Source organism: Microbacterium pullorum (genome assembly GCF_014836535.1).
Classification (GTDB): Bacteria; Actinomycetota; Actinomycetes; order Actinomycetales; family Microbacteriaceae; genus Microbacterium; species Microbacterium pullorum.
The window spans coordinates 337,334-392,929 of record NZ_JACSQP010000002.1 but is presented as its reverse complement, the minus strand read 5'-3'; the positions used below and the strand labels follow the sequence as shown (position 1 = coordinate 392,929).

Genomic DNA, 55,596 nt, shown 5'->3' with positions numbered 1-55,596 from the left:
GTGCCCACCGATCAGCTCGACCTGCTGTCGAAGTACGTCGGCGGTGAGGCCCCCGCACTGTCGAAGATGGGCGGCAGCGACTGGTCGCAGGCCAAGAGCAAGGCCCGCAAGGCCGTGCGCGAGATCGCGGTCGATCTCGTCAAGCTCTACTCGGCGCGCATGGCGGCGAAGGGTCACGCGTTCGGTCCCGACACGCCGTGGCAGCGGGAGCTGGAAGAGGCGTTCCCGTTCGCGGAGACCCCCGACCAGCTGCAGACGATCGACGAGATCAAGGCCGACATGGAGAAGCCGATCCCGATGGACCGGCTGCTGTCGGGAGACGTCGGCTTCGGCAAGACCGAGGTCGCCGTGCGGGCGGCGTTCAAAGCCATTCAGGACGGCAAGCAGGTCGCGATGCTCGTGCCGACGACCCTGCTGGTCAAGCAGCACCTCGAGACGTTCACGGAGCGCTTCGCCGGCTTCCCGGTGAAGGTGCGCGCCCTCTCGCGCTTCCAAAGCGACAAGGAGGCGCGCGAGGTCGTCGCCGGCCTGCTGGACGGCACCGTCGACATGGTCATCGGCACGCACCGCATCCTCACCGAGAAGGTCATCTTCAAAGACCTCGGTCTGCTGATCATCGACGAGGAGCAGCGGTTCGGTGTCGAGCACAAGGAACAGCTGAAGAAGCTCAAGACCAACGTGGACCTCTTGGCGATGAGCGCGACCCCCATCCCGCGGACGCTGGAGATGGCGGTCACCGGCATCCGGGAGATGTCGACGCTGCAGACCCCGCCCGAGGACCGGCATCCGATCCTCACCTACGTCGGCGCCCGCAGCGACAAGCAGATCGCCGCCGCCATCCGCCGCGAGCTGCTGCGCGAGGGCCAGGTCTTCTACGTGCACAACCGGGTCTCGTCGATCCAGCGGGTCGCCGCGCACCTGGCGGAGATCGTGCCCGAGGCGCGCGTCGCCGTCGCCCACGGCCAGATGGGCGAGCACGCCCTCGAGCAGGTCGTCGACGACTTCTGGGAGCGGCGGGCCGATGTGCTCGTCTGCACGACGATCATCGAGACGGGCCTGGACATCTCCAACGCCAACACGATCATCATCGACCGCGCCGACAAGTACGGCCTCAGCCAGCTGCACCAGCTGCGCGGGCGGGTGGGGCGCGGGCGCGAGCGCGCGTACGCCTACTTCCTCTATGACGACATGAAGCCGCTCAGCGAGACCGCCGCCGACCGGCTCGAGACGATCGCGGTCAACAACGACCTGGGCTCGGGCATGCAGGTGGCGCTGAAAGACCTCGAGCTGCGTGGCGCGGGCAATCTGCTGGGGGCCGAGCAGGCCGGTCACATCGCCGGGGTCGGGTTCGACCTTTACCTGCGCATGATCGGCGAGGCGGTGTCCGCCTTCCGCGGCGACGACGTGGAGACAGCGACCGAGCTCCGGCTCGAGCTGCCCGTGCAGGCACGCATCCCCGAGTCGTACATCGACAGCGAGCGGCTGCGGCTGGAGGCCTACCAGAAGCTCTCCGCCGCGGCGTCCGCCACAGCCAAGGACGACGCGATCGACCTCGTCATCGAGGAGCTCACCGACCGCTACGGCGAGCTGCCGCCCGAGACTGCGGGACTGTTCGCCGTCGCCCGCCTGCGGCGTCGCGCCGCCCAGTCCGGGCTCAGCGACGTCGTCGCGATGGGACCGAACCTGCGCATCGCGCCGGCCCACCTGCCCGATTCGCTGCGCGTGCGGCTGCAGCGGCTGTACCCCAAGGGGAAGCTGCTGGCAGGAGGGGATGCCATGGTCATCCCCATGCCCACCGCCGGTGGCGAGCCACTGGCCGACGCCGATCTGGTCGCGTGGGTGGGGGACGTGCTCAACCAGTTCTTCCCGCTGCCGGCGCCCGCCGACCGCGAGCCGCAGTCGGCCTGAGCGCACACCCCCTCGCGCCGACTGCCGCCGCGTCGTACCGTGGCGGCAGGAGGTGGTCGATGATGAGAGCCGCAGTGGGGGATCGCATCCGCATCCACGGTCGTACGGTCGGCGCTGCCGAGCGCGGGGGAGTGATCACCGAGGTGACCGGCAGCGACGCGTCGCCGCTGCTGACGGTCACGTTCGATGACGGCCACGAAGGGATCCTCGCGCCGGGCGCGGACTGCGAGATCACGCACGTCGACTGACGGATGCCGCGCCGCCAGGCACGGCATCCGTCAGGCGGCGAGCAGTCCGCCCGCCGTGTCGGTTCTAGATCACGCCCTGCGCGAGCATGGCGTGGGCGACCCGCTCGAAGCCGGCGGAGTTGGCTCCCACGACGTAGTCGCCCTCGTGTCCGTACCGCTTCGCCGCCTCGAAGGCGGAGTCGTGGACGCCCTTCATGATCGCCTGGAGCTTGCGCTCGCTGTCTGCGAAGCTCCACCGCTGCCGGGAGGCGTTCTGGCTCATCTCCAGCGCGGAGGTGGCGACGCCGCCGGCGTTGGCCGCTTTGCCGGGGCCGAACAGCACGCCGGCGCGCTGGAACGCGGCGACGGCACCGGGCGTGGAGGGCATGTTGGCGCCCTCCGCGACGGCGCGCACGCCGCCGGCGATGAGGGCGTGGGCGTCGGGCTCGTCCAGCTCGTTCTGCGTGGCCGCGGGGATCGCGATGTCGACGGGAACTTCCCACGGCCGGCGACCGGCGATGAACCGGGCGTGCGGGCGGTGCGCGGTGTACGCGTGGATGCGCTCGCGGTCGATCTCCTTCACCTGGCGGAGGGCACCCAGATCGATTCCGGCGTCATCGACGATGTAGCCCGACGAGTCGGACGCGGTGACGGGCGTCGCGCCCATCTGGTAGGCCTTGTCGATCGCGTAGATCGCGACGTTGCCGGAGCCGGAGACGGCGACGCGCTTGCCGTCGAGCGAGTCGCCGCGCACCCCCAGCATCTCCTGTGCGAAGAACACCGCGCCGTAGCCGGTCGCCTCGGTGCGCACCTCGGCACCGCCCCACTGCACGCCCTTGCCGGTGAACATGCCCGACTCGTGGCGGTTGGTGATCTTGCGGTACTGACCGAACAGGTACCCGATCTCGCGGGCGCCCACGCCGATGTCGCCGGCGGGCACGTCGGTGTGCTCGCCCAGGTGGCGGTACAGCTCGCTCATGAACGCCTGGCAGAACCGCATGATCTCGGCATCCGACCGGCCGTGCGGGTCGAAGTCGCTGCCGCCCTTGGCGCCGCCGATGCCCTGACCGGTCAGCGCGTTCTTGAACACCTGCTCGAAGCCGAGGAATTTGATGATCGACAGGTTCACCGACGGGTGGAATCGCAGGCCGCCCTTGTAGGGGCCGAGCACCGAGGAGAACTGCACACGGAAGCCGCGGTTCACCCGCAGGCGCCCGGAGTCATCGATCCACGGCACGCGGAACATGATCTGCCGTTCGGGCTCGACGATGCGCTCGAGGATCCCGCCGTCGACGAACTGGGGGTGCGCGTCGAGCACGGGGGCGATGGAGAAGAGCACCTCGTGCACGGCCTGCTGGAACTCAGGTTCGTGCGGATTGCGCGTGACGACGGTGTCGAACACGTCACGGACGGTGGGGGGAAGGGCGACGAGGGTATCGGGCACGGAGGAGCTTTCTTGCGAACGGGTGAGGCGGCCGATTCGGGACGGCCCGATGATCCACCCTAGCCGCGGTTGGTGCCTGCTCGACGCGTGTGACGCCCGCCCCCTACGCTGACGATGGGCGCGCACCGGGCGACGTCCACGGGAGGCGACCGTGCGATTCGAGCATCTCGGGGCCGAGCCCCGCATCCACCCCGACGCCGTGATCGCACCGACCGCCGTCATCAGCGGCGACGTGCGCATCGGCGCGGACTGCCAGGTGCTGCACGGCGCGGTGCTCACCTCCGAAGGGGGGCCGCTCACCCTCGGGGCGCACGTCATCGTGATGGAGAACGCGCTCGTGCGCGCGACGTCGACCCACGCGGTGCACATCGGCGACCACACGCTGGTCGGCCCGATGGCGAGCGTGTCGGGCGCCACGATCGGCGAGGAGGTGTTCCTGGCCACCGGCACGCGGGTGTTCAACGGCGCCCGTATCGGCGCGCGCAGCGAAGTGCGCATCAACGCCGTCGTGCATCTGCGCACCGTGCTGCCCGAGCGATCGGTCGTGCCGATCGGCTGGGTCGCGGTGGGGGATCCCGCCCTGATCCTCCCGGCCGAACGGCACGAGGAGATCTGGGCGACGCAGCAGGAGCTCGATTTCCCCGGCTACGTGTTCGGGCTCGACCGGGAGACCCCCGACCTCATGACCCAGCTCACCGAGCGCTATGCGCGCTCGCTCGCCCGCCACGAGGACGACCGCCGCCTGGACTGACCGCGCTCACCCGGTGTTCTGCAGGCCGGCGGCCACTCCCGAGACCGACAGCAGCAGCAGGTGCCGCGTGTCGACGGCATCGGCGTCGGTGAGGTCGTTGTCGCGCAGGGCGCGCAGGGCCCGCAGCTGCAGCAGCGACAGGGCGTCGACGTAGGGGCTGCGCATCTTCACGGCGCGCTGCAGCACCGGCTTGTTGCCGAGCAGCCCGCCGCCGGTGAGGCGCTCCACCCACTGGCGGGTGAGCGCCATCTCCTCCAGCACGAGCGTGGCGAGGTCGGGCCGGTCGCCGAGATCCAGGTACTCCCGGGCGATGCGGGCGTCGGCCTTGGCGAGGCTCATCGCGACGTTGTCCACGAGGGTGCGCAGCAGCGGCCACCGCTCGTAGGCGCCGCGCAGCAGTTCCTCGTCGCCGACGGCCTGCAGCGCCGAACCCAGCCCGAACCAGCCGGCGAGGTTGATGCGCGTCTGCGTCCACGCGAACACCCACGGGATGGCGCGGAGGTCTTCCAGCGACTCCACCGACAGGCCGCGGCGGGCGGGGCGTGACCCGAGGGCGAGCAGCCCCACCTCCTCCATCGGCGTCACGGTGGCGAACCACGAGGCGAAACCGTCGGCCTTCACGAGGGAGAAGAAGCGCTCGCGGGAGGCGGCATCCATGGTGGCTGCGACCTCGGCGTACTCGGCGGCGGCGGCGCTGTTGCGCTGCTCGATCGAGGGGGCCGATGCCAGCAGCACGGCGGCGGCCACCTGGTCGATGTGACGCATCGCGATGGCGGGGTCGCCGTAGCGGGCGAAGATGACCTCGCCCTGCTCGGTGAGCTTGAAGCGGCCGTCGACCGAGTGCGGGGGCTGGGCGAGGATCGCGGAGTTGGCCGGCCCGCCGCCGCGGCCGAGCGCGCCGCCGCGACCGTGGAACAGGGTCAGCTCGATGTCGTTGTCCTGGGCCCACGCGGCGATCTTCGCCTGCGCCTCGTAGAGCGCGAGGTTCGCGGCGACCGGACCGACGTCCTTGGAGGAGTCGGAGTAGCCGAGCATGACCTCCAACCGCCGGCCGGTCGCCTCGAGCCGGGCGCGGAACTCGGGGTGCTCGACGATCTCGGCGAGGATGCCGGGGGCGGCCTGCAGATCGGCGAACGTCTCGAACAGGGGGATGACGTCGAGCACCGGCGGGGTGCCCCCGGGGCCGACGGCGTGACGGGCGAGGCGGTGCACCGCGGCGAGGTCGTCGGCGGTGCGGGTGAACGACACGATGTAGCGACCGGCGGCGCGCGGACCGAACCGTTCCTGCACGAACGCGACCGCGCGGAAGGTGTCGAGCACCTCGTCGCCGAGGTCGCTGCGCTCACCGCGCTCCAGTTCGGCGAGCACGCGCTTGTGCACGTCGGAGTGCTGACGCACCTCGAGCTCCGCCAGGTGGAACCCGTACGTCTCCACCTGCCAGATCAGCTGCTGCAGCGCGCCGTATGCCTGTCGGGCGGCGTGGCCCTGCGCGAGCGAGTCCTGCAGCACGCGCAGCTCGGTGAGCAGCTGTTCGGGGTCGGAGTAGGCGAGGTCGGCATTGCGGGCACCGGTCGCGGCGATGCGCCGGGCTATCAGCAGCAGCACACGGCGGTGCGGCTCGTCGGGGGAGCGCTTGGCGATCTCGTCCGCGGCCTCCTCGTCGGCGGCGCGCAGGCGGTGCCACAGCGAGATCAGCTCGTCGCTGGGAGGCGTGGTCGTGGCATCCAGCGTGAGGCTGCGACCGATGCGGTTCGCGGCGCGCTCGAGGCCCAGCAGCACGTGCTCGCTCGCGATGGCGGCCGCCTTGCGGGTGACGGATGCGGTCACGAACGGGTTGCCGTCGCGGTCGCCGCCGACCCAGGTGCCCAGCCGCACGAAGGGGGCGACCATGGGGGGACGACCGCCGGCGAGCCGGCCCTGCAGGGCGTCGTCGACGCGGGCGTACACCTGCGGCACGGCGGTGAAGAGGGTGTCGTCGAACACGGCCATGACGGCGCGCACCTCGTCGGTGGGCGCGGGCTTCTCGGCGCGCAGCGGCGCGGTGCGCCACAGGGTGTCGATCTCCTCCAGCATGCGGCGCTCCACGCGGCGCCGGTCGGTGCCGCCGGGCAGCGTCGTGTCGTGCTCGGTGAGAAGTTCGGCGAGGCGGCGGATGCCGGTGGACACCGCGCGACGGCGTGCCTCGGTCGGGTGGGCGGTGAACACCGGGTGGAACCGCAGCGCCTGCAGGCGGCGGAGCGCGGTGTCGTCGCCGACCTCTTCGGCCAGCCGGCCGAACGCGCCCGCGACGGTGTCGACCGCGGCCTCGCGGCCCGGACTCGCGTCGCGTTCGCGCAGGATCCGCACCCGCTGGTGCTCCTCGGCGAGGTTCACGAGATGGAAGTAGCAGGTGAAGGCGCGGGCCACCTCCTCGGCGCGCGCGAGCGGGAACCCGTCGGCGATCGCGGCGGCACGCTCGTAGGCGGCATCCGTCTCGTCGGTGTAGGCCTGGATCGTCGCGGTGCGCAGCCGTTCGACGTCGTCGTACAGGCCGGGGGTGCCGCTTTCGCGCAGCACATCGCCCAGCAGCCCACCCAGCAGACGCACGTCGGCACGCATCTGTTCGGGGAGCTCCTGGCCGGCTTCGAAACGGCCGACGAGATCGATGGCCTCGGTGGGGGTGACTTCACGCATGCGGACAACGCTAACGCCGTCGGAGGGTCGCGCCGTGCCGCCCGCTGCTCTCGGTACGATGGATCGAGGTGTGCCGGGAAGTCTGGTCGGCTCGCGCCCGGGTATCGGGGGCGGAAGTCGCCACCCGTACCCAGGAGGTCCGATGTCCCTATTCCGCTCGGCACGCTTTCCCGCTGTCATCCTGCTGGTCGCCGCCCTGTCGGCGCTGGTGATCGCCAACACCCCGGTCGGGGAGGGCGTGGTCGCCGTGAAGGAGACCTACCTCGGCATCCCGGGCCTGTTCGAGATGTCGGTGGGGCACTGGATCCAGGACGGTCTGCTGGCGATCTTCTTCTTCATCGTCGCGGTGGAGCTGCAGTTCGAGCTCACCAACGGCGAACTCAACTCCGCCCGCAAGGCGCTGCAGCCGGCCATCGCCGCCGCCGGCGGCGTGCTGGTGCCGATCGGAGTGTTCCTGCTGTTCGCCGGCGGGTCCGATGCCGCTTCCGGGTGGCCCATTCCCACGGCGACCGATATCGCCTTCGCTCTCGGTGTGCTCGCCGTGTTCGGCAAGGGACTGCCGTCGGGCATCCGCATCTTCCTGCTCGCACTGGCGATCCTCGACGACATCGTCGGCATCGTCTTCATCGCGGTGCTGTTCACCACCGACGTCAACATCGGGCTGCTGGCCGTCGGCATGCTGCTGGTCATCGTCTTCGGAGTGCTCAGCCGTCGGCTCGACACCCGCGCCCGCATCCCGATCGCGATCGTGCTCGTGGTGCTCGGCATCGCCACCTGGGTGCTGGTCTACCTCTCCGGCGTGCACGCGACCCTCGCGGGTGTCGCGCTGGGGCTGGCGATGGCCCAGCGCCCGGCCCTGCGCACGCGCCACGCCCTCGAGCCGTGGGTGAACGGCATCGTGCTGCCGCTGTTCGCGTTCTCGGCCGCCCTGGTGGTCATCCCGCAGGTGTCGCCCACCGAGCTGTCGCCGGCGTTCTGGGGCATCGTGGTCGCCCTCCCCGTCGGCAAGATGATCGGCATCACCTTGTTCGGGTGGATTTCGCTGCGCATCGGCAGCCGCGGCACCGCCCCCCACCTGCCGTTCCTGGACCTGCTGGCGGCGGGTTCGCTGGGTGGCATCGGGTTCACCGTGTCGCTGCTGCTGTCCGAGCTGGCGTTCGCCGACAGCCCGCTCATCCGCGACGAGGCGACCCTCGGCGTGCTGGCGGGGTCGGGCATCTCCCTCGTCGTCGCCGCGCTGCTGGTCTCGCAGCGCGCGCGCCACTACCGGCGTCTGGCCACCTCTGCGGCCGAGCGCGAGCAGGTGCCGCACTCGCCGACGCCCACCGGCGGTCAGCTGAACTGACCGGCACAATGGTGCGGTGACCTCCTTCGACACCGGACCCACCGACGCCGACCGTGACGACGGCGGCCGCGACGATGCGTTGCGCGCCGCCGCCGACACGATGCGCGCGGTGCGAGACCGGTGCGTGTGGACGCAGCAGATCGACCATCGCGCCCTCGTGCCCTACCTCGTGGAAGAGGCCGCGGAACTCGTGGATGCCGTCGAGGCGGGATCCCGCGACGACCTGCGGGAAGAACTCGGCGACCTGCTCTGGCAGGTGCTGTTCCACGCCGAGATCGCGTCGCGCGACGCCGAGGACCCCTTCGACATCGATGATGTGGCACGGGACCTCACCGACAAGATGGTGCGTCGGCATCCGCACGTCTTCGGGGGTGCGACCGCCACGACGCCCGAAGAGGTGCTCGTGCACTGGAATGCGGCGAAGGCGGCCGAGAAGCACACCCGCACGAGCGTGCTCGACGGGGTGTCGCACCACATGCCCTCCCTCGCCCTGGCCCAGAAGATGCTCGGCAAGGCGGCCGCCGTGGGCGTGCCCGCGCCTGCGGACGTCGCCGCGCCGGCCGCGCCGTCCGACGAGGCCGAGCTCGGCGACGCCCTGCTCGCGCTGGTCGCGACCGCCCGCGCCGGCGGGTGGGACGCCGAGCGGGCGCTGCGGGAGCGCCTGCGCAGCCTCGAGGCCGAGATCCGCGAGACCGAGCACCCACCGACGACCTGAGAGAATCGATCCGTGGCAGCTGTCAATCCGCCGCGCGGCATGCGCGACTTCCTCCCCGCAGACAAGACCCGTCGCGAGCGCGTGCTCGCCGTGATCCGAGAGCGTTACCGCGCGCACGGGTTCGACGAGATCGAGACCCCGGTGATGGAGGAGTACTCGCGCCTGCACGCCGGCATCGGCGGCGACAACGAGAAGCTCGCCTTCAACATCCTCAAGCGCGGGCTCGATGCCGACGCCGTGCGCGCCGCGGCCGACGACGCGACCCTCGACGTCACCGCACTCGCCGACCTGGGGCTGCGCTACGACCTCACCGTGCCGCTGGCCCGCTTCTACGCGACCCATCGCGCCCAGCTGCCGAGCGTCTTCCGCTCGATCCAGATCGCCCCGGTGTGGCGCGCCGAACGCCCGCAGAAGGGGCGATACCGCCAGTTCATGCAGTGCGACATCGACATCATCGGCGACGCCACGGCGCGCGCCGAGGCGGAGCTCATCGTCGCGAGCCTCGACACCCTCGACGCGCTCGGACTCGAGGGCGGCACGATCCGCATCAACGACCGGCGGGCCCTCGACGCGATGCTCGATGCCTTCGGCTTCGCCCCCGACGAGCGTCCGGGTGTGCTCATCACGATCGACAAGCTCGACAAGATCGGCCCCGACGGCGTCGCCGCGGAACTGCGCGACCGCGGCGCCACCCCCACGGCCGTCGACGCGTTCGAGCGGTTCCTCCTGCGTCCGCAGACCCGGGAGTACACCCCCTACGGTGAGCGTCAGATCCGCAAGGGCCTGCCCGAGGGGGTCGCCGACGAGGTCGTGACGCACCTGGTCGCCGTCGGCGAGGCGGTCGCCGCCGCCCGCGGTGTCGCACATGACATCCCGCTCGTGTTCGATCCGTTCCTGGTGCGGGGGATGGGGTACTACACCGGCACGATCTTCGAGCTCGCCCACCCGAGCGTGAGCTATTCGCTCGGTGGCGGTGGCCGCTACGACGGGATGATCGGTCGCTTCCTCGGTCAGCAGGTGCCCGCCGTCGGGTTCTCGATCGGCTTCGAGCGCATCGCCGATCTGCTGGTGGCATCCGCCGACGCCGAGGGGACGAGCGTCGTGCTCGTCCATGACCGCGACGTTCCGGTCGCCGAGCTCCTCACCCTCAAGGCAGCCCTGGTCGCCGAGGGTGCGCGGGTGCGCTTGGAGCAGCGGACGAAGAACCTCAAGGCACTCCTCGAACGGGCCACCAGTGACGGCTACACCGCCTTCGCGACCGTGTCGGCCGGAACGAGGCGCGAGGCACTGGAGCTCAAGCCGCTCTCCTGACCGGGTCAGCGCGCCGAGACCGGCGAAAGTGTCAATATTTGATTGACAACCCTTGATGTCAACGATACGTTGACTGCATGAAGCGGATCAGCAGTCGGGCGCTCGACGTCATCCAGCGCATGAAGTGGATCGCGATCATCGGAATGGCCGCGGGCGCGGTACTCCTGGTGCTGGCGGTCGGGTTCGAATGGCGCGGGTTCTGGGGCGGCGCGGTGCAGGGCGCCGGCGTTGCATTCATAGCGCTCGGCGCGTACTTCTGGGGGTTCGGGAACGGCATCGGGCGAGGCGCACCGGCCGCGGTGTGGCTGCCCAGCCAGGACCGCTCGGAATGAGCGATCTGTCCGACGCCGTGGGGGAGGCGGTCCTGAGGGACGCGGGCATCGACGGTGGCGCCCCCTTGGGGGTGCCGGAGCATCTCGCGCTGATCGCGGCGAGTTCCCGAGCCGAGGCGGAGGTCAGGACGATCCTGCAGCGGTCCGTCGGTGCAGCGCGGGCCGGCGGCGCGAGTTGGGCCCTGATCGGGGCGGAGCTCGGCATGTCGCGTCAGGCCGCGCAGCAGCGGTTCGGTGCCGTCGTGGAGACGAGCCCCGCGGCGGAGGCGACGCAGGAGCGGTGGCTGGGCCCCGTCACCGCCTTCGACGAGATGGCCGAACTCGAGGCGGCCGGTCGCGCCGGCTGGCGCACGATCGAGGTGGGCATGCTCGCGCACCGTATGCGCCGGACCGCCACGCAGTGGGAGCACCGCCGCATCTTCTGGCGCACGTCGCTGGCGGCCGAGGAGCGCGAGGGCTGGGAGGTGGGATGCCGGGCGTTCCCCTGGATCTACCTCGTGCGCGACCGGGGGATTCCGGCCGAGCGACGGTGAACCCTCATGAGGCGGCGACGGGGGTGCTCACGCGGCGCTTCTCACGCACGTAGACCTCTCGACGCACCCGCGCCACGAGGTCGCCGCCGGCATCCGTGATGTCCGTCTCGAACCATTCGAGCACCTTTGCGCCGTCTCGGGCGCGCTCGCGCAGCTCGTCCACCTTCGCCGGCGGCACGTGGAAGTGCGCCGTGAGCCTGCCGCGCCCCGGCTTGATGAACGCGATCTCGCCGCGGGTGTCCCAGACGACGTAGTCCCGGCCGAGCTGGTGCATCACGAGCATGAAGAAGTACGGGTCGGTCATCGCCGACATCGACCCGCCGAACGCGGTCTTGACGTAGTTGCGGGTGAACAGGTTCACGTGCAGTTCGACCGTCGCCTCTGTCCAGTCCGGCGAGAACCGCCTGATGCGGATGCCGCTGAACAGATTCGGTGCCCACAGGCTCATGCCGACAGCCAGGCGGCGGGGTGTGATGCGCATGCCTCACAGTGTGGTGCCTCGGCCCCCGATCTGCGGCGCGCCGGTTCTTCGGAGATCGGAGGTTCCTCGGTGGCATTCGGCCACCGGCATCCGGAATCGCGTCGATCGCCGAAGACGTGGCGAGCCTCGTCCCCGCCCCGCCCCGCCCCGCCCCGCCCCGCCGCGGTCGCCGCAACGTTGACGCGATCCGACGCCGCCGGGATGCTGGGGGCATGAGCGAACCCACCGCAGCGGCCTGGCAGCGCGTCGACCGATATCTCGCGGACACGCTGGTGGGGCACGACGACACCCTCGAGCAGGCGGTCGCCGACCAGAATGCGGCGGGGATGCCGGCCATCGAGATCGCGCCGGTCAACGGCAAGCTGCTGCACCTGCTCGCACGCATGACCGGCGCCCGGCGGGTGCTCGAAGTCGGCACGCTCGGCGCCTACTCCACCATCTGGCTCGCGCGCGGCATCCCCGCCGACGGGCGGGTGGTCACGATCGAGGCGGAACCCGCCAACGCTGCGGTCGCCCGGGCCAACCTCGACCGGGCCGGTGTCGGGGAGCGGGTCGACATCCTGCTCGGCCGCGCCGCGGAGGTACTCCCGACCCTCGAGGGGCAGGAGCCGTTCGACCTCGTCTTCATCGACGCAGACAAGGAGTCGAACACGATCTACCTCGACTGGGCGGCGCGGCTCGGGCGCCCGGGCACCGTGGTCGTGGTCGACAACATCGGCCGCGACGGCCGGGTCGCCGATCGCGACACCACCGATCCGCAGGTCATCGGGGTGCGGCAGGGGCTCGAGATGCTCGCGGACGACCCACGGTTCGACGCCACCGCCATCCAGACCCTCGACGCCAAGGGGTGGGACGGCATCGCCATCGCGCTGGTCGTGTGATGCTTTCGCACGGCCCGTGGCCTGTGACGACGGCGGGGTCCTCACTAGAGTGGATACCGCGGACCGATGATGTTCCCGAGATCCACCCTCTAAAAGCAAGGAGTCATCCGTGGCACTTATCGAGGCTGTAGGCGCACGAGAAATCCTGGATTCGCGCGGCAACCCGACCGTTGAGGTCGAGGTTCTGCTCGACGACGGCATCGTCCAGCGGGCGGCTGTCCCGTCCGGCGCATCCACCGGAGCGTTCGAAGCGACCGAGCTGCGTGACGGCGACAAGAGCCGGTACGGCGGCAAGGGCGTACTCAAGGCCGTCGCCGCCGTCATCGACGAACTCGGTCCGGCTGTGGAGGGCGTCGAGGCGAGCGAGCAGCGCATCGTCGACGAGATCCTCATCGAGACCGACGGCACCGAGAACAAGTCGCGCAGCGGCGCGAACGCGATCCTGGGCATCAGCCTGGCGGTGGCCAAGGCAGCCGCCGACAGCGCCGACCTGCCGCTGTTCCGCTACCTCGGCGGACCCAACGCGCATGTGCTGCCCGTTCCGCTGTTCAACGTCATCAACGGCGGCTCGCACGCCGACAACGGCATCGACTGCCAGGAGTTCTTCCTCGCGCCCATCGGTGCGTCGAGCTTCGCCGAGGCGCTGCGCTGGGGTGCCGAGACCTACCACGTGCTGCACAGCGAGCTGAAGGCTGCCGGCTACGCGACGGGCCTCGGCGACGAGGGCGGCTTCGCCCCCGACCTGCCCAGCAACCGTGAGGGGCTGGACTTCCTCGTCAAGGCCATCGAGAAGGCCGGATTCACCCCGGGCACCGACATCGCGCTCGGTCTCGACGTCGCCGCGACGGAGTTCTTCCACGACGGTGTGTACCGCTTCGAGAACAAGGACTGGTCGGCCGAGGCGCTGACGGACTACTACATCGACCTGGTCGACTCGTTCCCGATCGTCACGATCGAGGACGCGCTCGCCGAGGATGACTGGGATGCCTGGAAGCACCTCACCGAGAAGCTGGGCACGAAGACGCAACTCGTCGGCGACGACCTGTTCGTCACCAACCCCACGCGTCTGGCTGACGGCATCGCCCGCGGTGTCGCCAACTCGCTGCTGGTGAAGGTCAACCAGATCGGCACGCTGTCCGAGACGATGGATGCCGTCGACATGGCGCACCGCGCCGGGTACACCACGATGTTCTCCCACCGCTCCGGCGAGACCGAGGACACCACCATCGCCGACCTCGTCGTCGCGGTGAACTCGGGTCAGATCAAGAGCGGCGCGCCCGCCCGCAGCGAGCGCGTGGCGAAATACAATCAGCTTCTGCGCATCGAGGAGGAACTCGGCGACGCCGCGACCTTCATCGGCCGCGCCGCCTTCCCCCGATTCAAGGGATGAGCGCTGACTGAAGACCGAATGAGAGGGGGAGCCGTGGCAGCATCGACGGCTCCCCCTTCTCGTGCGCGGCGCGTCGACGTGCGGCAGTGGCTCGGCGGCATCCGTCTGTCGGGTTTCATGATGATCATGCTGGGACTGGTCGTGCTCGCCGCCTTCGTCCTGGTCCCGACGATGGGCACGTACCTCGACCAGCGGCAGCAGATCGCCGCCCTGGAGCGCTCGGTGCAGCTCGGCGAGGAAGAGGTCGCCGACCTCGAGGCCGCACGGCAGCAGTGGAGCGACCCCGCCTACATCACCACGCAGGCGCGAGAGCGGCTGTACTACAAGCACGTCGGCGAGGTCGTCTACCTGGTCGTCGACGACCTGCCCGCCGTCGAGGTGCCGCAGGAGCGTGCTCCCGTCAGCGCCGACGTCGAAGAGACCGAGAGTGACTGGATGAGCCGGCTGGTGCGGTCGGTGACCGCGGCCGGCGTCGCCGAGACCGTGACATACCAGATCGGCGTCCCCGACGCTCCCGACGCTCCCGATGAGGCACCGGCGCCGTGATCGGCGTCTGCCCAGCCGCCTCACGGTAGCCTGGTGCCGTGAGCACCCCGCCGTTCGACCCTGCCGACGACGCCGACCTCGAGGTGCTCCACGAGCAGCTCGGACGCCCCGCCCGCGGCGTGCTGGGCATCGCCGCGCGTTGCGTGTGCGGCAACCCGACGGTCGTGGCCACGTCGCCGCGACTGCCCGACGGCACGCCGTTCCCCACGTTCTACTACCTCACCCACCCCGGTGCCACGGCGGCGATGTCGACGCTCGAGGCCGAACAGGTGATGCGGGAGCTCTCCGACGAGCTCGAGGCCGACGAGCAGCTCGCTGCCGCCTATGCACGCGCCCATGAGGCCTACCTCGCCGACCGCGCACCCTACGGCGACGTCCCCGAGATCGATGGCATCTCCGCCGGAGGCATGCCGACGCGCGTGAAGTGCCTGCACGCCCTCGCCGGCCACGCCCTCGCCGCCGGTCCCGGAGTCAACCCGATCGGTGACCGCGCGCTCGAGCTGTCGTCGTGGTCGCCCGATCGGTGCACCTGTGCGCACCCCGGCGGCCTGGCGACATGAGGCGCCGGCTGGCGGCGGCCGTGATCGTGCTGGCCATCGTCGGGTTGGTCGGTGCGGCTCCGGCGCCCACCCCGACGCCCGCCTCCGCCGCCGACCCCGTGCGGGCGGCGCAGTACTGGCTCGACGACTACGGCATCCGCGACGCCTGGCAGACGACGCGCGGTGAGGGCACGCGCATCGCGGTGATCGACACCGGTGTCGCCCGGGGCCCGACAGAGCTCAGCGGCGTCGTCGACGGCGCGGATTTCTCGGGGCTCGGTTCCCCCGACGGTCGCACACCCGTCGGTGCCGTCGATTCCGCCCACGGCAGCCTCGTCGCCTCCCTCGCCGCCGGGCGGGGGACCGGGCCCGACGCCGGCGTCATCGGTGTCGCCCCCGCCGCCGAAGTGCTCTCGCTGTCGCTGGCGTTCGGCGCGGCGACTGCGGCGCCGTTCGTCGACCAGGTCGCCGACGCGATGCGCTGGGCGGTCGACCACGGCGCCGACGTCATCAACCTCTCGTTCACGACCAACACCCTCGACTGGCCGGAGCGCTGGGACGACGCCTTCCTCTACGCCTTCGAGCACGACGTCGTGGTCGTCGTCGCCGCCGGCAACCGGGGCAGCGGCACCGCGCGCGTCGGTGCGCCGGCCACGATCCCCGGCGTCCTCACCGTCGGCGGTGTCGACCGCTCCGGCGCGGCGAGCGTCGAAGCGTCCACTCAGGGAATCACCATCGGTGTGTCCGCCCCGAGTGAGGACCTCCTGGGCGTCTCGCCCGACGGCCAGGTGGTCCTGTGGAACGGCACGAGCGGCGCGGCGCCCATCGTCGCCGGCGTCGCCGCACTCGTGCGCGCCGCCCATCCCGACCTCGACGCCGCGAACGTCATCAATCGCATCGTGAAGACCGCCAAGCCCGCTCCCGGCGCGGCGGCCGATCCGCTGCTCTACGGCGCGGGCCTCGTCGACGCCGCCGCAGCCGTTCGGTCCCCGGTCGCCCCGGTCGCACAGAACCCGATGGGAGACCTCCGCGAGTGGATCAGGGTGTTCCGGCGGGCGGACGCCGAGCCGCAGCCCGAGCCCTCGATCGCTCCCGTCGAGGTGCCGCCGCTGCCGGCGCCCGAAGCGGCCACGCGCACCACGTCACCGCTGCTGCCGTCGGAGGGCACGCTCTTGTACGGGAGCCTTCCGCTGACGGTGGTCACCGTGGCCGGTATACTTATAGCGCTCGGTGTCACCGCTGCTGCCCGGCGCATCAGATCGGCTCGCGCGCCCCGCCAGCCGAGCCGCTACATCTAGGAGTTGTCTTCCCGTGACCAGCACCGTGCCCAGGATCCTCATCGTCGGTGGAGGATATGCCGGCTTCTACACCGCATGGAAGCTCGAGAAGCACCTGCGCAAGGGCGAAGCCGAGGTCACCGTCGTCGACCCGCTGCCGTACATGACCTACCAGCCCTTCCTTCCCGAGGTCGCCGCGGGTGAGATCGAAGCGCGCCACGTGGTCGTGGGCCTGCGTCGCCACCTGAAGCGGACTCGCGTCGTCACGGCGAAGGTGACCGGCATCGACCACGCCAACAAGGTCGCCACGATCACGCCCCCCGTCGGCGACTCGTGGCAGCAGGAATACGACCAGATCGTCGTCACCGCCGGTGCCGTCTCGCGCACCTTCCCGATCCCCGGCATCGCCGAGAACGCGATCGGGCTCAAGACGATCGAGGAGGCCGTCGCGATCCGCGACCGCATCCTCACCAACTTCGACCGGGCCGCGAACCTCCCCGCCGGCCCCGAGCGCGAGCGTCTGCTGACCGTCGTCGTCGTCGGTGGCGGGTTCGCCGGTATCGAGGTGTTCGCGGAGATGCGCGCGATGGCCTCGTCGCTGCTGAAGAACTACCCGCAGCTCAGCTTCGAAGAGACGCACTTCCACCTCATCGAGGCGATGGGTCGCATCATGCCCGAGGTGTCGCTGAAGACGAGCGAGTGGGTGCTGAAGGACCTCGCCAAGCGCGGTGCACACGTGCACCTCGACACGCAGGTCAAGGGCGCCGTCGACGGCAACGTCGAACTCTCCACAGGCGAGGTGATCCCCTCCGATCTCATCGTGTGGACCGCCGGCGTCATGGCCAACCCGACCGTCGTGCGCGGCAGCGACCTGCCCGTCGAGGAGCGCGGTCGCATCCGCACCCGCCCCGACCTGCGCGTCGGCACCGACGAGGAGATCGTCGAGGGCGCCTGGGCCGCCGGCGACATCTCCGCCGTCCCCGACCTGACCGGCAAGGGCGTCGGCGGCTACTGCGTGCCGAACGCCCAGCACGCCGTGCGCCAGGCGAAGCTGCTCGCGAAGAACCTCACCGCGGTGCTCCGCGGAGAGCTTCCCAGCGAGTACATCCACCACAACCTCGGCGCGGTCGCGGGCCTGGGTCTGTACAACGGCGTGTTCCAGTCGGGCAACATCGCGCTGAAGGGTCTCATCGCGTGGTTCGCCCACCGCGGCTACCACGGCCTGGCCATGCCGTCGTGGGAGCGCAAGTGGCGCGTCATCGGCGACTGGTGGCACAACTTCTGGCTCAACCGCGACAACGTGTCGCTGCAGGCCGTGCAGAACCCCCGCTACGTGTTCGAGGAGTTCGCCGCCCGCCCGCGTCCTGCGCAGCCCGCTGCGGCTCCCACCGAGCCCGCCATCGACCCGAAGTCGGTCGAGGCGGAGAAGTCCGGCAAGGCTCCCGCCTCGACGGGCGCGGCCGCGAGCTGATCACAGCGCTAGGGTGAGCAGCGTGGCGCAGCCGCGCTGCGCCCCCGTAGCCCAACGGCAGAGGCAGGCGACTTAAAATCGCTTCAGTGTGGGTTCGAGTCCCACCGGGGGTACCGCCCCCAGCATGAAGACCCGCGTGAGAACGCGGGTCTTCGTGCGTCGTGGCCGCGGCATCCGTCTTCTGAGAACAGGAGATCTCGCCGCAGCAGGAGGTTTCGGGGGTGGATCGTCCTGTCCCGGTGAGATCTCCTGTCGTGGGGATGCCGCCCGGCGCCGGGATGCCGCGGGCGCTGTCCTAGGCTGACGCTGTGCTCGATCTTCTCGGCGCCGACGCCGACACCGAATCCCTGCCCGCGGCGACCCACTGGGAGGCGATGACGGATGCCGTCGCGCACCTGTCAGGTCCGATCGCCGCGATCGATCTGCCGGCGCTGCGCTACAACGCGCTCGACCTCGTGGTCCGTGCGAGCGGGGTTCCGATCCGCGTGGCGAGCAAGTCCATCCGCGTGCGCGAGGTGCTCGACGCGGCCCTCGCGGTTCCGGGGTACCGCGGCATCCTCGCCTTCACCCTCCCCGAAGCCCTCTGGCTCGCCGAGACGCACGACGACGTCGTGCTGGGGTACCCGAGCGCCGACCGTGCCGCCCTCGCCGCCCTCGCCCGCGACGAGCAGGCCGCGACCCGCGTGACGCTCATGGTCGACGACCTCGCGCAGCTGGACCTCATCGACGCCGTCGGACCGCCCGCCGGTCGCCCCGTGCTGCGGGTCGCGATCGACGTCGACGCGTCCTGGCGTGCGCCCGGCCTCGGCCACATCGGCGTGCGCCGCTCGCCCCTGCACGACCCGAGCGACGCGATCCGCCTCGCGCGGGCCGTGTCGGCGCGTGCCGGGTACCGGCTCGTCGGGATCATGATGTACGAGGCCCAGATCGCCGGACAGCCCGATGCCACCGGGCGGGGCGACGGCGTCGTCCGGTGGATGCAGCGTCGCTCGGGGCGGGAGCTGCGGGAGCGCCGGGCCGGGATCGTCGCGGCGGTGCGGGAGATCGCCCCGCTCGAATTCGTCAACAGCGGCGGCACCGGTTCGCTCGAGTACTCCGCCGCCGACCTGTCCGTCACCGAGCTCACCGCCGGCAGCGGCCTGCTCGCCGGTCACCTCTTCGACGGCTACCGGGCATTCTCACCCGCCCCCGCCGCCGCCTTCGCGCTCGAGGTCGTGCGAAAGCCCGAGCCCGACATCGTCACGGTGCTCGGTGGCGGCTGGATCGCCTCGGGTCCGCCACTGGCGTCGCGTCAGCCCGCGCCGGTGTGGCCGCCGGGACTGACGACATTCGCCCGCGAGGGCACGGGGGAGGTGCAGACGCCGCTGCGCGGTGAGGCGGCGCGTGCGATGAAGGTGGGTGACCGGGTCTGGTTCCGCCACGCCAAGAGCGGCGAGCTCGCCGAGCGGGTCGACCGCTACCACCTCGTCGAGCACGGCGCCCTCGTGGGGGAGGTCGCGACGTACCGCGGCGAGGGTCGGGCCTTCCTGTGACCCGGCCCGGCGGGCGTTGGCAGAACTGGGGCCGCTGCGAACAGGTGCGCCCACAGCGGGTGGAGTACCCGACCACGGTCGCCGCCGTGCGGCGCAGCGTGCAATCCGCTGCGGCGCGCGGGCTGCAGCTGAAGGCCGTGGGGTCGGGGCACAGCTTCTCCGGCGTCGCCGTGGCGCCGGGCGTACTGCTCGAGCTCGCCGACCTCAGCGGCCTCGTGTCGGTCGACCGGGAGCGCCGCCGGGTGCGGCTGCTGGCGGGCACCAAGCTGCATCGCATCCCGGCGCTGCTGGCCCCCTACGGTCTCGCGATGCAGAATCTCGGCGACATCGACCGGCAGTCGATCTCGGGCGCGGTGTCGACCGGGACCCACGGCACGGGCGCGCGCTTCGGGGGTATCGCGACGCAGGTGGTCGCCGCGACGCTCGTGACGGCCGACGGTGAGCTGCTCACGGTCGATGAGACGCACAACGCCGATCTGCTGCCCGCCGTCGCTCTCGGGCTCGGTGCCCTCGGCGTCCTCGTGGACGTGACCCTGCAGTGCGTGCCGCGGTTCGTGCTGCACGCCGTGGAGCGGCCGGAACCGGTGGATGCCGTCGTGGCCGACCTCGCCGACCGTGCCGCCGCCGCCGACCACTTCGAGTTCTACTGGTTCCCCCACACCGACCTCGCCCTCACCAAGACCGACACGCGGCTGCCCGAGAGCGCCCCGCGTCACCGGCTGCCGGCAGTGGGCAAGTGGGTGGACGAGACGCTGCTGGCCAACGGGCTCTTCCGCGCGACGTGCGCCGCCGGCACCGTCGCGCCCCCGATCGTGCCGAGGGTGAACCGGCTCGCGACGCGGCTCACCGGCGACCGCGAGTACAGCGACGTCAGCGCCGCGGTGTTCACACAGCGCCGCGGGGTGCGGTTCCGCGAGATGGAGTACGCCCTGCCGGTGGAGCACCTCGCCGCCGCGTTCGACGAGCTGCGCACCCTCGTCGTCGAGCGGGGCTGGCGCATCTCGTTCCCCGTCGAGGTGCGCGTCGCCGCCGGTGACGGGCTGTGGCTGTCGACGGCAACGGGCCGGGCGACCGGCTACATCGCCGTGCACCGTTACTGGCGCGAGGACCCGACCGAGTACTTCGCGGCGGTCGAGCAGATCATGCTGCGTCATGACGGGCGACCGCACTGGGGCAAGATGCACGGTCTGGATGCCGCGCAGCTGCGTGAGCGGTACCCGCGGTTCGATGACTTCACGGCGCTGCGCGACTGGCTCGATCCGTCGCGGATGTTCCGCAACCCGTACCTCGACCGCGTTCTCGGTGGGTAAGGACTGGGAGTGCCCGCGGTGGCGCGGTGACGGCGTGCGCGCGCCACTAGGATGGGGGGACACTCGGAGGGGAGTCACGGACACATGTGGGAATGGCTGATCCCGGTACTGATCGTCGTCGCACTGGTGGTCGCCGTCGGCGTCTACTTGTGGGCGACCTACAACTCCCTCGTCGCGCTGAACGTGCGCGTCGACGAGGCGTGGAGCGACATCACGGTGCAGCTCAAACGCCGCGCCGACCTGCTGCCCAACCTCATCGAGGCGGTGAAGGGGTATGCGGCGCACGAGAAGGCGGTGTTCGAGAACGTCACCCGCGCTCGAGCCGAGACCCTCGCCGCAGGCGGGCCCGCCGACGCGGGTGTCGCCGAGGGCCACATGCAGCAGGCGCTGAAGTCGTTGTTCGCCGTCGCGGAGGCCTATCCGCAGCTGCAGGCCAGCCAGAACTTCCTCCACCTGCAGCAGTCGATCGTCGACACCGAAGACAAGATCCAGGCGTCGCGCCGGTTCTACAACGGCGGCGTGCGGGAACTCAACACGAAGATCCGCGTGTTCCCGAACAACCTCTTCGCCCGCAACCTCGGATTCCACGAGCGCGAGTTCTTCGAGGTCGTCGACGGCGCCGCCATCTCCGAGCCGCCCCGCGTGCAGTTCTGATGCGAGCCGGGGCGATCCTCGCCTGATCGGAGGCCCCGGTGTACTCGGCGATCGCCCGCAACAAGCGCAACACCTGGTTCATCCTGATCGGGTTCGTGCTGGTGCTGGGGCTGCTCGGCCTCGCCGCCGGCTGGCTCGCCGGCAACAACTGGTGGATCACGGCATTCGTGCTCGTGGCCGCGGGCGGTTACGCGGCCGTGCAGTACTTCTTCGCAGACCGTGAGGCGCTGGCCTTGTCGGGCGCCGTGGCGGTCTCGCAGACCGACGCGCCTCGCTTTCACCGCATCGTGGAGAACCTGTGCATCGCGACGGGCACCCCGATGCCGCGTCTGTACGTCGTCGACGATCCGGCTCCGAACGCCTTCGCCACCGGGCGCACGCCCGAAGAAGCGGCCATCACGGTGACGACGGGGCTGTTCGAGCTCATGACGGACCGCGAGCTCGAAGGGGTGCTCGGCCACGAGCTGGCCCACATCCGCAACTACGACATCCGCGTCTCGCTCATCGTGTTCGGTCTCGTCGTCGCCGTCGGCATGCTCGCCGACGTCGCCTTGCGATTCGCTTTCTTCGGGGGAGGCCGCCGCAGCGGCAATGGACAGTCGCAGCTGGTCTTCCTGCTGTTCGGGGTGGTCGCCGCACTCGTGGCCCCGCTGCTGGCCGGGGTCGTTCAGGCATCCATCTCGCGTCAGCGGGAGTACCTCGCGGATGCCACGAGCGCCCTCACCACCCGCGATCCGGATGGGCTGGCATCGGCGCTGGCGAAGCTCGAGACGAACGCGCAGCCGCTGAGCAGGGCCAACACGGCGATGGCCCACCTGTGGTTCGCCGACCCGCTGCGCCCGGGCGGCGTCGCGCGCCTGTTCGACACGCACCCGCCGATCGCGTCGCGCATCGAGCGGCTGCACACCATGGGCGGCGAGTTCTAGCGTGACCGCGCCGCTCGAGCTGTCACCGCGCGACGCGCGACGGCTCGCAGTGCGGGCGCAGCTGCTGTCGGCGCCGCGGCCCGCCGGCATCGTGGAGACGGTCTACGCCCTCGGCGCGGTGAACATCGAGCCGACGGCGGCGATCATGCCCAGCGCCGACCACATCCTGTGGAGCCGGCTCGGATGGCCCTACCAGCCCGCGGATCTGCGTCAGGCGGTGGAGGCGGACCGCGACCTGTTCGAACTGGACGGGTTCTACCGGCTCATGTCCGACCTGCCGCTGCACCGCCACGACATGGCCCGTCGTCCCCGCGACGAGGGGACGCGGGCGTGGCTGCACGCCAACGACGGCTTCCGTCGCGATGTGATGGCGCTGCTGCGGGCGGAGGGTCCGCTGCACGCCGCGGAGGTGCCCGACACGGCGCAGGTGTCGTGGCGCTCCAGCGGCTGGACGCACAGCCGCAACGCGCAGCAGATGCTCGAGATCCTGGTGGGCACCGGGGACGTCGCCGTGTGGGGGCGCGATGCGAAGGGGCGGTTGTTCGACCTCGCCGAACGCGTCTACCCCGCCGACCTGCCCGACGTGCCGGAAGCCGCGGCCCGCCGTGAACGCAGCGAACGCCGGCTGGGGGCCCTCGGCATCGCTCGGACGAAGACGGTGGGCGACGACGTCGGCGTGCCCGCGCAGGTCACGGGGGTGGCGGGGCAGTGGCGCGTGGATGCCGGGGCGCTCGAGGGCGCCTTCGCCGGACGCACCGTGCTCGTCTCCCCGCACGACCGCATCGCCGCCGACCGTGCCCGGCTGCTGGACCTGTTCGGCTACGAGTACGTGCTGGAGATGTACAAGCCGGCCGCCCGGCGTCGTTGGGGGTACTTCGCCCTGCCGATCCTGCACGGCGACCGGTTCATCGGGAAGCTCGACGCGAAGGCGGACCGCAAGGCCGGGGTGTTCCGCGTGAACGCGGTGCACGAGGAGGTCGGCTTCGACGAGGCCGCTCGCGAGGCCGTGGAGCGGGAGGTCGGCGAACTCGCGGCGTGGCTGGGGCTGGAGGTGCAGGGGCTGGCGTGACCGGCCTCAGAAGACCGTCAGCACCAGCTCGTCCCCGGCGAAGGACACCGTGCCGCGCAGCGTCCAATCGTCGGTGCGGTAGGTCACCGAGTCCGCGGTGCCCTCGCGGTCGGTGCCCGCCGCGGTGACGACCACCGAACCGCCCGATGCGGTGAAGGTGAGCGCGGCGTCGTCGATCTGCAGCACGGGATACGTGTCGATGCGGGTCGTGAGCGTGTCGAGCGCCGTGAGGTCGGCAGGCCACGGCACCTGCAGACCGCAGCGGTCGGGCAGGGTCTCGGCCGGAGCCACACAGGCGTCGGCGTAGGCGTCGAGCTGCGGCTGTGCGCGCGCAGCGGCGTCGGGGGAGAGGCTCGCATCGATCGCGGCGGAGAGCGGCTGCGCATTCGTGGCGGCGACGGTGGCGGCACCGTCGAGGAAATCGGTCGGGGCGGCCTGCAGCGTGTACACCGCCGGCAGCACCGATACGACGCCTTCCTCGCCCAGCGGCAGCACCGCATCGCCGATGCTCACGGCGTCGCCGAGCGTGGTCGCCACGTCGATCGTGGCGAGGCTGTCGGTCACCGTCCAGGTGCCCGATTCGTCGGTCAGCGTGAACAGTACGGTCGTGTCGGCGCCGTCGAGTGCGGCCTCGGCACGGAAGCCGGTTCCGACCTCGCCGGCGACCGCATCGGTGACGACGGGATCGGCGAGGTACGCGTCGGCGGCCGCGAACGCGGCGAGGACCGTCTCGTCGGGCTCGGCCAGGAGCGCGGCGACCGCGTCGACGTCCCCGGTCGCAAGGGCCTGCAGGTATCGCTCGGCGACGGCGTCGGCGGATTCGGGGCGGGTGAGGGCGAAGACCATGACGCCCGCCGCGATCACGAGGGCCGCACCGGTCGCGGCGAGGGCGATGAGAGGGCCGCGCTTCACCCCTCCACCGTATCGCCGACGGGCACGGGCGCGGGTTCTGCGGTCGTCCGCTCGTGGCGCAGGGCTCCGCTGAGCGCGTCGGCGATGTCGTCGGTGGCGTCACCCCACCGCCCCACCGACACGCGCTCCAGGCCCTGCCAGCGGGCTGCCAGCCGCAGTTCCTGCGCCAGGCGCTCGGCCGCGTGAGCGGGCCGGCCGTGCTCCCACCACGCCGACTGCACGAGCAGGGTCGACCGGGCGCGATCGGCCTTGAGGTCGACGCGCCCCACGATGTCGTCGCCCACGAGAACGGGCAGCGAGTAGTAGCCGTAGCGCCGCTTGTGCGCCGGGGTGTAGATCTCGATGCGGTACTCGAAGTCGAACAGACGCTCGGCGCGGTCACGGAACCACACCACCGGGTCGAACGGCGTGAGCAGGGCCGTCGCGTCGAGGCGCCGGGGGAGCGTGGCATCGCGATGCCGCCAGGCCGCGGCCGGCCGCCCCGCGGTCTGCCAGCCCGCCACCGTCACCGGCTCCAGCGTGCCGGCCTCGACGTGGTCGGTGATCGCGCGCAGCACCGCGGGCCGGTCGGCGAGGCGCCAGTAATCGGCCAGATCGGATGCCGTGGCGACGCCGTAGGCCGCCGCCGCGCGCGCCACGAGCTCGCGGATCGCCACCTCGCGCGGGACCGGGGCTCTCGCGGCATCCGGGATCACATGCTCGACGAGCGCGTACGTGCGCTCGAAGCCGCGTCGGCCGGCGACGGCCACCTCGCCGAAGAGCCACAGGTACTCCAGCGCGCGCTTGACGGCGTCCCAGTCCCACCAGGGGCCGCGCTGCGCCGTCGTGGTCTCGCGGTCGATCTCGGCGGGGCGCAGCGGTCCTCGCGCGGCGAGTTGCGCCCGGACATCTTCGACCACGCCGCGGTGCTCGTGGAACCACCGCTGGGCGCGCTGCCCGTAGCGGGCCCGCAGGTCGTCGTGGCGAAACGCGAACAGGCCCCAGTCGCCGAGGGGGATGAACGACGCCACGTGCGCCCAGTACTCGGTGTACGGCGCGCGGCGGGCGAACAGCAGCCGGTCGAGCAGACCGGTGTCGTAGGCGCCCAGCCGGGAGAACAGCGGCAGATAGTGCGAGCGCGCGAACACGTTGACCGAATCGATCTGCAGGGTCGCCATGCGTGCCAGCGCGAGGTTGAGCTGGCGCGTCCCCACCACCGCCGGGCGCTGTCGGGTGAAGCCCTGCGCGGCCAGGGCGATGCGCCGGGCCTCGGCGCCACTCAGCCTGGCGGAGCGCTTCGGGGTGGGGGTCAGGGACACGGCGCACAGCCTAGCGAGACGCTCCGACACCGGCGGGCGCGCATCGGACGCCGAGCGGGCGACTCTAGAATGACGAGGTGACCGGCTCCGACGAAAAGCCGCGCAACGTCTTCTTCGACGCCGTGCGGCGCAAGAACACGACCAGCGACATCGCCGCCGGCCTGCCCAACGGGCTTCGCATCGCGACGGCATACGCGTGGCGGTTCCTCGTGATCGCGGCCGCGATCGGGGTCGCGATCTGGCTGGTCATCCAGCTCAAGCTGCTGGTGATCCCGCTGCTCGTGGCGATTCTCGTGACCGCACTCATCTGGCCGGTGTTCAGCTTCATGCTGCGCCGTCGCATGCCCAGGTGGCTGGCGATCGTCATCTCGGTCGTGGGCACGCTCGCCGTCGCAACGGGACTGCTGTGGCTGGCGGTGTGGCAGGTCAGCCGGCAGCTGTCGTCGGTGCAGGGGCGCACCGTCGAGGCCATCGACCGACTGCGCGACTACCTCATCGCAGGTCCGCTGCACCTCACGGCCGGACAGATCGACGGGCTGCTCGACCAGGGCCTTCAGCTGATGGAGCAGCAGGCCTCGCTGGTGTGGTCGGGGGCCCTCGCGATCGGCAGCACCGTGGGCCACGTCGCCACCGGTACGTTGCTCACCATCTTCATCCTGCTGTGCATCCTCGCCGACGGCGGCGGCATCTGGCGCTGGACGGTGCGGCTGTTCCCGCAGCGCGCGCGCACCGCCGTCGACGGCGCGGGCCGTGCCGGCTGGGTCAGCATCATCAACTACGCGCGTACCCAGCTGCTCGTCGCGACGATCGATGCGATCGGCATCGGCCTGGGTGCTTTTCTCCTCGGCGTGCCGCTGGCGATCCCGGTGGCGGTGCTGGTCTTCCTCGGCGCCTTCGTGCCGTTCGTCGGCGCCGTCCTCACGGGCACCCTCGCGGTGTTCCTGGCGCTCGTCTACAACGGGCCGTGGATCGCGTTCTGGATGCTCGTCGTGGTGCTCGGCGTGCAGCAGCTGGAAGGCCACGTGCTGCAGCCGCTGCTCATGGGCTCGGCCGTCAAGGTCCACCCGCTCGCCGTCGTGCTCGTCGTCGCCGGTGGCGCGATGGTCGGCGGCATCCCCGGCGCCCTCTTCGCGGTGCCACTGGCGGCGTTCGTCAACGTCGTCTGGATCTACCTGTCCCGGCGCGGCTGGGAGACCGGCGCACCCGCGCGCCCCGACGAACTCATCTGGAGCACTGTGCCCCGCGACTGGAGGAACCCCGCGTGACCACCCCCACCCTGGCGGAGATCGAGGATGCCGCCGAGGCGCTGCGCGGCGTGATCGTGCGCACCCCGCTGGAAGAGTCCGACCACCTCAGCGACCTGCTGGGCGTGCCCGTGCGGCTCAAGCTGGAGAATCTGCAGCGCACCGGTTCGTTCAAGATCCGCGGCGCGACCTACCGGCTGTCACGACTGACGTCGGAGGAGCGCGCCCGGGGCGTGGTGGCCGCCTCCGCCGGCAACCACGCGCAGGGCGTCGCCCTGGCGGCGCAGAAGCTCGGCATCAAGGCAACCATCTTCATGCCGCTCGGGGTGCCGGTGCCCAAGCTCCTGGCCACCCGCGGCTACGGCGCGGAGGTCATCCTCGACGGTGACACCGTGGAGACCCCGCTGCGCCTGGCTGCGGAGTTCGCCGAGCGCACCGGTGCCGTGCTCATCCATCCGTTCGACCACGCCGACGTGATCGTCGGTCAGGGCACGCTCGGCCTCGAGCTGTGGGACGACGTGCCCGACCTCGACACCGTCGTCCTCGGCATCGGGGGCGGGGGGCTGGCCGCCGGTGTCGCCGCGGCCGTCAAGGCCCGCGCGGCGGCCGAAGGCCGCACGGTGCGGGTGATCGGCGTGCAGGCGGCCAATTCGGCCGCTTACCCGTCGTCACTGCAGGCGGGGCACCCGCTCGCGGTCGCGACGACCCCCACGATCGCCGACGGCATCGCCGTCGCGCGCCCCGGCGACGTGCCGTTCGAGATCATCCGCGAGCTCGTCGACGATGTCGTCACCGTCACCGACGATGACATCGCCCGCGCCCTGCTGCTGCTGCTCGAGCGGGCGAAGCAGGTCGTGGAGCCGGCGGGAGCCGCGGGCGTCGCGGCGATCCTCGCCGGCAAGGTGCAGGCCTCGGGTACGACGGTGGTGGTGCTCTCCGGAGGCAACATCGACCCGCTGCTGCTGCAGCGCGTGGTCTCCCACGGGCTCGCGGCATCCGGTCGCTACATGACGCTGCAGATCCCGTTGCCCGACCGACCCGGCCAGCTCGCCCGGGTGTCGGAGCTGCTGTCGATCGCCGGCGCCAACGTCATCGAAGTGCTGCACACCCGACACGGTCAGGGACTGCAGATCAGCGAGGTGATCCTGCAGCTGAGCGTGGAGACGCGGGGCACGGAGCACCGCGCTCTCGTCATCTCGACGCTGGAGGACGCGGGCTACACCGCGACGATCCTGCCCGACTGAGCCGGGCAGGCCCGATCACTGGCCGGTGTAGGTCTCGACCTTGACGATCTCGACGGGGATCGCACGCCCGTTGGGGGCGGTGTACGACGTCGAGTCGCCCTCCTTGAGACCGAGGATGGCCGTCCCGAGCGGCGAGGCCTCGCTGTAGACGTCGAGCTCTGAGTTCGCCGCGATCTCGCGGTTGCCGAGGAGGAACACCTCTTCGCCGCCGGCGACGACGGCCGTGACGACGGTTCCCGGTTCCACGACACCGGTGGACTCGGGGGCGACGCCGACCTTGGCGTTCTTAAGAAGGTGCTGGAGCGTGCGGATGCGCGCCTCCTGCTTGCCCTGCTCGTCCTTGGCCGCGTGGTAGCCGCCGTTCTCCTTGAGGTCGCCCTCTTCGCGCGCGGCTTCGATGCGCTTGGCGATATCCTCACGGCCCGTGGTCGACAGGTGCTCCAGCTCCGCGACGAGGCGATCGTAGGCATCCTGCGTGAGGAAGGTCTCGGGGGCGTCGGTGGACACAGCGTTCTCCTTCAGGGGCGGGGGGTGATGCTCGGGCCTAAGCCAAACGCCCCGGCGACAGCCGGGGCGTGATACGTGCTGGAAATGCTACGCGACCCAGCAGGAGTGAAGCAAACCCGTTGTGGCCTCGGCGACCGTGGGAACGGTTTCGGTGAAGGCGACGGCCGTGCCGCCTTCGACCTCGTGCTCCACGACGCGCCAGCCCACCACGCCGTGTTCCTCGTCCTGCGCCTCCAGTGCGCACGCGACGGTGCCGTCGGTCGGGGCGACGACCTGGAAGGTGATCGTGACGGTGCGATCGTCGACGATGGCGTAACCGGTGGCATCCGCATCGACCGAGGCCATGCTCGTGGCGACCGTCGACCAGCCCAGCGCCACCGTGGCGGCCAGGCCGACGACGCCGACGATGATCCACCACGCACGTGTCGCGCGGCGGGACGTGCGTCGGCCGTACCGCTCGTCCAGCAGCGCCTGCTGCGTCGTCATGTGTGTCTCCGTGAGATTAGGCTTGATCCAAGGTTAGGCGCTCCGGCGCGGAACGAGGTTTCTCCCATGCATGCTGCGATCGACATCTTCGCTGTGATCGCGGCGTCGGTGCCGACTCCGCAGTCCACCGTCGACCCCGAACTGGTCACCCCCGGGCCTGCGGGCTTCGTCGCCATCGCGCTCATCACGGTCGCCGTCATCCTGCTCGTGTGGGACATGCTGCGCCGCGTGCGTCGTGGCCGGTATCGGGACGAGGTGCGAGAGGACCTCGATGCGCAGGAGCGCGAGCGCACCGGCGACGTCGGCGGCCCGGATGACACCGGAGCACCCCGCTCCTGATCAGCCCGCGTGGTAGGCCGGGTGCAGGGCGATGAGTAGGCACGCCGCCCAGTGGCAGAGGAACGCCAGCACGGTGCACACGTGGAAGATCTCGTGGAACCCGAAGTGGCCCGGCCACGGGTTGGGCTTCTTCATCGCGTAGACCACGGCACCGCCGGTGTACAGCAATCCGCCGATGACCACGAGCACCATCATGGCCACGTTGGCCTGCAGCAGGTCGCCGAGGTACATCACCGCGGCCCAGCCGAGCACGAGATACAGCGCCACGTACAGCCAGCGCGGTGCGTCGATCCAGAAGACGCGGAACAGGATGCCGAGGATCGCGCCGCCCCACACCAGCGACAGCAGCAGCACGGCCTTATCGGTGGGCAGCGCCAGCACCGCGATCGGGGTGTAGGTGCCGGCGATGAGCAGCAGGATGTTCGCGTGGTCGATGCGCTTGAGCACCGCCAACGTACGGGGCTGCCAGTTGAAGCGGTGGTACAGGGCGGAGTTGCCGAACAGCAGCAGCGACGTGAGCATGAACACCGCCGAGGCCCACTTGGCGGGAGCCCCCTGTGCGACGCTGATCAGCACGATCCCCGCGGCGATCGCGACGGGGAAGGTGGCGGCGTGGATCCAGCCGCGCCACGTGGGTTTCAGTTCGACGTGGGCGCTGATGGCGCCGGCGTCGATGAGCGGCAGTTCGGGCATGTGAGCGCCCTCTGATCTGATGCGTCGCGACACGCCTCCAGCCTAACCGTCGCCGTATGCCGTCGTCGGTTCGCACGTGCGGTCGAGCCGGAGCGATAGCGTTAGGGGGTGAGCATGCGCGGGGCGAACGAGGGGCGCGGCCTTCTCTATCGGTTGTACATCTCCCGCCTGCGCCGTCAGCTCGCCGGGGCGACCGTGCCGCACCACGTTGCGATGATGATCGACGGCAACCGCCGCTGGGCGCGTCAGCTGGGCTACGCCAGTGCCGCGCAGGGTCATCGCGCGGGAGCGGCGAAGATGCACGAGTTCCTGCGGTGGTGCGACGACCTGGGCATCCCGGTGGTCTCGCTCTACCTCCTGTCCACCGACAATCTGCGCAAACGCGACTCGCAGGAGCTCGCCGACCTCATCGAGATCATCGCCGAGCTGGCGGAAGAGCTCTCGCACGAGCCGGGATGGCGGGTGCGCCCGGTCGGTCGCACCGACCTGCTGCCGGCGGAGCTCGCCCGCGTGCTGGCCGACGTCGACGAGCGCACCCGCGACAACACCGGTCTGCACGTGAACCTGGCGGTCGGCTACGGCGGGCGCAGCGAGATCGTGGATGCCGTGCGCAGCATCATCGCCCAGCACGACGAGAACGGCGGGTCGCTCGAAGAGCTCGCCGCCAGCCTCACGCCCGAGCAGATCGGGGAGCACCTGTACACCGGGGGACAGCCCGACCCCGACCTCGTCATCCGCACGTCGGGGGAGCAGCGGCTGAGCGACTTCTTGCTGTGGCAGTCGGCCCACAGCGAGTTCTACTTCGTCGAGGCGCTCGGACCCGACCTGCGCGAAGTCGACTTCCTGCGCGCCATCCGCGATTATGCGACCCGGGATCGGCGTTTCGGCGGCTGACCGGTCATGCGACCGGGCGGCCCGCCGTGAGACAATGGTGAGGTGACCGGGCTGGAGTCGTATCTTGATTCGTTCGACGCGGAGCCGGGGTACCTCGACTGGGCCGCGTTCGGGCCGCTTTCCCCCTCGGTGCGCGCCGAGGCGCAGGCCGACGCGGAACTGCTGGGAGCGGGGCGCACGAGCGGCATAGACCTCGTGTTCGCGCGTGCCGACGAAGCGCGTGCGCTGCTGGCGGAGCTGCTGGACACCACCGTCGAGCACGTCACCCTGCAGGCGTCGACGTCGCACGGGCTGCAGCAGGCGATCTACGGCCTCTCCGGCGGCATTCTGATCTCGTCGCGGGAGTTCCCGAGCCTCACCGTCACCGCACAGCGCGCGAGCGCGCTCGGCGGCGCGGAACCGTACTGGTTCGACCCCGCCGGCGGGTTCGTCACGCCCGAAGCCGTGCGCGACGCGCTCACCGACGACATCACCGCCGTCGCCGTCAGCCTCGTCGACTACCGCACCGGCTATGTCGCCGACCTGACCGCGCTGCGCGATGTCATCGGCGACCGGCTGCTCATCGTCGACGCCATGCAGGGCTTCGGTGTCGTGGATGCCGACTACAGCGCCGCGGACGTGGTCTGCGCCAACGGCTACAAGTGGCTGCGCGCGGGGCGCGGCACGGGCTTCGCGTCGTTCTCCGACCGGGCCGTGCAGCGCATCTCGCCGGTGCTGTCGGGGTTCACCGCCGCGGGCGGAGTGATGGGGTCTTTTCCGGTGGCAGCGCCCGTCGAGGGCGCGCAGGCCTTCGCCGTGACTGCGCCCGACCACCTCGCCGCCGCCCGCCTGGCAACCGCGTTGCGGGAGGTGCGCGACGCCGGGGTCGCCCGCATCGCCGAGATCGTCCGCGGCCGGGCGAGCGACATCGCCGCGGTGGCCGAGGAGTACGGTCTTCCGGTGGTCACCCCGCGTGACCCGCAGCGCCACGCCGGCATCGTCTCCCTCTCGCCCTCACCCGACGACACCGCGCCCCTGGCCGCGGCGATGGTCAATCACGCGGTGGCGGTGTCGCTGCGTTCGGGACTCGTGCGCATCGGCGCCCACGCCGGCAACGGCGCGGAGTCGCTGCGGATGCTGACCGACGCGCTGGCCGAGTTCGCCGGTTCCCGCCGGATCTGACCAGAACGTCATCTCACCGTCACACACCCCGGGCGTGTCGGTAACCGTCGCGTGGGCCACGCGACGTACCTTGTTGCCAGCGGGCAAGGCGCCCGTCCGAGTCGGCCTGAACGACCGCGACTCGTGGCCCATGGTCGACTCGTGACTGCCGGGAGGACACCCGGGTCGGGAGTGGGTTGTGACCACACGAGCACCACACATGCAGCAGAGCCGGAGCGCACACGCCGGCATCACGGACGACCAGGATCTGCGCACCTACGTGCTCGACACGTCGGTGCTGCTGAGTGATCCGCGCGCGTTCTTCCGCTTCGCCGAGCACTCCGTCGTCATCCCCGTCGTCGTCATCACCGAGCTCGAGGGCAAACGCCACGACCCGGAGATCGGGTACTTCGCGAGGCAGGCGCTGCGTCACCTCGACGAGCTGCGCGTCGAGCACGGCCGACTCGACTTCCCGGTGCCGGTCGGCACCGGCGGGACGCTGCGGGTGGAGCTGACCAACACCGACCCCACGGTGCTTCCTGCAGGAATGCGCCTCGGCGACAACGACACCCGCATCCTCGCCGTCGCGATGCACATCGCGCAGGAAGGTCAGCAGGTCACGGTCGTGTCCAAGGATCTCCCGATGCGTGTCAAAGCCGCCTCGCTGGGCATTCCGGCGGAGGAGTACCTGGCCGAGCAGGCGGTGGACTCGGGGTGGACGGGCATCGCCACCCTCGACGTCTCCGGCGACGACCTGAGCGACCTCTACGAGACCGAGGTGGCCACGAGCGACGCCGTCACGGGGCTTCCGGTGAACACCGGGCTCATCATCCACTCCGAACGCGGATCCGGTCTCGGGCGGGTGACCGGCGACGGCGGCTACCGGCTGGTGCGCGGCGACCGGGAGGTGTTCGGACTGCACGGCCGCTCCGCGGAGCAGCGCATCGCGATCGACCTGCTGCTGGATCCCGAGGTGGGGATCGTCTCGCTCGGTGGACGTGCCGGCACCGGTAAATCGGCGCTGGCGCTGTGCGCCGGACTCGAGGCGGTGCTGGAGCGGCAGCAGCAGAAGCGCATCATCGTCTTCCGCCCGCTGTTCGCCGTGGGTGGGCAGGAACTCGGCTACCTGCCCGGCGACCAGCAGGAGAAGATGGGCCCGTGGGGGCAGGCGGTGTTCGACACGCTCGGCTCGATCGTCTCGGCCAACGTGGTCGAAGAGGTCATCGCGCGCGGCATCCTCGAGGTGCTGCCGCTCACCCACATCCGGGGACGGTCGCTCCACGACGCCTTCGTGATCGTCGACGAGGCGCAGTCGCTCGAGCGCAACGTGCTGCTGACGGTGCTGAGTCGGGTGGGGCAGAACTCCCGCGTCGTGCTCACCCACGACGTCGGGCAACGCGACAACCTGCGCGTCGGCCGCCACGACGGCGTCGCCTCGGTGATCGAGACGCTCAAGGGCCACGACCTGTTCGGGCACGTCACACTGATGCGCTCGGAGCGGTCGGCCATCGCGGCGCTGGTGACCGACTTGCTGGAGTCGGGGGAGCTCAGTTGATGAGGATTGAGCAGAATGAGAACAATCTCATGGCTTAGGGGTCCCATCTGCCGCTCACATGCGTGACCATAGGGGTACCGCAGAAGCGGAAGCGCGAAGACCCCCAGCTTCGCCCCACGAGAACCCCCGGCGCCTCAGGCCCGGGGGTTCTCGGCATTGGCGGGAGCATCAGGTGCCGCGCGGGCGGTCACTCCCAGCGGTAGCCGGCACCGCGCACGGTGCTGATGCGCTCGGGGCCGAACTTCGAACGCAGGTAGCGCACGTAGACGTCCACGACGTTGGAGCCCGGATCGAAGTCGAGGCCCCAGACGCGGCTGAGGAGCGTCTCACGGCTGAGCACCTCGCCGGCGTTGCGCAGGAACTGCTCGGCCAGGGCGAACTCCCGCGCCGACAGATCCACCTCGCGGTCGTTGATCGTGGCGCGGCGGGCGAGCACATCGAGGGTGACGTCGCCGCGGGTGATGATGCCGGTGGCGGCCGCGCTCTCGCGCAGACGGGAGCGCACGCGGGCGAGCAGCTCGGCCACGACGAAGGGCTTGGAGACGTAGTCGTTCGCGCCGGCATCCAGCCCGTCGACGGTGTCCCGCGTGCCCGAGCGGGCGGTGAGGATGATGACGGGCACGGTCGACCCGTGGGCGCGCAGGCGCCGCAGCACCTCGAGGCCGTCCATGCCGGGAAGACCCACATCGAGCACCACCAGGTCGATGTCGGGCTCGACGGCGCGGGTGAGCGCATCGGGGCCGGTTTCGGCGACGACCACGTCGTGCCCCTCGGCCGTCAATGCGCGCCCGACCAGCGCGGCGATGTGAGGCTCGTCGTCGACGACCAGAATGCGCGTCATGCGCTTGCCTCTCTCTGCAACACAACATCGCCGGCCCGCACGGGCGCGGGGGCGGCGCCTCCCGTTCCCAGCGGCACGGCGATCGTGAAGGTCGCCCCGCCGCCGGGTGTGTCCGCAACAGTACAGTGACCGCCGTGCGCGCGGGCGATCGTATCCACGATCGCAAGTCCCAAGCCCGAACCGCCGACGCTGCGCTTGCCGGCGGCGCGGTCGAAACGGCGGAAGATGCGGTGCCGTGACGCAGGGGGGATGCCGGGGCCGTGGTCCCGCACCCACAGCTGTGCGCCGTCGGCGTGCAGGGCGCTGCCGATCTCGACCGACGAACCGTCGGGGGTGTATTTGGCGGCGTTGTCGGCCAGCTGCAGCCAGGCCTGCAGCAGGCGGTCACGGTCGCCTCGGATGCGCCCGACGGCGCGGTGCTCCACCGTCCAGCCGTGACCGGGGATGACCGACACCAGCTCGCTCACCCGCTGGGTGAGCGCGGCGAGATCGATGATCGAGAACGAGTACGAGTCGCCCTCGACCGCGGCGAGCAGGTCGATGTCGTTGACCAGCCGGGTCATGCGATCCAGCTCCGCGATGCCGATGTCGCGTACCGCGGCGACATCGGCGGGGTCATCGGGCTTCATCGTCTCGAGGTGGCCGCGCACGATCGTGATGGGGGTCTTCAGCTCGTGACGCACGTCGTCGAGCAGCCGACGCTGCGCATCGAAGGACGCCTCCCGCTGCTCGGCGGGGTCGCCCTCGACGGCAGGTGCGTCGGCGGTGGGCTGCGCGGCCAGCCAGTACGCGACACCCACCGCCGCGAGGCCGACGATCGCCGACACCGCGTACGCGCCGATCGCGAGGGCCAGCCGCGCGGGCTGCACCTCGCCGCCGAGGGTGAAGATCAGAATGGTCGCGGCACCGGCCATCACGAAGCCGGCCCCGGCGACCCCGAGGATGATCCCCAGGATGCGGCGCTGCGCGCGGCCGTGCCGTGGCGTGCGGTTCACTCTCCGATTATCAACCCGGGCGGGTCATCGAGAGCAGGTCGAGTTTCTCGTCGAGCTGCGCCTCGGTGAGCTCGCCGCGTTCGACGTACCCGAGTTCGATGACGGCTTCGCGCACCGTGATGCCACGGGACACGGCGTGCTTGGCGATCTTGGCCGCCGCTTCGTAGCCGATGAGCTTGTTCAGCGGAGTGACGATCGACGGCGACATGCCCGCGAACGCGGCCGAGCGCTCGAGGTCGGCCTGCAGGCCGTCGATGGTCTTGTCGGCGAGCACCCGCATCGCGTTGGACAGCAGCCGGATCGATTCGAGCAGCGCGGTGCCCATCACCGGGATGGCGACGTTGAGCTCGAACGAGCCCGAGGCGCCCGCCCATGCGACGGTGGCGTCGTTGCCGATCACCCGGGCGCACACCATGAGCGTCGCTTCGGGGACGACCGGGTTGACCTTGCCGGGCATGATCGACGAACCGGGCTGCAGGTCGGGGATGTGCAGCTCCCCGAGACCGGTGTTGGGGCCGGAGCCCATCCAGCGCAGGTCGTTGTTGATCTTCGTCAGCGACACCGCGATGGTGCGCAGGGCACCGGAGGCCTCGACCAGCGCGTCACGGTTGGCCTGCGCCTCGAAGTGGTCCTTGGCCTCGGTGATCGGCAGCTCCGTCTCGGATGCCAGCAGCTCGATGACCTTCTGCGGAAACCCGAGCGGCGTGTTGATGCCGGTGCCGACGGCGGTGCCGCCCAGCGGCACCTCGCCGACGCGGGGGAGGACGGCCTCCACGCGCTCGATGCCGAGGCGGATCTGGCGTGCATAGCCGCCGAACTCCTGGCCGAGGGTGACGGGCGTGGCATCCATCAGGTGGGTGCGCCCGGACTTCACGGCGTCCTTCCACAGCTCGGCCTTGGCCTCGAGGGCGACCGCGAGGTGGTCCAGCGCCGGGATGAGGTCGTCGATGAGCGCCTGCGTGACGGCGATGTGCACGGAGGTCGGGAAGACGTCGTTGGACGACTGCGAGGCGTTGACATGGTCGTTGGGGTGCACCGTGGCGCCGAGCTTGGCGGTCGCCAGGTTCGCGAGCACCTCGTTCATGTTCATGTTCGACGACGTGCCGCTGCCGGTCTGGTAGGTGTCCACCGGGAAATGCTCGTCGTACCGACCCGTGATGACGTCGTCGGCGGCCGCGGCGATCGCGTCGGCGATGGCACCGTCGAGGGTGCCGAGCTGCTTGTTGGCCAGCGCCGCCGCTTTCTTGATGCGCGCGAGGGCTGCGATCTGGGTCGACTCCAGGCCGGTGCCCGAGATCGGGAAGTTCTCGACGGCACGCTGCGTCTGGGCGGCGTACAGCGCATGCTTGGGCACCCGCACCTCGCCCATCGTGTCGTGTTCGATCCGGTATTCGGTCTCTGCCATGGCGGTCACGTCCTCGTTTCCTTGCTCGAAATTCTGGTCAGGCGTCGGCGACGACCGCGCCCACGATCACGTCGGGGACGGCCGTGCCTTCGGACAGGCGGTAGTTGGCGCCGACGATCGCGACGCGTCCCTCGGCGATGGCTTCGCTGATGAGCTCCGACGACTGCAGGAGCCCGGCGATGGTCTCGCGCAGGTGCTCGCGACCCACATGGTCGGCGTCGACGGTCTCGGGCGTGAGGCCGGCCTCCTTGCCGTCGCGCAGCACGCGCCGCACGGCGGGCACGATGGGCGCGATCTGGCGCCACACGTGCACGGGGAGGGTGGGGGCATCCATCGAGGTGGAGTCGATCGCGGCGCGCACCGCGCCACACGCGTCATGGCCGAGCACGACGATCAGCGGCACCTCGAGCACCGCGACGGCGTACTCGAGGCTGCCGACGACGGACTCCGAGATGACCTGACCGGCGTTGCGGATGACGAACAGGTCGCCCAGACCCTCGTCGAAGATGATCTCGGCTGCCAGACGCGAGTCGGAGCAGCCGAACAGGGCCGCACGGGGGAACTGCGAGCCGGCGGTCTCGTGACGGCGCTCGACGTTCTGACGGGGATGCCGCGGCTCGCCTGCCACGAAGCGGGCGTTGCCCAGCTGCATCTCATCCCAGGCCTGCTGCGGGGTGGGACGCGGCGTCGTTTCGGTCACGGGTTCTCCTCGCGTAGGGTGCGCACGTCGTCCGCGAGGCTCGCGGCTACCACGGCGGCGGTGTCGGCGTCGGTGGCGCCGTAGATCATGACGGTGTCGGCGCCGGCGGGGGTGCTCAGCGCATACGAGATGTTCGCGTTCGACGACGGGTCGGAGATCTCGTACACGGTCCACTCGATGCCGTCGATCGTGGTGGTGTCGGTCGCCGAGCGGCCCGACAGCATGCGCGAGGTCCAGGCGGCGTCGGCGTCGAAGCCCTGTGCGACGTTGACGAAGCCGCGCTGCGGGGCGTAGACCACGGTCCAGGCGCGGGTCGCCCCGTCGCCGTCGACGGTGGCGCGGTTGACCGTCCAGTCGTCGGGCGCGTCGGGAACGACCACGGTGCGGTCCAGCGATGCCGCCACCTCGGCGGCCTCGGTGGCGACGTCGATGGGCTCGGCGGGCGGTATGGCACCACGCGGGACGCCGAAGACGATCACGAGCACGACCGCGAGGGTCACCAGGAGAGCGGCGACCAGGTTGCGGGTGGTGCGGCTGGTGCGGTGCACCCGCGAGGACTCGGCTTTGCGGGCCGCCGTCTCCTCGGGCGTCTCGGGGCGGCCGAGTTCGGCGACGATGCGCGGGGAGGAGGCCATCACGATGCCTCGGGCGCCTGCGCGTCGGAGCGGGCGGCGTCGAGGCGTCGCTTGGCGCCGAGCAGCCACTGCTCGCAGTGGGCGGCGAGGGCCTCGCCACGCACCCAGAGGGCCAGCGATTGCTCGAGGGTCGGTGCGCCCTGTTCGAGTTCGGCGACGACGCGCACGAGCTCGTCGCGGGCCTGCTCGAAGGAGAGGGCGGCGACGTCGTCGGGGGTCGCGGCGTCGCTGGCAGTCATGCCGTCCATCTTAGATCGCCCCTTCCGGCAGCCCTGCCGCGGCGGACTCCGCGGTTTCGCCCTGCGACTCGGCGGTGAAGGAGCCGCGCCCGACCGTCACGGTCACGCCGGCGCCCGCCGGCGCCTGTGCCGCGTCGCGCACGATCACGCCGTCGGCCAGATGCGCGATGGCGTAGCCGCGGGACAGAGTGGCGGCGGGGGAGAGGGCGCGCAGCGACGCGCGCAGCTCTGCGGTCGTGCGCATCGCGGCATCCACCCGACGGTCGACGATGTCCCGGCCGCGGGAGGCGTGGAACCAGACCTCCTGCGCGCGGGTGGTGAGCATGGTCTCGGGGTCGCGCAGCACGGGGCGCGAGCGCAGCTGCTGCAGCTGGGCGATGTCGTGCCCGACCCGCTGGGTGAGGCGGGAGCCGGCGCGCGAGCGCAGCTGGCGCACCAGTGCGCGCTGCTCGGCCACATCGGGGACGATGCGTTTGGCTGCGTCGGTGGGGGTGGAGGCGCGCAGGTCCGCCACGTCGTCGAGCAGCGGATGGTCGTTCTCGTGCCCGATGGCGCTGACGACCGGGGTCGATGCCGCGGCCACGGCGCGCAGCAGCTTCTCGTCGCTGAAGCCGAGGAGGGTCTGCGGGTCGCCGCCCCCGCGCGCGATCACGATGACGTCGACATCGGGGTCGGCGTCGAGCGTCTGCAGTGCGGCGATCGTCTCGGGTGCGCACCGCTCGCCCTGCACGGCGACGTGCACGGTGCGGAAGCTGACCGCCGGCCAGCGCAGCTCTGCGTTGCGGTGCACGTCCTTCTCGGCGTCGCTGCGCTCACCGGTGATGAGCCCGATGCGATGCGGCAGGAAGGGCAGGGGCCGCTTGCGGGACGCATCGAAGAGCCCCTCGGTGCGCAGCTTGACTCGCAGGCGCTCGAGCTGGGCGAGCTGCTCGCCGAGGCCCACGTGCTTCATGCCGGAGACGATGAAGCTGAAGTCGCCGGTCTTGACGTAGAACTCGCTCTTGACGCACGCCACGACGTGGTCGCCGGACTTCAGGTCGGCGGGGATGCGCTGGCGGGTCGACGACCAGAGCCGAAACGACAGCGAGGCGTCGGAGGAGAGATCCTTCAAACGGCCGAACACGTTGCCGCCGCGCACGTTCCACGACGTGATCTCGCCCTCGACCCACACCGCGCCCCATTTCTGCACGAAGTCGCGGATGGTCTCGTTGAGGCGCGAAACCGAGGTCGGAGCCTCGGGTGTCGACGACCCGGGATGCACGGCATCGGCGGGTGGTACCTGCCCCGGCGCGGGTTCGAACGTGGTCATATGTCTCTTCCCTCGCGGTGACCGGCCGATGCTCAGCCACCGGCTCCTAGACTCAAGGGGTGAGCACCTCAGCCATTCGACTGCCCATGCCTCGTATCCCGGGGCGGCGTGGCCTTCTCCAGGATAAGCCGGTGGCCGGACACAAGCGGGTCCTGCTGGCCGCCCCGCGTGGTTACTGCGCGGGAGTGGACCGCGCCGTCATCGCTGTGGAGAAGGCGCTGGAACGCTACGGGGCGCCGGTGTACGTGCGCAAGCAGATCGTGCACAACATCCACGTCGTGACCGAGCTCGAGGAGAAGGGCGCGATCTTCGTCGAAGAGGTCGACGAGGTCCCCCCGGGGTCGCACGTCGTCTTCAGCGCGCACGGTGTGTCGCCGGCCGTGGTGGCTGCGGCATCCGATCGCGATCTCCAGGCGATCGACGCGACCTGCCCGCTGGTGACGAAGGTGCACCGCGAGGCGGTGCGTTTCGCACGCGACGACTTCGAGATCCTGCTGATCGGTCACGACGGTCACGAAGAGGTCGAGGGCACCGCCGGCGAGGCCCCCGATCACGTCACCGTCGTCAACTCGCCCGCGCACGCGGACAGCGTCGAGGTGCGCGACCCGTCGAAGGTCGTCTGGCTCTCGCAGACGACGCTCTCGGTCGACGAGACCATGGAGACGGTGCGGCGACTGCGCGAGCGGTTCCCCGAGCTGCAGGATCCGCCGTCGGATGACATCTGCTATGCCACCCAGAACCGTCAGGTGGCCATCAAGAAGGTCGCCGTCGGCGCGGATCTGGTGATCGTCGTCGGCTCGGCGAACTCGTCCAACAGCGTGCGGCTGGTGGAAGTCGCCCTCGAGTACGGCGCGAAGGCGGCGTACCGGGTCGACTACGCCCACGAGATCAAGCAGGAATGGCTCGACGGTGTCGAGACGGTCGGGGTCACCAGCGGCGCCTCGGTGCCGGAGGTGCTCGTGCAGGAGGTGCTCGAGGACCTCGCCGGCGCGGGTTACCGCGACGTGCAGGAGGTGCGCACGGCCGAGGAAGACCTCATCTTCTCGCTGCCCAAGGAGCTGCGCCAGGATTCCTCCGGCAAGCGCGACGACCGTGCCCTGGGCGGCCGGGTACGCCCATGAGCGAGGCCGAACCGCGACCGCGCCCGCAGTACGGCGAGTACGCGACACCCGAGGAGCAGCGGGCACGCATCGCACACCCGTACGCCACCGACGCCCTGTCGGCCGGGGTCGCCCCCGAGACCGTGGCGCCCGCCTACAGCGGCCCGGTAGCCCCGGCGACCACCTCGGCGGCACGCCCGACGCGCACCGCCGACCGCATCATCACTTTCGTGCTGCTCGGTTACGGGCTGCTGACCGTGCTCGTGTCGGCACCGCAGATGATCGACGTCGCGGCGTTCGCCCAGACGCTCTTCCAGACCCTGGGTGTCGACGCCGTCATGTCGGATCCGGCCGGGTTGCGCGGTTGGGGCATCGCCGGTGCCGCGGTGATCGTGGTCGGCTGGCTGCTCACGGCGTGGCTGTCGTGGCGGAGCCTGGCCGCGCGCCGGCTGACCTGGTGGATTCCGCTGGTCGGCGGCATCGTGTTCAACTTCTTCTCGGGCACGCTCATGGTGGTCCTCATCATGAGCGACCCTGCCGCATGGGAGGCCCTGCAGCGCACGCTCGGCGGGTGACCGCCCGGGCCGTTCCCGCGCCGCCGGGAACCCCGCGCCGGGCCGTTCCCGCCCCGAGCCCCGCGCGGCGCCGTTCCCGCCCGCCGCGGGGCCGTCCCCGCCCCGCGCGGGGCTGCTCCGGTGTCACGAATGGCTAGTGTCACCGCGGACGATTGTGCGAACGCGGCACGCGACGCGCGCGCGTGCGCGGCCGCCGCGGGAACAGCGTCTCGGCGTCGGCGAGCTCCTCGTCGGTGGCGATGCGGAAGGCGCCGGCGGCTTCGGTCACGACTTCTCGCCGGCCCTGCCCGCGCGTGGCGCGGAGGCTCCAGACGATCGACACCGTGATGATCGTGGCCACCACGGCCAGGCTGACGGTGGTGGGAATGTAGAAGACGTCGAGGAGCATCATCTTGATGCCCACCCAGATCAGCACGAACGCGAGTCCGACCTTGAGGTACACGAAGCGGTGGATCAGGTCGGCCAGGAGGAAGTACATCGCGCGGAGCCCGAGGATCGCGAAGGCGTTGGCGGTGAACACCAGGAAGGGCTCACTGGTGACGGCGAAGATCGCCGGGATGGAGTCGACCGCGAAGACGATGTCGGTCAGCTCCACCAGCACCAGCACGGCCAGCAGCGGTGTGGCCACCACGATCCCGGCTCGGCGGATCAGGAACCTCTGCCCGTGGTAGGCGTCGGTCATCGGCACGAACCGACGGAACAATTTCAGGACCTTCGACTTCTCGGGGTGGACGTGATCGTTGCGGGAGCGGAACATGCGCCACCCGGTGTAGATCAGGAACGCGGCGAACAGATACAGAACCCAGGAGAAGTTCGCGATGAGTGCGGCGCCCGCAGCGATGAAGATGCCTCGGAAGATCAGCGCGCCCACCACGCCGAGGAAAAGCACCCGATGCTGGTACTGCCGCGGTACCGCGAAGGCGGCGAAGATGATCGCCCAGACGAAGACGTTGTCCACCGCGAGAGACTTCTCGATGAGGTAGCCGGCGAAGTATTGCTGCCCGAACTCCGCCCCCCACACCGACCACACCAGCACCCCGAATGCCACTCCCAGGGCGACCCAGACGATCGACCAGGCCGCGGCCTCCCGCACCCCGATCACGTGCGCATGGCGATGAGCGATCAGGTCGACCGCGAGCATCACCAGGATCACTCCCAGGACAGCGAACCAGGTCCACAACGGCACATTCATGACAAAGACCTCCACGATCTCTCGTGAAGGTCTCATCGGCCTCAGCGGCCCCTCCGTACCGGATCCCTCGGCGGGATCGTAGTGACGATACGGAAGCGGGATTACTCCCCTTCTCGCTTCATGGAACAGCACACGGCCGATCCGGGTCAAGTCGGCCCGGCCGAGTATCGGCTGGGCAGATGCTGTGCAAACGTGTCGCGCCGGGGGCGGCAACTGCACAGCATGGAGCGCAAGCGCTGACGTTGCGCGTATCAGGGATACCTGTCGACTGCTGTCGCGCTCCACTACGTTGAATCGAGGTGAGCCGGGAAGTCTGGTCGGCGGGCCACGCGAGACGTGGTGCTGGTCACCCCATCCCCGGAAGGCAGACATGACGAGCGCGCAAGACGATCACCGGCAACGCCGCAGCCGAGTGAAATCGGTGTGGCGCGCCATCGACCAGGCGATTCGTCGCTCCGCGGCTCAGGCGTCAGTGGCGATCTTCGTCGCCGCGGCCGTCTTGTTCTCCGGTCTGCTCGCGCTGCCGATCGCTGCTGCCGATGGGCGGCCCGTCCCGGTGGCGGACGCCATCTTCACCGCCGTATCCGCGATCACGGTCACCGGCCTCACCACGATCGAGACGGCGACGGCGTGGTCACCGTTCGGGCTCGGCGTCATCCTCGTCGCCATCGAAGTCGGCGGACTGGGCGTCATCACGATCGCGCTCTTCCTCGCCCGGGCGGTCACGCGCCGGTTGGGGCTCGGCGGTCGGATCTTCGCTCAGCAGAACATCGGCGCCCCCGAGCTCGGGGAGGTGCGGCGCCTGCTGGGGATCGTGGTCGGAACGACCCTCACCATCCAAGGGGTGCTCGCCCTCCTCCTCGCCCCGCCCTTCATCGCGGCCGAAGGTTGGGCGATCGGGCTGTGGCATGCGCTGTTCTACGCGGTGTCGGCGTTCAACAACGCCGGCTTCACGACGCACGTCGGAGGGCTCGCCGTCTTCGAGGGCAATCTCTTCGTTCTCGTCCCCATCGCCGTCGGCGTCTTCGTCGGTTCATTCGGGTTTCCGGTGTTCTTGAACCTCATCAAGAACCGGTGGGACCGAGCCCACTGGACTCTGCACACCAAACTCACCTTGTCCACGACGCTGCTCCTACTCGTGGTCGGCGCGACCGCATGGACCGCGTCGGAGTGGGGCAACGTCGACACCATCGGTGAGATGAATGTGGGGGAGAAGATCTTCAACGGGCTGTTCGCCTCGACGATGATGCGCTCCGGCGGCTTCGCCATCACCGACACCGCGGCATCCACCACCACCACGCTGCTTCTCAGCGACGCGCTGATGTTCATCGGGGGTGGGTCAGCGTCCACCGCTGGTGGCATCAAGGTGACGACCCTCGCGATCCTCTTCCTCGCGATCGTCGCTGAGGCACGCGGCACGAAAGACGTCCGCGTGGCGCGACGCACGATTCCCGACAGCAGCCTGCGTGTCGCCATCAGCGTCACCTTCCTCGGCGCAACGCTCGTCCTCGCCGCGACGACACTGATCACCCTCACCCACGACGCGCCCCTCGACCGCATCCTCTTCGAGGTGATCTCCGCCTTCGCGACCTGCGGGCTTTCCGTGGGCCTGTCGGCCGAACTCGACACCTTCGGAAAGATGGTGCTGTCGGTGCTCATGCTGGCCGGGCGGATCGGCCCCATCGGGCTGGCATCGGCGCTCGCGATCCGCCACAAGAACGTGCTCTACACCTACGCCACCGAGCGGCCGATCATCGGGTGAGTTCCGCCCTAGTGACCCTGCCGCAGGGAGGCCCCGCGTCGCACGCTCTGCGGGTGACCGCGCGGTCCGTCCCACCCCGGCGCGGGGCCGTTCCGGTGTCGCGAATGGCGGGTGCTGCCGCGGCCGACTGTGCGGACGCGACACACGAACCGCCCGCCCCGCGGGACGCCACCCCGCGGGAGGCCGCCCCGCGGCACGCCACCCCGCGGGAGGCCGCCCCGCGGGGCGCCGCGCAGCGCCGTTCCGGTGTCGCGAAGGGCGGATGCCGCGGCGCGCGACCGTGCGCTAGTGACACTCGAGCAGCTCGCAGCTCGCAGGTCGCAGGTCGCAGCTCGCAGCGGGCGGCGGCCGCACGGGTGGAGGCGATGACCGTAGGCTGAGCGGATGCCGCGCCTGATCGCCGTCTGCTCCGTGCACGCCCTCCGTCCCGACGCGGGCGCGGTCGGCGTGACGGCGATCGACAAGCGTCCGATCGACGGGCCGGTGCGCATCGGACCGTACGGCGTCTATGCCGACGTGCAGGCGAGTCGCAAGCATCACGGCGGCCTCGACAAAGCCGTCTACGCGTACGCGCAGGAAGACGCCGAGTACTGGGAGGGCGAGCTCGGACGTCCACTCGACCCCGGATTCTTCGGCGAGAACCTGCGGACCACCGGCATGGATGTCAACGCGGCGCGCATCGGCGAGCGGTGGCGGGTGGGCGAGACCGTGGTTCTCGAAGTGACCATGCCCCGCACCCCCTGTCAGACGTTTGCGCGGTGGGTCGGGGGAGCGGACGAGCGGGGCTGGGTGAAGCGGTTCGCCGACGCCCAGCGCCTCGGACCCTACCTGCGGGTCGTCAAGAGCGGCCCCGTGCGCGCGGGCGATCCCATCGACGTGCTCGCCGCCGAGCCGGGCGCACCGACCATCATCGATGTCTTCCGTGGCCCCTGACCCGGCGGCGTGACGCCGTGGGCGGCCCGGTCAGCCTGCGTTTCCCGAGACCGCCGCGAGCAGGTCGGCGATAGGCGCTGACAGTCCCGCGCGCACCTGACGCGATATCTCGTCCGCGAGCACCTCGTCGGCGCCGTTGCTCAGCCCCTCGTAGATGTCGCGCACGACGTCGGCCGGCTCGTTCAGCTGACCGGTCATGCCCTGCGTCATCGGGGTGCGGGTGTAGGCAAGGTACGCACCCAGCACGTGCACGCCACTGGCGGCGAGGTCGAGCCGCAGCACGTTGGTGGCCGACGAGAGGGCGGCCTTGGAGACGCTGTAGGAGTTCGCGGTGGGCAGCCAGCTGATCACCGATGCGACGTTGACCACGCCTGCGGACTCGGCGGCGCGAAGCGCCGGGGCGAAGGCGCGTGTCATCGCCACCGGTCCGAACAGGTTCGTCTCCATGGACTGGCGCAGTTCGTCTTCGGGGCCGTCGATCAGCGACTGGCCACGGTAGAGGCCGGCGTTGTTCACCAGGATCGTGACGTCGCCGGCTGCCGTGGCGGCCGCAGCGATCGACGCGGGGTCCGTGACGTCCAAGACGAGTGGGATCACGCGGGAGTCATCCCACTCGCGCGGATTGCGGGCGGCTGCGTAGACGCGCGAGGCGCCTGACGACAGGGCCTGGCGGACGAACTCCGTGCCGAGTCCGCCGTTCGCGCCGGTGACGAGGACGACGCTGTTGTCAATGGTGACCATCGTGATGGGGTTCCTTCTGGATGCTGTCGGGTGGGGGTCTGCGAAGTGTGTGGGCGCCGCGGGGCTATCGAGGGGCGGCATCGGCCGGGGCGCCGCCGACGCCGTGCAGCAGAGTGTCGATCACGAGGGTCGCCAGCGCGACGGCGTCGATCTCCGCAGCAGGCGGGCACGCATCGATCGCTTCTCGCATGAGGGCGTAGTACACCTGGCGCACCCAGGTCAGGGAGGCGTCAGGTGCGATGTACCCGGCATCCTGCACACGCTGGAGCAGCGTGAGAGTCCCGGCGTTGATCTCGTCCCAGATCTCCATCGCCGCGCTGGTGTCGGCGAGCGGGTTGCCGAGGGTGAAGCGCCACCGGCTCTTGCATTCGAGTACGGCTGCGGTGACCCGGTGGACCGCGACGAAGGGGGGAGCAGCATCGGGATGGGCATCGGCGATCGCGTCGGCGAGCTCGCTCTTGGCGGCGATCGCCAAGGCATCCAGGATCGCCTGTCTGCTGGCGAACCGGCGGTGCACCGTGGTCCTGGTCAGTCCCGCCGCCTCGGCGATCTGCTCCACGGAGGCGTTCGGATTCACTGCGAGCACCTTTTCGGCTGCGCGCAGGATCTGCTGGACGCTGCGTTCCGCGTCTGCTCGTAAGGCTTTTGCCATGGACTGTCTCCCTCGTCCAATAACCGTAACACGCAGGTCGCGGATAAAGATCAAATTGATACAGTCTTGTCACATATAGACCCGGCATCGGATCCGAGTCCACAAGGAGAAACCCATGACTGCCACTCCCGTCACCGTGATGATGGACATCCCGCTGCGCGCCGGCGTGAACGATATCGACGCCGTCTTCCTCCGGGACCTGCCCGCCACTCGGGCCTTCCCCGGCAACCGGGGCACCGAGGTCGTTGCGGAGGACTCCCGGCCTGACCACCTCGTCATGATCACCCGCTGGGAGAGCAGGGCGGCCTACGACGCATACTCCGCGTGGCGAGGAACTCCGGAAGGCAGGACCCACCTCGGCGAGATCGTGGCCGGCCCCCCGACGTTCCGCGTCTTCCACTCGCGGCTGCAGTTCTGACGCCCACCGTGAGACGCGGAACGCCCCGACCTGTGTGGTCGGGGCGTTCCGTTTGCGCGGCTGAGTGGTGTCAGGCTGCGAGAGACTTGCCGGCCGAGCCGAGCTGCTGCGTGGCCTCGACGACGCGGGCGGCCATCGCCGTCTCAGCGACCTTGCCCCAGGCGCGGGGGTCGTAGGCCTTCTTGTTGCCCACCTCGCCGTCGATCTTCAGGACGCCGTCGTAGTTCTGGAACATGAAGCCGGCGACCGAGCGCGTGAAGGCGTACTGCGTGTCGGTGTCGATGTTCATCTTGACCACGCCGTTGGACACCGCGAGGGCGATCTCTTCGGGGGTCGAGCCGCTGCCGCCGTGGAAGACGAGGTCCAGCGGCTTGGGGCCGGTGCCGAACTTGGCGGCGATGCCCTCCTGGATCTCACCCAGCAGCTCGGGCTTGAGCTTGACGTTGCCCGGCTTGTACACGCCGTGCACGTTGCCGAAGGTGAGCGCGGCGATCCAGCGGCCGGCGTCGCCGAGACCGAGCGCCTCGACGACCTGGGCGACGTCACCGGTGGTGGTGTACAGGGCGTCGTTGGTGCCCTCGTGCTTGACGCCGTCTTCTTCGCCGCCGACGACACCGATCTCGACCTCGAGGATGGCGTTGATGTTCTTCATGCGCGGCAGGAGCTGCTTGGCGATCTCGATGTTCTCCGCCAGCGGCACCGCGGAGCCGTCCCACATGTGGGACTGGAAGATGGGGTTGCGGCCGGCCTTGACCTCTTCTTCGGATGCCGCGACGAGCGGAAGCAGGAAGTTCTCCAGCGCAGGCTGGGGGCAGTGGTCGGTGTGCAGGGCCACGGTGATGGGGTAGTTCTTCGCCACCTCGGTGACGAACTTCGCCATGGCGATCGCGCCGGTGGCACGGCCCTTGACGGTGTGGCCGGCGAAGTAGTCGGCACCGCCGGTGGTGACCTGGATGATGCCGTCGGAGCCGGCTTCGGTCAGGCCCTGCAGCACGGCGTTGATCGACTGCGAGCTGGCGGCGTTGATGGCCGGGTATGCGAAGCCGCCGGACTTCGCGCGGTCCAGCATCTCGGCGTACTGGTCGGGGGTTGCGACGGGCATGTCTGCTCCTATGAGTCGGCGGGTGTTCAGATTCCACTCTAGCGAAGGGGGTCTCGCTCGGTCCGGGGGGTGGCCGTGCGAATTCGCCACGCCGGTGCACATATCCACAGCGAAAGAAGTGCGATTCCTTCGCTTGGCGCGGGGTGAAACAACCCGGTGGCGACAGAGGGGCGCACGTAGGCTTGCGCGCATGGTGAGTCTGACCGCGGATATGAGCCCCTTGCACCCCGATCGCAACCTGGCGCTGGAGTTGGTGCGCGCGACCGAGGCGGCCGCGATCCGCTCGGTGCCCTTCATCGGCCGAGGCCAGAAGGAGCTCGCCGACGGCGCCGCGGTCGACGCGATGCGCGCGTTCCTGTCCACGGTGAACTTCGACGGCGTGATCGTGATCGGTGAGGGTGAGAAGGACAACGCCCCCATGCTGTTCAACGGTGAGAACGTCGGCACCGGACGCGGCCCGCAGTGCGACGTGGCCGTCGACCCGATCGACGGCACGTCGCTGACGGCTGCCGGCCGCAACAACGCGCTGTCGGTGCTGGCCGTGTCGGACCGGGGCACCATGCTCGACGCATCGAGCGTGTTCTACATGGACAAGCTCGTCACCGGCCCCGCCGGGGTGGGGGTCGTCGACATCCGGCTCCCGATCGGCGAGAACATCCGGTTGCTTGCCAAGGCGCTGGGCAAACCGGTCGACGAGATCGTGGTGTCGGTGCTGCACCGCCCGCGTCACGACGATCTGATCGATCAGATCCGCGAAGCCGGGGCCGGAACCCGACTGATGAGCGACGGCGACGTCGCCGGCGGCATCAACGCCGCCCGCCACAACGCCCGCACCGACATGTGCGTCGGCATCGGCGGCAGCCCGGAGGGCATCGTCACGGCCTGCGCCATCAAGGCGCTCGGTGGTCACATCCAGGGTCGCCTGTGGCCGCGGGATGACGACGAGAAGCAGAAGGGCGCCGATGCCGGGCTCAAGGTCGACGGCGAGGTCTACGAGGCCGACGATCTGGTGCGTGGCAAGAACACGATCTTCGTCGCGACGGGCGTGACCAACGGCGAGCTGGTCGCGGGCGTGCGCCGGGAGGGTGGGTTCGTCTACAGCGAGTCGGTCGTCATCCGCAGCGCGTCGGGGACCCTGCGCCGCATCAACTCCGAGCACCTCACCTCGAAGTGGCTCTGATCAGGGATTACACCGCGCAGACGCAGTCGTGATCGTGCTGTGACCGTTCTCCCGGCGTGGGGTCTGGCACAATGGGTTCCGGTGTCGAAGACGATGCACTTCATCGTTCCGAGTCCCGAGGGGATCCCCGTATGAGCACTCAGGCACATGGCCGCCCGGTCACGCAGCCGGTCGTCGTATCGACCGACCCGGCACGTCGCCCAGATGTTCTGTTCCGCCGCCGCACGCCCGAGGGTCACCAGGTGAGTGCGTGGTGGATGATCGGCGCGTTCCTCGGCGTATCGGTCGGCATCATCGGCCTGATGACGCTCGTTCCCGGCGGTTTCTGACGCGCAGGGCTTCAGTGGTGGCGTTCGCGCCGCCGTGCGCGCGTCGCCGCAGATCGGTTGATCAGGCGTCGCCCTCTGTCGCGACGCGTTCCCGCACCGCGCCGAGATCGGCGGTGAGCGTCGCGTCGTCGGCGACGAACTCCGCCGCGGTGAGCCGTCGCGGTGCGCTGGTGATGGCCGCCGGTGCCGTCACGGCATCGAGCTTGGTCTCGTCGACCCCGGGGAAGCGGCGCGCCGTGACGAGTACGCGACTTTCGAGCGATCCGATGAGCTTGTTGTAGGTGTCGACGGTGCGCTCGATCGCACGGCGCAGATCGTCGGCGTGCCCGGTGAGAGAGCCGAGACGTTCGTACAGCTGTGTGCCGAGGGTGAGCAGCTCGCGCGCCTCCTGGGAGACGTCTTGCTGCGTCCACGTGTAGGCGACGGTCTTGAGGACGGCCCACAGGTTGACCGGGGACGCCATGGCTACCCGCTTGCCGAACGCGTGGTCGAGCAGCGACGGATCCTGTGCGAGAGCGGCGGACAGCAGTGACTCGCTCGGCACGAAGCAGATGACGAATTCGGGGCTGGCGTCGAGGCCCGCCCAGTAGGCCTTCTTCGCGAGCGCGTCGACGTGCGCGCGTACGGCTTTGACATGCTTGTCGAGCAGCGCGCTGCGGCGCGCGCCCTCCTCACCCTGCGCCGTCTCGGGGATGGTGCTGGCTTCGAGGTAGGCGTCGAGCGGCACCTTCGCGTCGAGCGCCAGTGCCTTGCCGCCGGGCAGGCGGATGATCATGTCGGGACGGCCCGCCCCGGCATCCGAGGTGATCGACGCCTGCAGATCGAAGTCGACGTAGCGGGTGAGGCCCGCCGACTCGACGATGCGCCGCAGCTGCGTCTCACCCCACACCCCGCGCGTGGCGTTGGAACGGAGTGCCCCGGCGAGGGACTCGGTGGTGGAACGCAGTGCCTCGTCGGACTCCTGCGCGCGGCGCAGCTGCTCGGCCAGCGACCCGTACTGCAGCTGCCGGTCGCGTTCGAGCTCCTCGACCTTCTGCTGCATCGACGACAGCGACTCCTGCACGGGGGCGAGGGCGCGCAGCACCGACTGTTCGCGGCGCTCGCGTTCGTCGCGCATCGCCTGCTCGGCGCGGGCCTGCAGACTCAGCTCCCGTTGCAGGGTGCGCTGCTGCTCGAGCTGGGCCGACAGGGTGTCGCGTGCCGTCTCAGCGGTGGCGGCGCGCTCGACGAGCGCGGCACGCTCACGTGCGCCTCGCTCGCTCGCCCGCGCGGACCCCGCGAACCAGCCAGCCAGCACACCCACGATGAGGGCGGCAAGCAGAAGGAAGAGGGTTGCGGCATCCATGGTCACAGCGTGCCACCGGGCACCGACATCGGGGGTGCGACGCTCAGGCGACGGCGACGACGGCCACCGCGGCCGCGCCCGCCGCGGGGACCTCCGCCACCGGGAACGAGGGCACGGGCTCGGGCGTCGGGATCTGCCCGACCCGCAGGCCCAGCGCGGCGGCCAGGTCGGTGATCTCGTCGACACCCGCCCGCGCGGCGGCGTCGATCATGATGTGCGCGCACGCGAGGGCATCGGCGGTGGCGTCGTGGTGGGGGAAGTCGAGGAACCCCACCGCGGCGGCCACAGAAGGCAGGCGGTAGGAGTCGAGCTCGTAGGTCTTGCGCGCGACCTGCAGGCTGCAGACGTAGCGGTACGGCGGGCAGGCGTCGGCGGTGACCTCGCACGCGCGACGCAGCACGGTCATGTCGAAGCCGGCGTTGTGGGCGACGAGCACGTCGTCGCCGACGAACGCGGCGATGTCGACGAGCTGGGCCGACCAGGTCTTGGCGTCGACGACGTCTTCAGCGCGAATGCCGTGGATGCCGGTGTTGATGCTGAAGAAGCGGTCATGGCCCGGCGGCGGCTGGATGAGCCAGCCGGCGGTGGCGACGACTTCGCCGCCGCGTACCCGCGTGAGGCCGACGGCGCAGGCTGAGGCGCTGGAGGAGTTCGCCGTCTCGAAGTCGATCGCGGTGAAGTCCAAAGGCACGCCTCCAGCCTCACCCGGAGGTTCGCCGGGGCAGGGCAAGGCGCGCCGCGCTCGCACGAATCGGTCGCACCACGCACCACCGCAGCGTTCGTCGGAGCCGCACGGTCGGTGGTCTCGCCGGGCCCCGCGTAGACTCGATGCCCGTGGCTCTTACCATCGGAATCGTCGGACTGCCCAACGTCGGCAAGTCCACCCTCTTCAACGCACTGACCAAGAACAACGTGCTCGCGGCGAACTATCCCTTCGCAACGATCGAGCCGAACGTCGGCGTGGTGAGTCTGCCCGATCCGCGGCTCGAGAAGCTCGCCGAGGTGTTCCACTCCGAGCGGATCCTGCCCGCGACGGTGTCGTTCGTCGACATCGCCGGCATCGTGCGCGGCGCGAGCGAGGGGGAGGGGCTGGGCAACCAGTTCCTCGCCAACATCCGCGAGGCCGACGCGATCGCCCAGGTGGTGCGCGGCTTCGTCGACGAGGACGTCGTGCACGTCGAGGGTGCCATCAACCCCAAGAACGACCTCGAGACGATCAACGCCGAGCTGATGCTCGCCGACCTGCAGACCCTCGAGAAGGCGATCCCGCGACTCGAGAAAGAGGTCAAGGGCAAGAAGGCCGACCCGGCGACCGTCGAGACCGCAGTGGCGGCGAAGGATGCGCTGGAGCGCGGCATCCTGCTCTCGCAGTCGGGCATCGATCTTGCGCCGATCCGCGAACTGGGCCTGCTGACGGCGAAGCCCTACATCTACGTCTTCAACGTGGACGAATCGGTGTTGACGGATGCCGCGCGCAAGGCCGAGCTCGAAGCTCTGGTCGCCCCGGCGCACGCCGTGTTCCTCGACGCCAAGATCGAGTCCGAGCTGATCGACCTCGACCCCGAGGATGCCGCCGAGCTGCTGGCATCCACCGGTCAGGACGAGTCGGGCCTCGACCAGCTCGCGCGCATCGGCTTCGACACGCTGGGCCTGCAGACCTACCTGACGGCGGGTCCGAAGGAGGCGCGCGCCTGGACGATCCCCAAGGGAGCGAAGGCGCCGCAGGCGGCCGGTGTGATCCACACCGACTTCGAGAAGGGCTTCATCAAGGCCGAGGTCATTTCGTTCGACGACCTGATCGAGACGGGCTCCGTGCTGGAGGCCCGCGCCAAGGGCAAGGCGCGGCTCGAGGGCAAGGAGTACGTCATGCAGGACGGCGACGTCGTGGAGTTCCGCCACAGTTAGGCAGTTCTCTCCAGCACGGCTTGTCCGTCGTCTGCGCTGGCCCGCGCGGGTCAGTCGGAGGATGGAGGTTCCCTTGAGGTACTACCACGCAGTTGACTGCTCATTGAGTACTCAATAGTGTGGCGAGCATGAACAGAAGAGTCCATCGCCGGGGTGAGCTAGCTCTTAGTCAAGCCGCGGCTGCTGCAAAGGCGGGGGTAAGTCTCGCCACATGGCGACGGTGGGAAGAGAACCCCGACTCCGTGAGCACTCGGACGAGGCAGGCTTGTGAGCGCGTACTCGCCGAGGCACCGGACCTTTCGCCCGCGCTCGCCGAGATTGTTGCGGCGTTCGAGGGCGCGTGGGGCGAGCATCCGTCACTGACCCCTCGCCAGGCGTATGCGATTGCGTTGACGTTGGACATGTGGGCCGATGGTGATCTGCGGTCGTGGGTAGACGACCCTAGAGAGCCAATGCATGAAATTGGTCCTTTCGTGCATTTCGATCGCCGAGCCCTGTTTCGCATCGACGGTAACCGTGCGTGGGTGCAGTCAACTCGGGATCGCTGTTACGCAATCTCGCATGAGATCCAGCGCGGGATTCTGCCATTCAATCGGCCCGGGGCGTACATTGATGAGTTGCTCATCGCCGCAGCTTTGCGCGAGGCAGAAGCCTACTTGTCTGACATGCCCGAAATATTTGAGTCGATCATGGCGCGCGCAGCCGACGAGTCGGAGGACTCCTACAGCATCGGTGACGAAGACTGGGACTCTGTCAGTGACTGGTTTGATGACATCTGTCAGTGGGATGAATGGGAGGTTCTGGTCATGACGGGCCACCCGCTCGTGCCTGCCGTGCTCGATGCTCGTCATCCCTTCACGTGGTTTGATGTCGTTCCCGCGTCTGGTGCTGGGTACTTGCAGCGTCTGCAAGGCTTGGCCGTGGAGGATGACGAGTGATCGTTCGTGAGCAGGACGATAAGGTCCGCTTCGGAACGACATCTGGCCGGTCAAAATAGCCATGGATTGGTTTGCGGCGATGATGGCCTGGCTCCGTGAAAACGCCGCTGTTCTCAGCGCCGTGGTCGTTCCGGTGTTTCTGGGCGTAATCGGCCCCATGCGCGCGAGGGAGGCAGGTGGGCGGTTCTACCGGCGGGTCCGTCGGCTCGCCCAGCTTCGCCCACTACTATCGGATGGCTCCAGTGCCGCTGATCGTCTGGATGAACTACTCGACTCAGAGGTCGAAAAGCTGGCTAAGCGTCACGCGCGAAAGTTGAATGGCGCAAATCTCGCCGCGATCATTTTCGTGTCGCTGGTCGGGGGAGCAATCTCGTTCGGATTGGTGACATGGGCCCAAGCGATTACCGGTCCCGGTGCGGCGGTGGTGTGGGTGCTTTTCTGGCTGTGGTCATTCCTCGTCGCTGTGTTTGTACTCGTGGGAGGTTCGCAGAGTCTCTACAAGGTAGAAGAGGATTGACCGCCGCGCCTTCGGGCGCCACGGCTACCGTAATGCGACTCGGGACGTGGGGGAGTTCCGCCACAGTTGGGCATTGGGGAGGGGGAAGAGTGAACTGGTGGGAACCACTGATCTCGCTGGCGTCTGTGCTGGTCGCCGCGGTCGTCGGTGGCTTGGTTGTGCATCGGCTTCCGCTGCGTCGGGAATCTCTCGTCGCCCGGCGCACACAGCGGGTCGCATTCCTGCTGGACGCTTATCGGAAGCGCATCGACGCCTCGGAGCGAGACATTCTCGGGGATGACATGCGCAGCAACGTTGAGTCGGCGCTGGCGGACATCATGCTCTCGGGCGGCCAAGCCGAGATCGATGCGACCGAGCGTTTTCAGCGGAACTTCGTTGAGGGTCGAGGGGCGTCGCTTGTGCCCGTGATCGTGGCGCTACGGTCTAGCGTTCGGAATGAGCTCGGCATCGAGGCTGTCGATCTTCCGGATAGATTCAACTTCCGGCTCAGCCTTGATAGCGGTCAGAAGGCAACCGGCCGTCGTGATCATCGCGGAAGGCCGAAGGTCTGACGTACCACTGTGGAGTTCCGCCACAGCTAGGTATTTGGTGGGATCGAACTAGCTTCCCTCAGCTGGCTTCGGCGGCAGCTCCTCGACCTGTCCGTTAGGTCCATACCAGCGGCTCTCACCCGTGGTGAAGGTGACCTCGCCGACCAAGCGAGAGCTGAGATGCCAGTCGGAGAGGTCAGGCTCATTGCGACCTTCGGACTGATAGCCCCACACGCGACGCTCCGCGCGGCGTACGTCCGGCGCGGGAGACCCCGACGTCGCCCTCGCGGCGTGACTACAAACCGTCACCTATCGGTGCGGCAGACCCGGATGCGACGCGGGGTAAACATCCTGTAGCAACCGTGTAACTCCTGCCGTCGGGCGGAAGTTCCTACGCTGTGACCATGAGTAAAACCGCGACAGTCTTTCTCGTGCGCCACGCCGAGGCGCTCAGCGTGGATGAAGACGACCCAGAGCTGAGCTCAGCAGGAGAGGAACAGGCTCGCCGACTCGCTGAGCGGTTCATCGGGGTGGACGTCGCTGCGATCCTTCACAGCCCTCGTCGGCGTGCCTCTAGTACCGCCTCTGCTATCCATCGTGCGAACTCCGGTGCCGAAATCATCGCG

Annotated in this window: 58 protein-coding genes and 1 tRNA gene (2 of these 59 only partly in view); 38 read left to right on the top strand and 21 right to left on the bottom strand. The window is 69.9% G+C overall.

The window, feature by feature from the left end; translation table 11 throughout:
* Both mfd and H9651_RS04545 read left to right on the top strand, forming a co-directional pair.
* Positions 1 to 1,908, top strand: partial view of a transcription-repair coupling factor gene (gene mfd, locus H9651_RS04550; RefSeq protein ID WP_191717894.1) — the 3' portion only. 1,707 nt of this gene lie to the left of the window's left edge; the window shows 1,908 of its 3,615 coding nt (coding positions 1,708-3,615); its start codon lies beyond the left edge, outside the window; it ends in the stop codon at positions 1,906 to 1,908.
* Between the two features lie 59 nt (positions 1,909 to 1,967).
* Positions 1,968 to 2,156 carry a DUF1918 domain-containing protein gene (locus H9651_RS04545; protein ID WP_318244756.1) on the top strand — a complete coding sequence of 63 codons (189 nt, stop codon included), beginning with the start codon at positions 1,968 to 1,970 and terminating at the stop codon, positions 2,154 to 2,156.
* A 64-nt stretch (positions 2,157 to 2,220) separates the two neighbouring features.
* Here the strand turns inward: H9651_RS04545 and gdhA are convergent, their stop codons facing one another.
* A complete protein-coding gene (gene gdhA / locus H9651_RS04540; RefSeq protein WP_191717893.1) occupies positions 2,221 to 3,579 on the bottom strand; it encodes an NADP-specific glutamate dehydrogenase in 1,359 nt (452 codons plus the stop codon).
* Positions 3,580 to 3,730: 151 nt separating this feature from the next.
* On the opposite strand from gdhA, the gene H9651_RS04535 reads away from it, so the two are divergent.
* Positions 3,731 to 4,330: a gamma carbonic anhydrase family protein gene (locus tag H9651_RS04535; RefSeq protein WP_191717892.1), complete on the top strand. Its 600-nt coding sequence runs from the start codon at positions 3,731 to 3,733 to the stop codon at positions 4,328 to 4,330.
* Positions 4,331 to 4,336: 6 nt separating this feature from the next.
* On the opposite strand, the gene H9651_RS04530 is transcribed toward H9651_RS04535, so the two are convergent.
* Positions 4,337 to 7,003 carry a phosphoenolpyruvate carboxylase gene (locus H9651_RS04530; RefSeq protein WP_191717891.1) on the bottom strand — a complete coding sequence of 889 codons (2,667 nt, stop codon included), beginning with the start codon at positions 7,001 to 7,003 and terminating at the stop codon, positions 4,337 to 4,339.
* Between the two features lie 142 nt (positions 7,004 to 7,145).
* Here H9651_RS04530 and nhaA point away from each other — a divergent pair, with 142 nt between their 5' ends.
* The 5 genes from nhaA (at position 7,146) to H9651_RS04505 (ending at position 11,239) form a co-directional block, all read left to right on the top strand.
* Positions 7,146 to 8,348, top strand: a complete 1,203-nt coding sequence (gene nhaA / locus H9651_RS04525; protein ID WP_191717890.1) for a Na+/H+ antiporter NhaA — start codon at positions 7,146 to 7,148, stop codon at positions 8,346 to 8,348.
* 100 nt (positions 8,349 to 8,448) lie between these two features.
* The gene (locus tag H9651_RS04520) at positions 8,449 to 9,063 is read left to right on the top strand and encodes a MazG family protein (RefSeq protein WP_191717991.1); all 615 of its coding nucleotides are present in this window, start codon (positions 8,449 to 8,451) and stop codon (positions 9,061 to 9,063) included.
* Positions 9,064 to 9,102: 39 nt separating this feature from the next.
* Positions 9,103 to 10,374: a histidine--tRNA ligase gene (hisS, locus tag H9651_RS04515; RefSeq protein ID WP_225216402.1), complete on the top strand. Its 1,272-nt coding sequence runs from the start codon at positions 9,103 to 9,105 to the stop codon at positions 10,372 to 10,374.
* Positions 10,375 to 10,451: 77 nt separating this feature from the next.
* Complete coding sequence (locus tag H9651_RS04510; RefSeq protein ID WP_191717888.1) at positions 10,452 to 10,706, top strand: hypothetical protein; 255 nt, start codon at positions 10,452 to 10,454, stop codon at positions 10,704 to 10,706.
* On the top strand, positions 10,703 to 11,239 hold the full coding sequence (locus H9651_RS04505) for a hypothetical protein (RefSeq protein WP_191717887.1): 537 nt from the start codon (positions 10,703 to 10,705) through the stop codon (positions 11,237 to 11,239). Before H9651_RS04510 ends, H9651_RS04505 begins: the two co-directional genes overlap by 4 nt.
* Before the next feature lie 4 nt (positions 11,240 to 11,243).
* On the opposite strand, the gene H9651_RS04500 is transcribed toward H9651_RS04505, so the two are convergent.
* Positions 11,244 to 11,720: a DUF4442 domain-containing protein gene (locus H9651_RS04500; protein ID WP_191717886.1), complete on the bottom strand. Its 477-nt coding sequence runs from the start codon at positions 11,718 to 11,720 to the stop codon at positions 11,244 to 11,246.
* A 212-nt stretch (positions 11,721 to 11,932) separates the two neighbouring features.
* On the opposite strand from H9651_RS04500, the gene H9651_RS04495 reads away from it, so the two are divergent.
* The 12 genes from H9651_RS04495 (at position 11,933) to H9651_RS04440 (ending at position 23,315) form a co-directional block, all read left to right on the top strand.
* The gene (locus H9651_RS04495; protein WP_191717885.1) at positions 11,933 to 12,601 is read left to right on the top strand and encodes an O-methyltransferase; all 669 of its coding nucleotides are present in this window, start codon (positions 11,933 to 11,935) and stop codon (positions 12,599 to 12,601) included.
* Between the two features lie 109 nt (positions 12,602 to 12,710).
* On the top strand, positions 12,711 to 13,991 hold the full coding sequence (eno, locus tag H9651_RS04490) for a phosphopyruvate hydratase (protein ID WP_191717884.1): 1,281 nt from the start codon (positions 12,711 to 12,713) through the stop codon (positions 13,989 to 13,991).
* 33 nt (positions 13,992 to 14,024) lie between these two features.
* The gene (locus H9651_RS04485; RefSeq protein WP_318244755.1) at positions 14,025 to 14,537 is read left to right on the top strand and encodes an FtsB family cell division protein; all 513 of its coding nucleotides are present in this window, start codon (positions 14,025 to 14,027) and stop codon (positions 14,535 to 14,537) included.
* Between the two features lie 38 nt (positions 14,538 to 14,575).
* Complete coding sequence (locus H9651_RS04480; protein ID WP_191717882.1) at positions 14,576 to 15,097, top strand: DUF501 domain-containing protein; 522 nt, start codon at positions 14,576 to 14,578, stop codon at positions 15,095 to 15,097.
* Entirely contained in the window at positions 15,094 to 16,374 is a 1,281-nt protein-coding gene (locus H9651_RS04475; protein WP_191717881.1) for a S8 family serine peptidase, read from the top strand. The genes H9651_RS04480 and H9651_RS04475 overlap by 4 nt, the downstream gene beginning before the upstream one ends.
* 25 nt (positions 16,375 to 16,399) lie before the next feature.
* A complete protein-coding gene (locus H9651_RS04470; RefSeq protein ID WP_191717990.1) occupies positions 16,400 to 17,824 on the top strand; it encodes an NAD(P)/FAD-dependent oxidoreductase in 1,425 nt (474 codons plus the stop codon).
* A 40-nt stretch (positions 17,825 to 17,864) separates the two neighbouring features.
* A tRNA-Leu gene (locus H9651_RS04465) sits at positions 17,865 to 17,937 on the top strand.
* A 261-nt stretch (positions 17,938 to 18,198) separates the two neighbouring features.
* A complete protein-coding gene (locus tag H9651_RS04460; RefSeq protein WP_191717989.1) occupies positions 18,199 to 19,356 on the top strand; it encodes an alanine racemase in 1,158 nt (385 codons plus the stop codon).
* Positions 19,353 to 20,666, top strand: a complete 1,314-nt coding sequence (locus tag H9651_RS04455; protein WP_191717880.1) for a D-arabinono-1,4-lactone oxidase — start codon at positions 19,353 to 19,355, stop codon at positions 20,664 to 20,666. Before H9651_RS04460 ends, H9651_RS04455 begins: the two co-directional genes overlap by 4 nt.
* Before the next feature lie 84 nt (positions 20,667 to 20,750).
* Positions 20,751 to 21,320: a LemA family protein gene (locus H9651_RS04450; protein WP_191717879.1), complete on the top strand. Its 570-nt coding sequence runs from the start codon at positions 20,751 to 20,753 to the stop codon at positions 21,318 to 21,320.
* Positions 21,321 to 21,358: 38 nt separating this feature from the next.
* A complete protein-coding gene (locus H9651_RS04445) occupies positions 21,359 to 22,246 on the top strand; it encodes a M48 family metalloprotease (RefSeq protein ID WP_191717878.1) in 888 nt (295 codons plus the stop codon).
* A 1-nt stretch (position 22,247) separates the two neighbouring features.
* On the top strand, positions 22,248 to 23,315 hold the full coding sequence (locus tag H9651_RS04440; protein WP_191717877.1) for a DNA glycosylase AlkZ-like family protein: 1,068 nt from the start codon (positions 22,248 to 22,250) through the stop codon (positions 23,313 to 23,315).
* A 6-nt stretch (positions 23,316 to 23,321) separates the two neighbouring features.
* Here the strand turns inward: H9651_RS04440 and H9651_RS04435 are convergent, their stop codons facing one another.
* Together H9651_RS04435 and H9651_RS04430 are read right to left on the bottom strand one after the other, a co-directional pair.
* Positions 23,322 to 24,227 carry a hypothetical protein gene (locus H9651_RS04435; RefSeq protein WP_191717876.1) on the bottom strand — a complete coding sequence of 302 codons (906 nt, stop codon included), beginning with the start codon at positions 24,225 to 24,227 and terminating at the stop codon, positions 23,322 to 23,324.
* On the bottom strand, positions 24,224 to 25,525 hold the full coding sequence (locus H9651_RS04430; protein ID WP_318244754.1) for a winged helix-turn-helix domain-containing protein: 1,302 nt from the start codon (positions 25,523 to 25,525) through the stop codon (positions 24,224 to 24,226). The genes H9651_RS04435 and H9651_RS04430 overlap by 4 nt, the downstream gene beginning before the upstream one ends.
* 77 nt (positions 25,526 to 25,602) lie before the next feature.
* Here H9651_RS04430 and H9651_RS04425 point away from each other — a divergent pair, with 77 nt between their 5' ends.
* Both H9651_RS04425 and ilvA read left to right on the top strand, forming a co-directional pair.
* The gene (locus H9651_RS04425; protein WP_191717874.1) at positions 25,603 to 26,790 is read left to right on the top strand and encodes an AI-2E family transporter; all 1,188 of its coding nucleotides are present in this window, start codon (positions 25,603 to 25,605) and stop codon (positions 26,788 to 26,790) included.
* On the top strand, positions 26,787 to 28,013 hold the full coding sequence (ilvA, locus tag H9651_RS04420) for a threonine ammonia-lyase (protein WP_191717873.1): 1,227 nt from the start codon (positions 26,787 to 26,789) through the stop codon (positions 28,011 to 28,013). Before H9651_RS04425 ends, ilvA begins: the two co-directional genes overlap by 4 nt.
* A 15-nt stretch (positions 28,014 to 28,028) precedes the next feature.
* Here the strand turns inward: ilvA and greA are convergent, their stop codons facing one another.
* Together greA and H9651_RS04410 are read right to left on the bottom strand one after the other, a co-directional pair.
* Positions 28,029 to 28,520: a transcription elongation factor GreA gene (gene greA / locus H9651_RS04415; protein WP_191717872.1), complete on the bottom strand. Its 492-nt coding sequence runs from the start codon at positions 28,518 to 28,520 to the stop codon at positions 28,029 to 28,031.
* Positions 28,521 to 28,607: 87 nt separating this feature from the next.
* On the bottom strand, positions 28,608 to 29,006 hold the full coding sequence (locus H9651_RS04410) for a DUF4307 domain-containing protein (RefSeq protein WP_191717871.1): 399 nt from the start codon (positions 29,004 to 29,006) through the stop codon (positions 28,608 to 28,610).
* A 66-nt stretch (positions 29,007 to 29,072) separates the two neighbouring features.
* Between H9651_RS04410 and H9651_RS04405 the strand changes: the two genes are divergently transcribed.
* The gene (locus H9651_RS04405; RefSeq protein ID WP_191717870.1) at positions 29,073 to 29,345 is read left to right on the top strand and encodes a hypothetical protein; all 273 of its coding nucleotides are present in this window, start codon (positions 29,073 to 29,075) and stop codon (positions 29,343 to 29,345) included.
* Here the strand turns inward: H9651_RS04405 and trhA are convergent, their stop codons facing one another.
* A complete protein-coding gene (gene trhA / locus H9651_RS04400; protein WP_191717988.1) occupies positions 29,346 to 30,038 on the bottom strand; it encodes a PAQR family membrane homeostasis protein TrhA in 693 nt (230 codons plus the stop codon).
* Positions 30,039 to 30,152: 114 nt separating this feature from the next.
* Between trhA and H9651_RS04395 the strand changes: the two genes are divergently transcribed.
* The 3 genes from H9651_RS04395 to H9651_RS04385 all read left to right on the top strand — a co-directional run bounded on the left by H9651_RS04395 (position 30,153) and on the right by H9651_RS04385 (position 33,627).
* Positions 30,153 to 30,932: an isoprenyl transferase gene (locus H9651_RS04395; protein WP_191717987.1), complete on the top strand. Its 780-nt coding sequence runs from the start codon at positions 30,153 to 30,155 to the stop codon at positions 30,930 to 30,932.
* A gap of 42 nt (positions 30,933 to 30,974) precedes the next feature.
* On the top strand, positions 30,975 to 32,093 hold the full coding sequence (locus tag H9651_RS04390; protein ID WP_191717869.1) for an aminotransferase class V-fold PLP-dependent enzyme: 1,119 nt from the start codon (positions 30,975 to 30,977) through the stop codon (positions 32,091 to 32,093).
* Positions 32,094 to 32,292: 199 nt separating this feature from the next.
* On the top strand, positions 32,293 to 33,627 hold the full coding sequence (locus H9651_RS04385) for a PhoH family protein (RefSeq protein WP_191717868.1): 1,335 nt from the start codon (positions 32,293 to 32,295) through the stop codon (positions 33,625 to 33,627).
* A 187-nt stretch (positions 33,628 to 33,814) separates the two neighbouring features.
* Here H9651_RS04385 and H9651_RS04380 read toward each other — a convergent pair whose 3' ends face one another.
* From H9651_RS04380 to xseA, 7 genes are read right to left on the bottom strand one after another with little or no spacing between them, the layout of a single operon-like run.
* The gene (locus tag H9651_RS04380) at positions 33,815 to 34,468 is read right to left on the bottom strand and encodes a response regulator transcription factor (protein WP_191717867.1); all 654 of its coding nucleotides are present in this window, start codon (positions 34,466 to 34,468) and stop codon (positions 33,815 to 33,817) included.
* Positions 34,465 to 35,463, bottom strand: a complete 999-nt coding sequence (locus H9651_RS04375; RefSeq protein ID WP_318244753.1) for a sensor histidine kinase — start codon at positions 35,461 to 35,463, stop codon at positions 34,465 to 34,467. The genes H9651_RS04380 and H9651_RS04375 overlap by 4 nt, the downstream gene beginning before the upstream one ends.
* 10 nt (positions 35,464 to 35,473) lie before the next feature.
* Positions 35,474 to 36,868: a class II fumarate hydratase gene (locus H9651_RS04370; protein WP_191717985.1), complete on the bottom strand. Its 1,395-nt coding sequence runs from the start codon at positions 36,866 to 36,868 to the stop codon at positions 35,474 to 35,476.
* 37 nt (positions 36,869 to 36,905) lie between these two features.
* A complete protein-coding gene (locus tag H9651_RS04365) occupies positions 36,906 to 37,520 on the bottom strand; it encodes a carbonic anhydrase (protein WP_191717984.1) in 615 nt (204 codons plus the stop codon).
* Positions 37,521 to 37,564: 44 nt separating this feature from the next.
* Positions 37,565 to 38,203: a DUF4245 family protein gene (locus H9651_RS04360; protein WP_191717866.1), complete on the bottom strand. Its 639-nt coding sequence runs from the start codon at positions 38,201 to 38,203 to the stop codon at positions 37,565 to 37,567.
* Positions 38,203 to 38,451, bottom strand: a complete 249-nt coding sequence (locus H9651_RS04355) for an exodeoxyribonuclease VII small subunit (RefSeq protein WP_191717865.1) — start codon at positions 38,449 to 38,451, stop codon at positions 38,203 to 38,205. Before H9651_RS04355 ends, H9651_RS04360 begins: the two co-directional genes overlap by 1 nt.
* Before the next feature lies 1 nt (position 38,452).
* A complete protein-coding gene (gene xseA / locus H9651_RS04350) occupies positions 38,453 to 39,751 on the bottom strand; it encodes an exodeoxyribonuclease VII large subunit (protein WP_191717864.1) in 1,299 nt (432 codons plus the stop codon).
* Between the two features lie 86 nt (positions 39,752 to 39,837).
* Here xseA and H9651_RS04345 point away from each other — a divergent pair, with 86 nt between their 5' ends.
* Both H9651_RS04345 and H9651_RS04340 read left to right on the top strand, forming a co-directional pair.
* Positions 39,838 to 40,872 (top strand): 4-hydroxy-3-methylbut-2-enyl diphosphate reductase, encoded by a 1,035-nt coding sequence (locus tag H9651_RS04345; RefSeq protein ID WP_191717983.1) that lies wholly within the window; start codon positions 39,838 to 39,840, stop codon positions 40,870 to 40,872.
* Entirely contained in the window at positions 40,869 to 41,426 is a 558-nt protein-coding gene (locus H9651_RS04340; protein WP_191717863.1) for a DUF6264 family protein, read from the top strand. Before H9651_RS04345 ends, H9651_RS04340 begins: the two co-directional genes overlap by 4 nt.
* A 139-nt stretch (positions 41,427 to 41,565) precedes the next feature.
* Here the strand turns inward: H9651_RS04340 and H9651_RS04335 are convergent, their stop codons facing one another.
* Positions 41,566 to 42,618: a TerC family protein gene (locus H9651_RS04335; protein WP_191717862.1), complete on the bottom strand. Its 1,053-nt coding sequence runs from the start codon at positions 42,616 to 42,618 to the stop codon at positions 41,566 to 41,568.
* A gap of 370 nt (positions 42,619 to 42,988) precedes the next feature.
* Between H9651_RS04335 and H9651_RS04330 the strand changes: the two genes are divergently transcribed.
* Together H9651_RS04330 and H9651_RS04325 are read left to right on the top strand one after the other, a co-directional pair.
* Positions 42,989 to 44,380: a TrkH family potassium uptake protein gene (locus tag H9651_RS04330; RefSeq protein WP_191717861.1), complete on the top strand. Its 1,392-nt coding sequence runs from the start codon at positions 42,989 to 42,991 to the stop codon at positions 44,378 to 44,380.
* Positions 44,381 to 44,764: 384 nt separating this feature from the next.
* Positions 44,765 to 45,313 carry an MOSC domain-containing protein gene (locus tag H9651_RS04325; RefSeq protein ID WP_191717860.1) on the top strand — a complete coding sequence of 183 codons (549 nt, stop codon included), beginning with the start codon at positions 44,765 to 44,767 and terminating at the stop codon, positions 45,311 to 45,313.
* Positions 45,314 to 45,343: 30 nt separating this feature from the next.
* On the opposite strand, the gene H9651_RS04320 is transcribed toward H9651_RS04325, so the two are convergent.
* Complete coding sequence (locus H9651_RS04320) at positions 45,344 to 46,054, bottom strand: SDR family oxidoreductase (protein WP_191717859.1); 711 nt, start codon at positions 46,052 to 46,054, stop codon at positions 45,344 to 45,346.
* Positions 46,055 to 46,118: 64 nt separating this feature from the next.
* Positions 46,119 to 46,706 (bottom strand): TetR/AcrR family transcriptional regulator, encoded by a 588-nt coding sequence (locus H9651_RS04315; RefSeq protein WP_191717858.1) that lies wholly within the window; start codon positions 46,704 to 46,706, stop codon positions 46,119 to 46,121.
* A 115-nt stretch (positions 46,707 to 46,821) separates the two neighbouring features.
* Between H9651_RS04315 and H9651_RS04310 the strand changes: the two genes are divergently transcribed.
* Positions 46,822 to 47,124 carry a putative quinol monooxygenase gene (locus tag H9651_RS04310; RefSeq protein WP_191717857.1) on the top strand — a complete coding sequence of 101 codons (303 nt, stop codon included), beginning with the start codon at positions 46,822 to 46,824 and terminating at the stop codon, positions 47,122 to 47,124.
* A gap of 70 nt (positions 47,125 to 47,194) precedes the next feature.
* Here the strand turns inward: H9651_RS04310 and fbaA are convergent, their stop codons facing one another.
* Complete coding sequence (gene fbaA / locus H9651_RS04305) at positions 47,195 to 48,226, bottom strand: class II fructose-bisphosphate aldolase (protein WP_191717856.1); 1,032 nt, start codon at positions 48,224 to 48,226, stop codon at positions 47,195 to 47,197.
* A gap of 190 nt (positions 48,227 to 48,416) precedes the next feature.
* Between fbaA and glpX the strand changes: the two genes are divergently transcribed.
* Together glpX and H9651_RS04295 are read left to right on the top strand one after the other, a co-directional pair.
* On the top strand, positions 48,417 to 49,406 hold the full coding sequence (glpX, locus tag H9651_RS04300) for a class II fructose-bisphosphatase (protein WP_191717855.1): 990 nt from the start codon (positions 48,417 to 48,419) through the stop codon (positions 49,404 to 49,406).
* Between the two features lie 131 nt (positions 49,407 to 49,537).
* Positions 49,538 to 49,735 (top strand): UDP-N-acetylmuramyl pentapeptide phosphotransferase, encoded by a 198-nt coding sequence (locus H9651_RS04295; protein WP_191717854.1) that lies wholly within the window; start codon positions 49,538 to 49,540, stop codon positions 49,733 to 49,735.
* A gap of 61 nt (positions 49,736 to 49,796) precedes the next feature.
* On the opposite strand, the gene rmuC is transcribed toward H9651_RS04295, so the two are convergent.
* Both rmuC and H9651_RS04285 read right to left on the bottom strand, forming a co-directional pair.
* Positions 49,797 to 51,080 carry a DNA recombination protein RmuC gene (gene rmuC / locus H9651_RS04290; protein WP_191717853.1) on the bottom strand — a complete coding sequence of 428 codons (1,284 nt, stop codon included), beginning with the start codon at positions 51,078 to 51,080 and terminating at the stop codon, positions 49,797 to 49,799.
* 43 nt (positions 51,081 to 51,123) lie between these two features.
* Positions 51,124 to 51,771, bottom strand: coding sequence for an exonuclease domain-containing protein (locus tag H9651_RS04285; RefSeq protein WP_191717852.1), 648 nt, complete (start codon positions 51,769 to 51,771; stop codon positions 51,124 to 51,126).
* Positions 51,772 to 51,914: 143 nt separating this feature from the next.
* On the opposite strand from H9651_RS04285, the gene ychF reads away from it, so the two are divergent.
* From ychF to H9651_RS04260, 5 genes are all read left to right on the top strand, one after another.
* Entirely contained in the window at positions 51,915 to 52,985 is a 1,071-nt protein-coding gene (gene ychF, locus H9651_RS04280) for a redox-regulated ATPase YchF (protein ID WP_191717851.1), read from the top strand.
* A gap of 242 nt (positions 52,986 to 53,227) precedes the next feature.
* Positions 53,228 to 53,923, top strand: coding sequence for a hypothetical protein (locus H9651_RS04275; RefSeq protein ID WP_191717850.1), 696 nt, complete (start codon positions 53,228 to 53,230; stop codon positions 53,921 to 53,923).
* Positions 53,924 to 53,984: 61 nt separating this feature from the next.
* Positions 53,985 to 54,440, top strand: coding sequence for a hypothetical protein (locus H9651_RS04270; RefSeq protein WP_191717849.1), 456 nt, complete (start codon positions 53,985 to 53,987; stop codon positions 54,438 to 54,440).
* 89 nt (positions 54,441 to 54,529) lie between these two features.
* Entirely contained in the window at positions 54,530 to 54,991 is a 462-nt protein-coding gene (locus H9651_RS04265) for a hypothetical protein (RefSeq protein WP_191717848.1), read from the top strand.
* A gap of 383 nt (positions 54,992 to 55,374) precedes the next feature.
* On the top strand, positions 55,375 to 55,596 hold the 5' end (the start) of the coding sequence (locus H9651_RS04260; protein WP_191717847.1) for a histidine phosphatase family protein. It continues 339 nt past the right edge of the window; 222 of the gene's 561 nt are visible here — the first part of the coding sequence; it begins with the start codon at positions 55,375 to 55,377; its stop codon lies beyond the right edge, outside the window.

Bases quoted from the DNA above. Each gene is read 5' to 3' on its own strand.
- H9651_RS04315 (WP_191717858.1), bottom strand. From the start codon at position 46,706: ATGGCAAAAGCCTTACGAGCAGACGCGGAACGCAGCGTCCAGCAGATC.
- H9651_RS04510 (WP_191717888.1), top strand. From the start codon at position 10,452: ATGAAGCGGATCAGCAGTCGGGCGCTCGACGTCATCCAGCGCATGAAG.
- hisS (WP_225216402.1), top strand. From the start codon at position 9,103: ATGCGCGACTTCCTCCCCGCAGACAAGACCCGTCGCGAGCGCGTGCTC.
- H9651_RS04295 (WP_191717854.1), top strand. From the start codon at position 49,538: ATGAGCACTCAGGCACATGGCCGCCCGGTCACGCAGCCGGTCGTCGTA.
- H9651_RS04330 (WP_191717861.1), top strand. From the start codon at position 42,989: ATGACGAGCGCGCAAGACGATCACCGGCAACGCCGCAGCCGAGTGAAA.
- H9651_RS04340 (WP_191717863.1), top strand. From the start codon at position 40,869: ATGAGCGAGGCCGAACCGCGACCGCGCCCGCAGTACGGCGAGTACGCG.
- H9651_RS04500 (WP_191717886.1), bottom strand. From the start codon at position 11,720: ATGCGCATCACACCCCGCCGCCTGGCTGTCGGCATGAGCCTGTGGGCA.
- H9651_RS04370 (WP_191717985.1), bottom strand. From the start codon at position 36,868: ATGGCAGAGACCGAATACCGGATCGAACACGACACGATGGGCGAGGTG.
- H9651_RS04410 (WP_191717871.1), bottom strand. From the start codon at position 29,006: ATGACGACGCAGCAGGCGCTGCTGGACGAGCGGTACGGCCGACGCACG.
- H9651_RS04365 (WP_191717984.1), bottom strand. From the start codon at position 37,520: ATGCAGCTGGGCAACGCCCGCTTCGTGGCAGGCGAGCCGCGGCATCCC.
- H9651_RS04450 (WP_191717879.1), top strand. From the start codon at position 20,751: ATGTGGGAATGGCTGATCCCGGTACTGATCGTCGTCGCACTGGTGGTC.
- H9651_RS04355 (WP_191717865.1), bottom strand. From the start codon at position 38,451: ATGGACGGCATGACTGCCAGCGACGCCGCGACCCCCGACGACGTCGCC.
- fbaA (WP_191717856.1), bottom strand. From the start codon at position 48,226: ATGCCCGTCGCAACCCCCGACCAGTACGCCGAGATGCTGGACCGCGCG.
- H9651_RS04310 (WP_191717857.1), top strand. From the start codon at position 46,822: ATGACTGCCACTCCCGTCACCGTGATGATGGACATCCCGCTGCGCGCC.
- H9651_RS04475 (WP_191717881.1), top strand. From the start codon at position 15,094: ATGAGGCGCCGGCTGGCGGCGGCCGTGATCGTGCTGGCCATCGTCGGG.
- trhA (WP_191717988.1), bottom strand. From the start codon at position 30,038: ATGCCCGAACTGCCGCTCATCGACGCCGGCGCCATCAGCGCCCACGTC.
- H9651_RS04520 (WP_191717991.1), top strand. From the start codon at position 8,449: ATGCGCGCGGTGCGAGACCGGTGCGTGTGGACGCAGCAGATCGACCAT.
- H9651_RS04270 (WP_191717849.1), top strand. From the start codon at position 53,985: ATGGATTGGTTTGCGGCGATGATGGCCTGGCTCCGTGAAAACGCCGCT.
- H9651_RS04460 (WP_191717989.1), top strand. From the start codon at position 18,199: ATGACGGATGCCGTCGCGCACCTGTCAGGTCCGATCGCCGCGATCGAT.
- H9651_RS04345 (WP_191717983.1), top strand. From the start codon at position 39,838: ATGCCTCGTATCCCGGGGCGGCGTGGCCTTCTCCAGGATAAGCCGGTG.
- H9651_RS04360 (WP_191717866.1), bottom strand. From the start codon at position 38,203: ATGGCCTCCTCCCCGCGCATCGTCGCCGAACTCGGCCGCCCCGAGACG.
- H9651_RS04405 (WP_191717870.1), top strand. From the start codon at position 29,073: ATGCATGCTGCGATCGACATCTTCGCTGTGATCGCGGCGTCGGTGCCG.
- H9651_RS04495 (WP_191717885.1), top strand. From the start codon at position 11,933: ATGAGCGAACCCACCGCAGCGGCCTGGCAGCGCGTCGACCGATATCTC.
- rmuC (WP_191717853.1), bottom strand. From the start codon at position 51,080: ATGGATGCCGCAACCCTCTTCCTTCTGCTTGCCGCCCTCATCGTGGGT.
- H9651_RS04505 (WP_191717887.1), top strand. From the start codon at position 10,703: ATGAGCGATCTGTCCGACGCCGTGGGGGAGGCGGTCCTGAGGGACGCG.
- xseA (WP_191717864.1), bottom strand. From the start codon at position 39,751: ATGACCACGTTCGAACCCGCGCCGGGGCAGGTACCACCCGCCGATGCC.
- H9651_RS04335 (WP_191717862.1), bottom strand. From the start codon at position 42,618: ATGAATGTGCCGTTGTGGACCTGGTTCGCTGTCCTGGGAGTGATCCTG.
- H9651_RS04530 (WP_191717891.1), bottom strand. From the start codon at position 7,003: ATGCGTGAAGTCACCCCCACCGAGGCCATCGATCTCGTCGGCCGTTTC.
- H9651_RS04380 (WP_191717867.1), bottom strand. From the start codon at position 34,468: ATGACGCGCATTCTGGTCGTCGACGACGAGCCTCACATCGCCGCGCTG.
- H9651_RS04325 (WP_191717860.1), top strand. From the start codon at position 44,765: ATGCCGCGCCTGATCGCCGTCTGCTCCGTGCACGCCCTCCGTCCCGAC.
- glpX (WP_191717855.1), top strand. From the start codon at position 48,417: ATGGTGAGTCTGACCGCGGATATGAGCCCCTTGCACCCCGATCGCAAC.
- H9651_RS04385 (WP_191717868.1), top strand. From the start codon at position 32,293: ATGCAGCAGAGCCGGAGCGCACACGCCGGCATCACGGACGACCAGGAT.
- H9651_RS04320 (WP_191717859.1), bottom strand. From the start codon at position 46,054: ATGGTCACCATTGACAACAGCGTCGTCCTCGTCACCGGCGCGAACGGC.
- H9651_RS04395 (WP_191717987.1), top strand. From the start codon at position 30,153: ATGCGCGGGGCGAACGAGGGGCGCGGCCTTCTCTATCGGTTGTACATC.
- nhaA (WP_191717890.1), top strand. From the start codon at position 7,146: ATGTCCCTATTCCGCTCGGCACGCTTTCCCGCTGTCATCCTGCTGGTC.
- H9651_RS04545 (WP_318244756.1), top strand. From the start codon at position 1,968: ATGATGAGAGCCGCAGTGGGGGATCGCATCCGCATCCACGGTCGTACG.